The sequence below is a fragment of the Gluconobacter oxydans DSM 3504 genome (assembly GCF_000583855.1).
GTDB classification, from domain to species: domain Bacteria; phylum Pseudomonadota; class Alphaproteobacteria; order Acetobacterales; family Acetobacteraceae; genus Gluconobacter; species Gluconobacter oxydans.
The window spans coordinates 1,999,715-2,055,694 of sequence record NZ_CP004373.1; the positions used below are offsets into that span (position 1 = coordinate 1,999,715).

Consider the following 55,980-nt stretch of genomic DNA (forward strand, 5'->3'; position numbering starts at 1 on the left):
GTCATGGATGGCGATGACCAGAATGCCGATGGCGGTGAGGACGACCAGCACGCCTTCGATAACGGCGGAAAGATATTCCGCCTTGCCGTGGCCGTAGGGGTGGTTGTCATCGGCGGGCAGGGCCGCGACGGACATGGCCCAGAGCGTGCCGACGGCTGCGACGACATTCAGGATGGTCTCGATCGCGTCCGAAAGCAGGGCTTCGGAGCCCGAGACCACATAGGCCGCGTATTTGATGGCCAGCACCACCACACTCAGCACGATGGAGGCGCGGGCGACCTTGATGCGGGTGGATGTCATGACAGGTCCTCAGCAGCAGGGCTGGTGCGTGTCGCAGACTGAGGGCTGGGTTTCAAGCTGGAAAGTGGGATGGGCGATGTCAAAACGCGTCCGGACAAGCTCTGCGGCGCGGGCGATGACGAGATCCGTGCTGACGGGTTTCGTGGGGTCGCAGACGAGATGGACGGTCAGGGCGGTCTCGGTCGTGCTCATGGCCCAGATGTGCAGATGATGCAGTCCGGCTACGCCATCGAGCGACAGAAGGGCGGCCTGCACGGCATCCGGATCGATCCCCGCCGGGACGGCATCGAGCGCCAGATTCAGCGAACTCCGCAGCAGCGACCACGTCCCGATCACGATGGAAACCGACACGATCAGGCTCATGATCGGATCGATGATTGTGTAGCCCGTGAACGCGATCAGCAGTCCCGCGATGACGACCGAAAACGCCATGACCGCATCGGCCGCCATGTGCAGGAACGCGCCGCGTACGTTGAGATCGCTCGAGGCGCCTTTCATGAAAAGCAGGGCTGTCACGGCGTTGACCGCAATCCCGACCAGCGCCACCCAACTGATGACTTCACCCTGAACATTCTGGTGCGAGAAGAGGCGCAGGACGGATTCCCAGACGATGCCACCGGTGACGAGCAGCAGGATCGTGGCGTTCGCAAGCGCCGAGAGGATCGTTGAGCGGCGCAGGCCATAGGTGAAACGCGCGCTGGACGGGCGTGTGGCCAGAACCTGCGCCAGCCAGGCCCCGGCGAGACCGAGCACGTCGGACAGATTGTGTCCCGCATCGGCCAGAAGGGACAGCGAATGCGCCCAGACGCCCCACAGGGCCTCCCCCGCGACATAGGCCGTGTTCAGGGTGATGCCGACTGCAAACGCCATGCCGAAACTGGCGGGAGCATGGACGTGCTGATGGCCGAATCCGAAACCGTGACTGTGCCCGTCGCAATGGTCGTGATCATGGTGATGGTCATCATGATCATGGTCCGCATGGTCATGTGCGTGATGCTCATGCGGAAGGGTGGTGCCATGATGATCGTGATCGCAGGCACAGTTGTGATGGGGATCCGGGGTCATGGAGGCCAGTGCTGTGAGAATTGAAAGCCGACCTTACTGCATGTGAGGCGGCCGTCCCATATCTATTGCCGAACCGTGCGTGGCATGGTGTCGTGACTGATATGAACGGCAGCGCTCCTGATGCGTCAGGATGCACACACGAAGAAGGAGAAAGAGACGATGGCTGAAAAGCGTATTCTCATGATCGCAGGTGATTTCGTCGAGGATTACGAAATCATGGTGCCGTTCCAGATGCTGCTTCTGGTCGGGCACAAGGTCGATGTCGTCTCGCCAGGCAAGAAAGCCGGGGAGCAGGTCGCAACGGCCATTCATGATTTCGAGGGGCACCAGACCTACACCGAAAAGCGCGGCCACAACTTCACGCTGAACGCGACCTATACGGGCGTGATGGCGGATGCTTATGACGCGCTGGTCATTCCGGGCGGTCGCGCGCCGGAACAGCTCAGCACCGATGAAAGCGTTCTGGATCTGGTCCGCGCCTTCGTCGAGAGCGGAAAGCCGGTTGCGGCAGTCTGTCACGGTCCGCAGCTTCTGGCGGCGGCTGGTGTCATCAAGGGGAAGAAGATCTCGGCCTATCCGGCCTGCCGGGCGGAAGTGCTGCTCGCCGGTGCCGAATATCAGTCCGTCCCGATGGATGGCGCGGTGACGGACGGCCAGTTCGTGACGGGACCGGCCTGGCCCGCGCATCCCGCCTGGATCGGGCAGTTCCTCAAGGTTCTGGGCACGCAGATCACGCCGTAAGGGATTTGCGCCGGATCGCTCACAACATTGTGGCGAAACGCGGCCTGAAATCGTAGAGAGGGAGCATGACGACTTCCTCTCCTTCTCCCGATCAGCAGCCCAGACAACGCACCGGCAGTTTCGGCCGTGCGGAAGGCCTCATGGAGCGCGCGTTTTTCGCGACACGCTGGATCGCCGCACCGCTCTATTTCGGCCTGACGGTCGGGCTGCTTCTGGTGGCCTTCAAGTTCTTCCAGCAGCTGCTCGGGCTGGTACTGAAAGCCTCAGGGTTGGATTTCGACGACGTGTTCGTCGGCGTTCTGGACCTGATCGATCTGGTTCTGCTGGCCAATCTGCTGCTGATCGTCATGTTTTCGGGTTACGAAAACTTCGTCTCCCGCCTCGATATCCGCACGCACGAGGATTATCCGAGCTGGATCGGGCATGTCACGTTTGGAGACATCAAGATCAAGCTCATGGCCTCGATCGTGGCTATGTCCGCGATCCATGTGCTGGCGGACTTCATCCGCGTGGATGAGACCTCAACCCGCGCTCTGGAATGGAGCGTAGGCATTCATCTGGCTTTCGTCGTCTCCGGCGTGCTGATGGCCATTATGGACCGGATCATGGAAGGCTCGCCTGACACGCATCACGCTGACCCTGCGCCGGCAGTCTCGAAAACGGCAGGGGACGGGCACCACTGATGATCCGTATTACCGAACTGCGCCTGCCGCTGGATCATCCGGAGGAGGCGCTGCGTGAGGCTGTGCTCGCGCGCCTGAACATTGCGCCGGAAGACCTGAAGGCCCTGCATGTGGCGCGTCGTGGATATGATGCCCGCAAGCGCGGCCATATTGTGCTGGTTTATAATGTGGACTGCGACGTCACCGACGAAGCTGCGGTGCTGGCCGCACATGAGGACGATCAGCATGTGCGGCCGACGCCGGACACGACCTATCATCCACCGGAAGCGACGCTGCCTGAAGGCATGCCGCGTCCCGTCGTGATCGGCGCGGGACCGTGCGGAATCATGGCGGCGCTGACGCTGGCACAGGCTGGACTGAAGCCCATCATCATCGAGCGCGGCAAGGACGTGAAGGCGCGGACGGTCGATACATTCGCCCTGTGGCGCAAATCCGTCCTGACGCCTGAAAGCAACGTACAGTTCGGCGAAGGTGGGGCAGGGACGTTCTCGGATGGCAAGCTCTATTCCGGCGTTTCGGACCCGCGACATCTGGGCCGGCATGTTCTGGAAGAATTCGTGCGCGCGGGAGCGCCGGAAGAAATCCTGACCATTTCCAAGCCGCATATCGGCACGTTCCGTCTGGTCACGATGGTCATGTTCATCCGCGCCGAGATCGAGCGTCTGGGCGGCGAATACCGCTTCGAGACCCGCGTGGAAGGGTTCGATATGGACGGCGAGGGCACAGAGCGTCGTCTGCGCGGCCTGCGGCTGTCCACTGGCGAAACGCTGCCGGCGGAACGTGTTATTCTGGCTGTCGGACATTCGGCGCGCGATACGTTCGAGATGCTGCGTGACGCTCAGGTGGAAATGGATGCCAAGCCATTCTCCATCGGTGTGCGGATCGAGCATCCGCAGTCGGTGATCGACGTGGCCCGTTTCGGGGCCAGTGCCGGGCATGAAATGCTGGGGGCGGCGGATTACAAACTCGTCCATCATGCGTCGAATGGCCGTGCGGTCTATTCGTTCTGCATGTGCCCCGGAGGGCAGGTCGTGGCGGCGACGTCCGAGGAAGGGCAGGTCGTCACCAACGGCATGAGCCAGTATTCGCGGGCCGAGCGTAATGCCAATAGCGGCATCGTCGTCGAGGTGAAGCCGGAGCTGGATTTTCCGGACGATGTTCTGGGCGGCGTGGCGTTTCAGCGGAAATGGGAAAAAGCGGCGTTCGTCGCGGGCGGCAGCAACTACAACGCGCCGGCCCAGAGGGTCGGAGATTTTCTGGCGGGCCGTCCCTCCACGTCGCTTGGGGCTGTTGTGCCGTCATACCAACCGGGTGTGACGCCGACGGATCTGACGCAGTGTCTGCCGGCTTTCGTGACGGACGCCATCCGCGAGGCCCTGCCGCAGTTCGAGCGCAAGCTGCGCGGATTTTCGATGGAAGATGCGGTCATGACCGGCGTGGAAACGCGGACGTCGTCTCCCATCCGTCTGCGTCGTGACCGTGACGGTCAGAGCCCGACACTGCGCGGTCTGTTTCCGGCCGGTGAGGGCGCAGGATATGCCGGAGGAATCCTCTCCGCCGGGATTGATGGCATCCGCGCGGCGGAATGGCTGGCGGCCTCTCTTTAAGAGGCCGTTTCGTCGCCTTCCATGTGTTCGCCCGGAAGTTCTTTCGGGCGGATAAGGGCGATGGCACCAGTCACAAGACTGGTGCCCAATACGAATATCTCCGCTGACAGCGGCAGGGTGAGGGCCGTGGGGCCGAACATGGGCACGAATTTCTGCGCCATGCCCTGCCCGATGGAGCCGAGCGCATAGCCCAGCCCCATGCCGAAGCTTCGTGTGTCGGACGGGAAGCGTTGCGCCAGATAATGCGGGACAAGCGCGAAGATGCCCGAAGCAGCCCCACCCATGACGAAGGCGGCGATCAGCAGCATGTTCCAGCCTGGCGCGCTCAGGAACGGCCAGATTGTCAGCATCACGACAACCAGCGCACTGAGCATGACGCGGACTTCCCCGAACCGCTCTGCCAGCCAGCCGCAGAAGACCTTTCCGCTGAACGATCCGATGCAGTAGAGCGTGACCGGCCAGAAGACGGCCTGCTGGGTCAGATGATGGCTGCCGCGCAGGATTGTCGGGTAATAGGTGTAGATCGCGGCTTTCTGGAATTCGAGAAAGCTCATGAACGCGATGGCCTGAAAGGCTGCGCCCGTCAGACGGAATTTCGGACGCAGCTGGGGCGGCGCGTGCTCCTTTCGTCCCTGTGCCAGGCGTGCTTCGCGGTTGCGAAGCCACACCGGACTCTCTGGCACGCCGATCCGGATGAACAGCGCCAGCGCGGCGGGGGCCAGACCGATGAAGAACAGGACGCGCCAGCCGTAATGCGGCAGGACCAGAGCCTGCACGCCGGCCGCGACGAAATAGCCGACTTCATAGCCGGACATCATGAGGGCGGAGGCCATGGGCCGCGTCCAGGCGGGAACGCTTTCCATCAGAAGCGCGGCCGAGGCGGTCCATTCGCCGCCAAAGCCGATTCCGAACATGAACTGCACGGCCATGAGCACATAAAAGTGATGGGAGAGGCCTGTCAGGGCGGAAAAGACCGCAAACCAGATCACGCCGAGCATGAAGGCCGGCTTGCGCCCATAGCGGTCGGCCAGCCATCCCCAGCCGGTATTTCCGACGGCCCGGCCGATGGACTGCCCCATCAGAACGGCCCCCAGATCGGCGATCGTGCACCCGAAATCATGGGCGATGTCCGGTAGCGTGAACATGAGCGTCGTCTGGTCGAAAGCATCCAGAAACCAGCCCAGAAAAGACGCAAAAGTGACCTGCCAGTAGGGCAGGAGGGCACTCAGGGAGCCTTGGGAAGAAGATGTTACGGCGGAGCGGGTGGTGGCATCCGTCATGCAGAATGGGTCCTGTTCCGGCATCGGAGAGAAGCCGTGCCGAAGGGGTGTCACAGGCCCGGAAGAACGTCCGGGCGGGAAACCGTAACAGCTTTGTCCGGATTGATCGAACGAAGAGTTCAGGCCGCCAGGGAATGGATAGGCCGGGCGGGTATGAGCGCGCGACGTGTGTCAGGATCGCGCCATAAAAACCCATCCCATTAAGGAAAAATTAGGCTCTTGAGCGGCATTGTCCCCGACATGAAGAACGGAGGTGTCCGCATTGGATGATCTAGGACAGGGAGCGACTTCGGTGCCGGCAGCCCCTCAGGACCTGCATGCCGGCCGGACAGTCATGGCAGAGGGACTGTCCGACCTGCCGAAAGGCAAGACCGGCCACGCCTTACCGATGACTGCGTCCAGCGCAGGAATGTTTGCAACGACATTAAGGAGCCGGAGAGCACGCCAGAAAAGTGCGCTGCCCCCTCTGCGATGGCTGCCGCGCTTTGTGGTGGGACGCAGTGGAGCAGACAAGGTGATCGGGGCGCAGGTGGACATGAGCCAGCTCTGGCTTTCGGTTCCGCGCCGGACCCTGCGCAAGAGCCGGCGCAAGAGCCTGGGCCAGCAGCAGCGGGAATTTGACTCGGATCTGCTGGGGAATGCCTGTGCACAGGCTGCAACATGGCCGGAAGGCATGCGGCTGATGGTCTCGCTGGAAGACGATCAGGCACCGGATGGCGATTTCAACAACCGCCTGAATACCGTTCTTCAGGAAAGCGGTTTTCCGGTCAGCCGGCTTGATCTCGTGTTTCAGGAAAGCGGCCTGGCGCAGGACGACAAGGAAACCTGTTACACGCTGTCAGCGCTGCGCGATCAGGGATGCCAGATTTTTCTGGGTGGCTTTGGCAGCGCGCCTTCCAGTCTGAGTCTTCTGCGGGAACGCGCGATGGGAGGATTGCTGGACGGGGTCCAGTTCGATGCGTCCATGCTCGCACCTTCCGGCATGACCTGGCGTCAGTCCGGCGATGCACCGCTGCTGGATGAATCCGCCACGGTCTTTTACCGGGCAGCTCTTGAGACCGTGAAGGCACTAGGCTTGAAAGTCCGCAGTATCGGCGTGGATCTGCCGGATCTTCTGGCTTTCGTACAGAAAGTCGGATGTGTCGAGGCATCCGGAACGGTGCTGGCTGCACCAGAAACGACGGCACAGATCAGCGAGCGGTTCGAGGAAACCGCGGGGCGTCCGCGCCGTCGTCGCATGGCAAGAACGGCGGAAGGTCTCTGAAGAGACCTCCCGCCGTATTGGCCGGAAAGAAACAGGACCGCCTGTCAGAACGGGAGAGGATCGTTCAGTTGATTCTGCACTGATAACTGAAGAGACGTTCCGGATTTTCCCGAAGCATGGTGGCCAGCATCGGCAGCACTTCGGTGAGTGCCGTCTCAACGGCTTCAGGCGACTGGCCGGTCTGGTCACAGATATAGTTCAGCCGCTTTTCTCCCATGAGGTCCTCGACCTGTTCGGGGGACAGGGGCGTTGAGGGAGGAAGCCGGATTTCGCTGATGGTGGTGGCGAACTGGCAGTCCTCCTTCATCATCTTGATGGTGACTTCCGTCAAACCGGAACGATCCGTGCTTGCGCCACTCAGCCAGTCACCGAAACGGGTGAACACGGATGTTGCGGCCTGGGCTTCGGTCTGGCCTTTGCCGGATACCGGAGACTTGGTTGTGAATGTGTTCTGAACGGTCATTGTCAGGCTCCTTCATCTCAGGAGAAAACGGGCCTTTGCCGGGCTGGTGGCCCTGCGATCACAACGCCCTTCAGGACTGAAGGCTGCGCGGCCCGGACAACACCTTTCTGTGTGATCTGTCACAGAATTTCCGGGTGTTGTCACAATCCGCCGCCTGGCCCGTTTCAGCGGAGCGCGGCACTCTCCACGAGAACGATTTCCGCATCTTCCAGCGCGGTGATCGTGAAGCGCTCCACGTCATGAATTGCTGCGCCATCCCTATGTCCGACAGTCCGGCCATCGATTTCCACGCTGCCGGTGGCCGGGACGAAATAGGAAAACATGCTGCGATCCGTCTCGTAGGTCAGCGTCTCTCCAGCTTTCAGCGTCGCTCCGAGAACCCGGCCGCGGGTGCGGATCGGCAGTGCCTTGTCTTCCGGAAAGCCGGATGCGAGAGGCACGAACCGCCCGTTGCGCTCATGCCGGGGAAAAGGACGTGTGCCCCAGGACGGCGTACCGCCCGTTTCATCCGGGATCAGCCAGATCTGGAACAGCGTCGTGGCTTCGTCATCCCGGTTGAATTCGGAATGGATGATGCCGCTTCCCGCTGACATGACCTGCACATCGCCTGCTTCGGTGCGTCCGCGATTGCCGAGGCTGTCCTCATGCGTGATGGCGCCCGTGCGGACATAGGTGATGATTTCCATGTCGCGATGGGGATGCGCGCCAAAGCCGTTATGGGGGGCGATGCGATCGTCGTTCCAGACGCGCAGGCGTCCCCAGTGCATGCGATGGCGGTCGTGATAGTCCGAGAAGGAAAAATGATAGTGGGCGTCGAGCCAGCCATGGTTGGCATGACCGAGGGTCTTGAAAGGTCTGATGTCCAGCATGGGATCATGCTCCTGAATTGATGTCCTGTCGTAGATAATGGGGTATGGACATGGTGAAGAAAACGGAAAGGATGGAAATGTGAAGTTTCCGAAAACGGCATGACCGGTCTGCCCGACTTCGAAGGCTGGGCCGTTTTCGCGCGGGTTGCGGAAAGCGGCTCCTTTGCTGCAGCCGCGCGCTCCCTGGGGCTGTCGGCTCCCACGGTGTCCAAGATCATGGGGCGGCTGGAACATCGTCTGGGAGCGACGCTGTTCCAGCGCAGTGCGCGCCATCTTTCCCTGACGGCCGAGGGCGCGGAATGTCTGGATCGAGCGCGCCGTATCCTGTCGGAAGGAGAGGGGCTGGAAACCGAACTTCGTGAAGGAACGGCGACGCCACGCGGCATGATCCGGCTGGCAGCGCCCATGACGTTTGGCCGCGAGGTACTCGGCCCGGCATTGCCCGGATTTCTGGAACAGTATCCGGACATCACGCTGGAGATGGATCTGGATGACGGGGTCGTGGATCTGCTCGGCGGCAGGTTTGAAGCAGCAGTCCGGATTACGTCCGGCCTGCTGCGCCCGGCGGTGTCGGGACAGGCATTCCTGCTGTGCCGGTCCGTGACGCGGTTTGTCTGTTCGGAGCAGTTTCGTGCCCAATTGGGGGAGGCGGAAAATCCCGAGGATCTGACAGGGCAGCCGGGGCTTCTTTACACCAATGCGGCCGTTCCGGATTTCCTGCGCCTCAGGCACACCGATGGTCGTCAGGCGTCTGTCCGGCTGAAGGGGCGGGTGAGTGCCAATAGCGGAGACATGCTCCTGCCGGCCATCCGGGCCGGACTGGGGATCGCGCTTCTGCCCGATTTCATGCTGAGGCCGGATCTGGAAAGCGGCCGGATTGTGGAAGTACTACCCGGCTGGACAGGAGCCGAACTCTCCGTCTGGTTCATCGTCACGGGCTGCGGAGCCACACGGACGCAGATGTCGGCAAGACTGCGGGTTCTGCTGGCTTATCTGGAGAGAGTGCTTGGCGAGATCGTGTCACAGGATTACAGTGCCGGGCAGGAGAAAACGCGATGAACTATGATGCGATGTTTCAGTCCGCCCTTGACGGTCTGCATGCGGATGGCAGCTACCGTTACTTTGCGGATCTGGAGCGCCGGGCCGGTAACTTCCCCAAGGCTTTCCATCATGGCCTGGGCCGTGATGTCACGGTCTGGTGCTCCAACGACTATCTCGGCATGGGGCAGCACCCCGAAGTCCTGACGGCCATGCACAAGGCGCTGGACGAAACGGGCGCCGGAGCAGGCGGAACCCGCAATATTTCGGGCACCAACCACTATCATGTGGAGCTGGAAAAAGAGCTCGCCTCCCTGCACGGCAAGGAAAGCGCCCTGCTTTTCAACTCCGGTTACCTGTCGAACTGGGTGACGCTCGGGACCATCGCGGGACGTCTGCGCAACTGCGTTGTGCTGTCCGATGAGCTCAATCATGCGTCCATGATCGAGGGCATCCGTCATTCCCGCGCCGAGAAGCAGATTTTCCGTCACAATGACGTTGAGGATCTGGAACGTCGTCTGAAGGAGCTTCCGGCGGATGTTCCGAAGATTATCGCTTTCGAGTCGGTCTATTCGATGGATGGCGATATCGCCCCGATCGAAGCCTTCTGTGATCTGGCCGACAAATACGGCGCCATGACCTATCTCGACGAGGTCCATGCCGTCGGCATGTATGGCGATCACGGCGCAGGCGTGGCTGAGAAGCTTGGTCTGTCCCATCGCCTGACGGTTATCGAGGGAACGCTGGGCAAAGGCTATGGCGTTGTGGGCGGCTATATCGCTGCATCCGCCGCGCTTTGCGACTTCGTCCGTTCCTTCGGGTCCGGGTTCATTTTCTCCACGGCTCTTCCGCCAATGATTGCGGCCGGCGCTCTCGCCAGTGTGCGTTACCTGCGCAGCAGCAGTGCGGAGCGTGAAGGCCAGCAGCGTGCGGTCGCCTATCTGCGTCAGGCCTTGGACAAGGCCGGCATCCCGCATGTCATGAACCCGAGCCATATCGTGCCGGTCATGGTAGGTGAGGCCGAACTGTGCCGCAGCCTGTCGGACGAACTGCTGAACCGCTTTGGCAACTACATCCAGCCGATCAACTTCCCGACCGTCCCGCGTGGTACGGAGCGTCTGCGTATTACGCCGACGCCGCTGCATACGAATGAGATGATCGACGAACTGGTCGAGGCTCTGGCAACGCTGTGGCAGGAGCGTCAGCTCAAGACATCCAAGTCCGCCGCGGCCTGAAACGGAACGGGGGGGCGTTCGCAGGCGAACGTCCCTCCGTTCATTTCCGGAAGTGTCATAAAAAAAGGCAGACCCTTTTCAGGGGCTGCCTTTTTTGTTTCAGGTCATCCGAAGACGCGGATCAGGCTGCGGCTTTTGCCTCGGCCTGGGCGCCGTGGGAGAGGATCTGCAGGCTGAGGATGCCACCGGACATCTTCAGCGTCTGGCCCAGGTCCAGACGGGCATTGCCACCGGTCCAACGCGCATGGCTGGTTTCGATGCTCCACCATCCATCGGCATAGGGATCCGAAAGATGGGTGGAGATACGGTGCGTGCGCTCGCCGCTCCAGATCGTGACTTCGCCCACGAGAACGCCGAGTGTGCGGCGATCGTCAACGAAGGGTCCGATCCGGTCAGCCGGGCGGGCGGCCTGACTGATGATGCGGACGCTCTCGCAACCTTCGGGAAGCATGAAGACAAACTGCTCACCGTTGGCGCGGATCGGGTACAGGGCCGTGCCGTCTGCCAGGACGAGATGGGTCTCGCTCGTGACATCTGCCGACGGGGCCGCCTGCGGAGCGGTGTAACCCAGCGCCTCGGCGCGCAGCGCAATCGCGGCGAACAGGGGCTCGACATGCTCACGATCCGTGACCAGCGGCAGGGCAGCGTCCTTTTCCCAGTTCAGGGGGCGCAGACGGGTCACCTGGCTGCCCTGCATGAGGGTGTCCGGACGGTGGCCTGCATCCAGGAAGCTTTCCGACAGCGCACCATTCGCCACCAGAACCGAATGCTGTTCGGTTTCGATATGGTAGTAGTCGTAGTCCGTGATGGAGTGGTCGTAGGCAATGCTCATGCCGTTGACCAGCATCCGGACCGGAACGAAGCTGCCTTCGAGCATCATGCAATGCTCGGGCGTAACCAGCAGATCGCGGCTGGGGATACCGTCGGCCAGGGCTCCGGCGCGCACGCGCACGGGAACAGCGTCCACATCGGCATGTCCCGTCGTTCCGGTCGTCGCATGGGCGTGCCCAACGCGCAGGATCGTCTGCGTGCTGGTCGTGCCATTGGCATAGACCATGACCTTATCGCCCGCCTCGAGGGTCTCGATGGCGCGTTCGCCTTCCGGCGTCAGGATCATGGTTCCGGCCAGGTAGCAGATCTGCCCGTTATAGCCGGTTGCGCCGCCAACGACGCTCCAGGTTCCATCGGCATTGTGCACGATCGTCGGGGTGCCCGGGCCGGAATTCGGACCGAAGGAGACATCCGTCAGCGTGATGCCGTTACCGTACTGATCAAAGGCAACCGTCAGCGTGTAGGTTCCGTTGCCATTGTCCGTGAACGTGGCGCTTATCGGAGCCGTATTGCCGCTGCCAATGGTGATGACGGAAGCCGCGTCGTAACCCGTGATCGGCGTGCTGATCTTCTGGTTGTAATCGGGAAAGACGAGCTGGCTGGACGTGCCATCCACTGCGTCACGCCCAAAGACGATCTTGCCACCGGCGCTCGCATTGTTGACGTAAAGCGTCGCACCGTTCTGAAGAACCGTGGTGAGGGACGATCCCATCTTGAACTGGGCGTTCGCGCTGCCGATCGTCGTTCCGTCGAGGATCAGGGTGCCTGTGCCGCTGATGCTGTTGCTGCTGATCGAGACAGCCGGATTGCCGCTGATCTGCAGGGTGCCGTTTACCGTCGGATCGCTGCCCAGATTCACCGCATTGGACGTATTGATGTCCAGCGTACCGCCCTCAGCGACCGTGAGGCTGTTGACGTTGAAGACTGTGGCACTGGCATCGGAAGAGGTCGCCGTGACATCAAGCGTCGCGTTGGCGGCAACAGTGACTTTCTGGAGCGTTGTCGCACTTGCTGTCGCAAAGGCGATGGTAACAGCGCTGCCATCAGGATTTCCTGCCAGGACGTCGATCCAGGCCTTGTCCTGCGGGACGTTGCTATCGTTCCAGTTTGCTGCAGCGAACCAGTTTCCGGTTGCGCCACCCTTCCAGTAGTTTGTCATTTCTTAGAGTCCTGAGGAGGCCGGGAGCCGTTCCAAAGAAGAGGGGTGGGTTCCAGGGCCTGACTGTGACGCGTTGTCTCATGCGGAGAGTTAATTATTAGATAATTTAAGCGCAAGATCATTCGGGTTTTAAAAATGAAAACGTCAGTGACAAATCGTTAAAACATTATTTTTCAGTTGCTTGCGCGAAGTGCCCCCGCCGTACTTCAGGCGGTGACGCTGGACTTGGATTTCTGTTTTTCAGAGAAAACAGGACAGGATCGTGTCAGGAAAAAACGGCGGAACGGGTTGCCTGTCAGCAGGCTTCCGACCATCATGTCGTGATGGTGTCACAGGAAAAATCGGTTCCCTTCCGTAAGAATCGGAAAGTAACAAAGCTTTCTCAAAGAATGGGAATTGCGGGAGCTTCCTGTGTACTGGATGTCATGATCAATGACCGGTCTGCCCTGGTCCGGGACAGCGCGGCTTTCATTGTGCTTCTGGAAAGAATCTGGAAAGCGCGTGATGTCGATGCGAGCCTGGTCTGGTCGGAGATCGACGAGCGGATCCGTCTGGCGGACGAGTTGCGTGCGAGTGGGATCCGTCCCTACAAGGGGGGCCGTTTCCGCTCGACGAAGCTGCCGTGACATGCCGCCCCTGCCAGACCTGTCCCATATCAACCCTGACGATCTGACCCGTCTCGACATCGTTGCCCTGATCATCATGGCGCTTTCGGCGTTATGGGGGCTGACGCGGGGTTTTGCGACCGAACTGGCCGGGCTTCTGGCCTGGGTGGGGGCAATTGTCCTCACCTACCGGTTCCACGGGATGCTCGAGCCTTATCTGGAACCCTATCTGCATCAGGCGGCACTGGCCGGGAGCGCGAGTACGGCGATTCTTTTTGTTGTCGTGCTGCTGGTCTTCACCATGCTGGGCGCGCGGATCGGTTCGGCGGCACGGGGCGTCCTGTCTGGCGGCGTGGACCGTATTCTGGGGGCCGTGTTCGGTGTGGCGCGGGGTTATGTGGCCCTGATCGTGCTTTATCTTCTGGCAGGGTCTTTTTTCGGGTCCTGGATGACCTATGTGATGCAGGGAAGCCTCATCGGCCCTTACATTGCCGCTGGAGCCACCCATCTGACAGGTTATCTGCCTCATTTCCTGCAACCGCATCTTGCGTCTCCGTTCACAAGCGGCCATGAGGCGTCCTTGTGAAACCAGTCCGGAAAGGCCGCGCCGCATGACCCAGTCCGACAGTCTCAACCGCCCCTACGAAGAGTGTGGGGTTTTTGGCGTCTGGGGTGTGCCTGATGCAGCGGCCCTGACAGCCCTGGGCCTGCATGCCCTGCAGCACCGCGGACAGGAAGCCGCCGGTATCGTCAGTTTCGATGGCGAACGGTTCCACCAGCACAAGGGTCTGGGGCTGGTCGGCGATGTGTTCGGGGACAGCCGCGTCATGGCGACGCTGCCCGGCACGGTGGCCATCGGTCACAACCGCTATGCCACGACGGGCGGCACACATGTCCGTAACGTGCAGCCGCTTTATGCCGATTACGAATTCGGCGGTCTGGCTGTGGCGCATAACGGCAACCTGACCAATTCCGCGACGCTCAAGCAGGCGCTCGTCAAGCGTGGATGCATCTTCCATTCCTCGACGGATACGGAAGTCTTCATCCATCTGATCGCGATTTCTCTCTATACGACCGTGCTCGATCGCTTCATCGATGCCGTCAAGCAGGTGAAGGGGGCGTACTCCCTCATTACGCTGACGCCGGATGATGGTCTGATCGGCATGCGCGATCCGCTCGGTGTGCGTCCACTCGTCCTCGGCCGGATGCCGGGCTACGAGCATGGCAATGGGGGCTGGGTGCTGGCGAGCGAGACCTGCGCGCTGGACATCATCGGGGCGGATTATGTCCGCGACATCGAGCCCGGCGAGATCGTGGTCATCAATGGTGACGGTCTGCGCTCCCTGCGACCGTTCGGAGATCAGGGCGGACGGTTCTGCGTCTTTGAATATATCTACTTCGCGCGGCCTGATTCCGTGCTCGAGGGGCAGCCTGTCTATGAGGCGCGGCGGCAGATCGGCTGTGAACTGGCGCGGGAGAGCGCAGTTGATGCCGATGTGGTTGTGCCGGTACCTGATTCCGGTGTGCCGTCTGCGATCGGATATGCCGCGGAGAGTGGTATTCCCTTCGAACTGGGGATCATCCGCAATCATTACGTGGGCCGGACCTTCATCGAGCCGACCGACCAGATCCGTAATCTCGGCGTGAAGATGAAACATTCCGCCAACCGGCCGGTTCTGGCGGGCAAGCGGGTCATTCTGGTGGATGATTCGATCGTGCGCGGTACGACGTCGCGCAAGATCGTGGATATGGTCCGTGCGGCCGGGGCGACGGAAGTGCATATGCGCATCACGTCCCCGCCGACGAAACATGCCTGCTTCTACGGGATCGACACGCCTGAAGAGAGCAAGCTGATGGCGGCGACGCATACGCTTGAGGAAATGGCGCAGGCGATCGGCGTGGACAGTCTGGCCTTCGTCAGCTTCGACGGGCTTTACCGGGCGCTGGGTCATGCCAACCGGGCCGAGGGCGCGCGCCGTTACTGCGATGCGTGCTTCACCGGGGATTACCCGATCGAGCTGGTGGACAAGGAAGGCAATCTGGTCGCGTAAGACCGGATTTTCCCCGGCGAACACAAGATCGGAGAACACAAAAAAGGCGCCGGACCACAGGTCGGGCGCCTTTTTTCATGCCTGAATGCGGGGAAGGCTCAGGGATATGGGTAGGGGGTCTGGGACAGGGCGGCCTCGGTACTGGCATCCGCTTCCGAAGGCAGGATGGAGTCCAGCGGCAGGGTCATGACGGCTTCCAGGCCCGGAGTGAGCGTGGTGTAGGTCAGCGTGCCCGAGAGGCTGCTGACGACGGCATTCATCATGCGCGTGCCGAAGCCCGTTCCCTTGAGCTGGGGCGTGCATTCACCCTGATCCGAGACTGTCAGCACGAGACGGTCGCTGGTCTGGGCCAGGCCGACATGCAGCGGGCCGGCCTTGCCGTCATAGGCGTATTTGCTGGCGTTGATGACCAGTTCGGTCAGGACCAGGCCGATATTGATGGCCCGATCGGCCGAAATCATGATCGGGAAGAGGGAGAGGTGCAGCTGCTCCTGCCAGTCCCCGCCCAGTGACGAGCACAGCTCTTCCATCAGTTCTTCAAGATAGCGGCCGAGGTCCACGATACCGAAATGCTCGTCCCGGTACAGGCGGCGATGCACGAGGCCGATGGCGGCGATACGGTGCTGCGCTTCGGTCAGGGCGGTCGTGGTTTCGTCGTTCGAGGCGCTGCGGGCCTGGAGCTTGAGGAAGGAGGCGACCATCTGAAGGGAGTTCTGCACGCGGTGATTGACTTCCCGGATCAGGAAATCCTTCTGGCGGAGCAGGCTTTCGCGCTCTTCCAGCGTGGCGGCAAGGGTCGCGTTGAGCTCGCGGAGCTGCTGGGTCTGGTAGTCCGCGATCAGGACGCGGCGCAGGCGGCGGGCGGCCTGTTTCTGTTCGCTGGTCCAGCGTGTGCTGTGGCCGCGGATCGTCTGTTCCCAGGTCCTGAAGGACGCGCGGGGACGCAGGACGTCACTGCCTTCTGTCGTGTCCTTGTGCGGATTTCCGGCCCATTCGATGGTCTGGATGATCTCGACGCGGCTCCAGATCAGGCAGGTCGGCGTCCGGAACGGGAGCGTGATGGCCAGAAGACCGGCCGAGCGTTCGGGCCACTCGGCTGCGGGCGGATAATCCTTGCCCAGCATGGTGCTGACGAAAATGCCGCCGTTTGTGCCCAGTCTCAGCCAGTCATGCAGCCGGTGCAGGTTCTCCGCATCGGGCAGTACGCCGGTCCCGGTAATGGTCTGGTCACTGATGACGGCAAAGCCATTGCACGGAAACAGGGACTGCAGTTCGCCCATGAAGCTGCGCAGATTGCTTTCGATGGGATGACGCACGTCGAAATGGGACGTGACGAATTCCATCGCATTGCGCAGGCGCAGACGCTCCTGATAGGTGACCAGCTCTTCCTTGTTCCGCAACTGCCGCGACATGACACCTGCCAGCGTCCGGCAGGCGGCGCGGATGTCTTCTGACAGGCAGCGCGGCGTAGCATTGTGGCAGGCGATCAGCCCCCACAGCACACCATCCACGACCAGTGAGACGGAGGCCGAGGCCCGCGTGCCCATATTGGCCATGTACTGGAGATGGATCGGCGAGACGCTCCGGAGCTGGACATCGCTGAGATCAAGCCCTGCAAGCCCGGCTTCCGGTGGACGGATAGGGGCGGCCTCGTAGGTGATGTCGGGGATGACGCGGATGCGGTTGCGCAGATACAGCGCCCGGGCCTGCGTGGGGATGTCGCTGGCCGGGAAATGGTGGTTCATCAGGGAGGGGAAGGCGTCGTTGCGGCTTTCGCCCACGACGCGGCCGGTTCCGTCCTCCATGAAGCGATAGACCAGAACGCGGTCGAACCCCGTAAGCCGACGGAAAATCGCAGCACCCTGGCGGCAGACGGAGGTTGTATCCGGGCAGCGCTCGAAACGGTCTGCCGTGCTGTCGATTTCGCCGAAAATGTCCCAGGTCAGCAGGTTGTGCGCTTCGACCGGTTCAAGTTCGATCAGGAGATGTTTGTCCTGAGCGTGACGCAGGATGCTGAAGGTTTCGTCTTTCAGCCCTTCAACGCGCAGATCGGACAGGGAAGGCCGCTTTTCGTCGTGAAGGCGGCTTTCCGGGATTTTCAGGATATCCGCCAGGGGGCGTCCGAGCCAGTCGGGAGCGAGACGCCCTTCGATGTCGCCTGCGCCACCGATGATTTTCAGGCTCGTGCTGTCGACGACGAGCAGGAGTCCATAGGGCTGGATGGCATCCGGTCGATGGATCGGCTCGCGATCGCACGAGGTCATGACGGCATGTTCCAGCGAACAGCCCGGTTCGGGGGCGGGGGAGCGCTGGACTGTCAAATGGAGATCCACCTGAAAGAGGAAGAGACCGCCCGAAGTCCCTGAAAGACAGCGGACATGGAAGGTCCAGAAATCATTCCGTCCATTATCTGTTCCTCCATCAGGACTGTCAATTTATGACATCCTGTTTCAGCGATGGCTGTTTCAGGGCTGGCGACCGTCGGCCTGGATCCAGGAGGCGACGTCTGCCGAGAGGGCATGACGGCTGGCCGGGCGCGTGTAGAGCATGTGGCCGCCCTGATAGAGGTGCAGCGAAACACGATCCGCGCCCACCGTCAGATGATCCTTCATCCAGTGTGCCGTTCCGAACGGGCAGGCCACGTCATAATAGCCATTGGCCACAAAGACGCGCAGGCCGGGATCAAGCGCCAGCAGGCGGTTCAGGACCGGGATCTGGTGGATCGGCGAGGGCCCACCCGAACTCCACTTCCAGCTTCCGTTCACCTTGAGGGAGAGCAGGTCGTAGGTCAGCGGGGTCTTGAAGCCGAGTTCATTGGCCGCATAGCCGGAGAAGGCGTTGCCATAGGCACGGCCGAAGCCGAACAGCGTCGGATCGGGGCTTTCGTCCAGACCATCGGCCGCAGGGTCGGCGATGGACTGGGTGAAGTCGTACAGTCCGTACAGGCGGCCGTCGCGGGACATGATGTCATGCGAGCCGATGGCCGGGATACCGTGCTGGCGGGCGATCACGTCCTGCGGCAGGCCGGTCCGCTGGGCGATTTCGGCGTAAAGCGCCTGTCCTTCGCTTCCCGAGGGGAGCTTGCCGGCGATTTTCGGCAGATAGGTGTTCAGGGACCACTGATAGGCGTCTTCGGCGGTCTTTTCCGTCACGTTCGGGCTCTGATGCGATGTGATCAGGCTGGGCATCATGAGGGCGGCGGAAAGCGGGTTCTCGTCCGTGTCGAGCAGGGGCATTTCGATGGCCGGGGAGATCATCACGATGCCGTTGAGCAGGATGCCCTGTTCCATCTGCAGCGCATTCGCGACCTGGATGGAGCGGATACCGCCATAGCTTTCGCCCACGAGGTAATGCGGGGAGGCCTCACGACCGTTTGCCGACGTCCACAGGCCGATGGCCTTGGCGAAGGCGCTCGCGTCCTGCTTGACGCCATAGAACTGGTCCCCGGCCTTTGCCGTGTCGGCGGGGCGGGAATAGCCCGTGCCCACGGCGTCGATGAAGACCATGTCCGTGACGGGGAGCCAGCTGTCGGGGTTGTCACCCATCGTGGCGTGCGTGCCGTCCGTCGGGTCCTTGGCAGGCATGGTCAGGGCCTTGGGGCCGGCCGCACCGAGGTTCAGATAGGCCGTGGCCGCACCCGGGCCGCCATTGAAGAAATACGAGACCGGGCGTGTGCCAGCCGGGACGCCGTCCTTGGTGTAGGACACGTAGAACATGCGGGCGGTCGGTTTGCCGTCATGGTCGCGCAGGATGAGTGTGCCGGCATGGGCGGTATAGGCGATGCCGTTCAGATGATGCTGGGTGACGGAATCCGCCGGGAGCAGGGCTGCCTCGCCGGTGAAGGCGTCGGTGGCCTTGGTGGCGTCGGTCTTGGGAGCCTCGGCCGCCGCGGCCGTACAGACGGGGGACAGGAGCGTTAAAGCCAGCAGGGCTGCGCGGCGGGTCATCATCTGACGGGCATCTCCGATAAAAGAAACAGGAATATTCCGCCGTATCAGTCCTGAGGCGGAACGGCTACCGCTGCCGCATGAAGTTTTCGTCATGCGGCAGCGTGAGAGGCCCAAGAACGGTCAGGCTTTGGGCGGCGTGATGTTGGGGCGCAGCATCAGGCGCGGATCGGCGAAGCGGTCATACTCTTCCGATGTCATGAAGCCGAGTTCCAGCGCGGCTTCACGCGGGCTCAGCCCCTTTTCCATGGCGTGATGCGCCACTTTCGAAGCGCGGTCATAGCCGATGGCGGGAGACAGGGCCGTGACGAGGACGAGCGAGCGTTCCAGATCCTGCCTGAGCTTGTCGGTATTGGCCTTCGTGCCTTCGACGAGGAAGCGGCGGAAGTTTTCCGAACCGTCATGCAGAAGGGTGATGCCCTGCATGATGTTGTGGATCATGAGCGGCTTGTAGACGTTCATGTCCAGCATGCCGGCCGCACCGCCAAGGCCCACCGCGACATCGTTGCTCATGACCTGAAGGGCCAGCATGGCGAGCGCCTCTGCCTGTGTCGGGTTGATCTTGCCAGGCATAATGGAGGAGCCGGGTTCGTTCTCCGGCAGGTGCAGTTCGCCCAGACCGGCACGCGGGCCGCAGGCGAGAAGGCGGATGTCGTTGGCGATCTTGAACAGGCTGCCAGCCGTCGTCCGCAGTGCGCCTGACAGATGCACCAGTGCGTCATGGGCACCCTGAAGCGCGAACTTGTTCTCGCCTGCCGTGAAGCCGAGGCCGGTCAGGCGGGCGATTTCCGCACAGGCGCGACGGTCGAAGCCTTCATCCGTGCTGACGCCGGTACCGAGTGCCGTACCACCCAGAGCGAGGGGGAAGAGGCCGTCCCGGGCCTGCTCCAGACGGGCGATATTGTCCGTCAGCATCCCGGCATAACCGTGCCATTCCTGACCCAGCGTGATGGGAACGGCGTCCTGAAGATGGGTGCGCCCGACCTTGACCAGATCGCGCCATTCCTCGGCCTTGGCCGCCATGGCGTCGCGCAGGCGCGTCAGGGCGGGGATGAGGCGGCGATGCGTGCCGAGGACAGCCGCGATGTGCATGGCGGTCGGGAAGTTGCAGTTGGTGGACTGCGACATGTTGACGTGATCGTTCGGATGCAGCGGTGTCTTGCTGCCCAGTGGATTGCCAGTGATCTGGCAGGCGCGGTTGGCGATGACCTCGTTGACGTTCATGTTGAACTGCGTGCCCGAGCCCGTCATCCAGACATGGAGCGGGAACATCCGGTCATGCTCGCCCTTTGTGATCTCGTCACAGACCGTATGGATCAGATCCGCGCGCTCCTGCGACAGGCGACCGCTCGCGGCATTGGCCGTGGCGCAGGCGCGCTTCATGATCGCATAGGCCTCGATCATTTCGCGCGGCATCAGTTCGCGGCCGATGCTGAAATATTTCAGGGAGCGCTGGGTCTGCGCGCCCCACAGCACATCATCAGCGACTTCGATCGGGCCCATGCCATCGGTTTCGGTACGGCTCATTGTCTGTTTTCGGCTTTCCTGCGGGTGATCCGGCTCATTCCACGCGGGAAATTATCGCACAATCGCCGCAGGACAAAGGAAGACAACCATAGAAAATCAGGATGCCGCCACAGGCCGCCGGGGGCTCAGGATTCTACGGTCTGGGCAACGGGGTGACGACCATAGGTGTTGGTCAGGATCACGCCAGCCATCACGACGGCTCCTCCGATCAGGGTGCGCAGGGAGGAGATCTCGTTGGTGAGGATATAGGCCAGGACCATCGTGACAGGGGGCAGAAGGTAAAGCAGCGCTGCACCCCGGGACGCGCCCAAATGACCGATGACGAAACCCCAGGCCGCATAGCCGAACGCCGCCGGGAAAATACCGAGTTCCAGCACTGCGGCCTGTCCCTGCCATGAGGCGTGGGAAAAGCTCGTGAGGCCTTGAGGCAGCCATGGGGTCAGGAAAATCGCGCCGGAAATCAGGACATACGCAATGGTGGGGAGTGCGCCGTAACGTCGGATCAGGCCCTTCTGAAGGATCGTGTAGAACGCCGCGCAGACGGCCGCACCGAAGACCAGTGTCGCGCCCGAGCCGAAGGAAAGGCCTCCGCTCTGCCCTTTTGCGATCAGGGCGACGCCGCTGAAACTCAGGATCGATCCGGCCCAGCCCCAACGGGACATGCGTTCGCCGAGGAACACCATGGCCAGAAGCCCCGCCATCAGGGGGGCTGCGCTGATGAGAAGGCTGGCCGCGCCGGAGGAGACGGTCATTTCGCCGCAGTTGAACAGGATATTGTAGATCGTAATCCCGATGACCCCGCAGGCCAGGATCTGCGGAATATCCGTCAGTTCCGGACGGCTGGGACGCTTCCATAGCAGCCACAGGGCCGCCATGACGGCCGCGACGGCATAGCGCAATGCAGCCAGTGGCACGGGGGCAAGGTCATGCAGGGCAATCCGGACGACGGGATAGGCGCTCGCCCAGGACAGAATGGCCACGGCGACGAAGAATGGCAGAAAACGCCCGGAAGGATGTGTCATGATCGCCCATTATCAGGAATATTTCCCGAGCGGGAGACGGAGTTTATGCGGGGGCTCAGAATGTATGTTCGAAGGCCAGAGTCCCGATGACCTGACGGGTTGTATCGCGGCCTGAAAGGGTCAGTCCGACGCCGCCGAGAATGGAAGTACTGGCGTTCCAGTTGTATTCGATGGCCGGTGCAGCGAACCAGTCGTCTTCCGCAGGCGTGTTGAATGACAGGTTCTGGGCGGCTGGTGCTGTCTGGAGGATCTGGTGTCCCTGCACATGGGAGCCGCTGGACCAGTCCCGGATCATGTCCATCGCGAAGACGAAATGGTCATTCAGGGAAAACTCGACGGATCCGCCGAAATTGCCGAACGCCTCGGCATGGGCGCGGCCGGAAAATCCCGTGCCGGTTCCGTAAACGCTCTGTCCGTTCAGGGACGCCGATGTGACGGGCTGGATTCCGGTGGCCCAAAGGCGGACGCGAAAGGGCCGCGTATGGCCGAATTTGAATCCTGTCTGGTCGATCAGGCCGTAGCGGAAGGAATAGACGCCTGATCCGCTGCCATCCTGCGGCCGCGACAGCCGGTCGTAGCTTCCCGTTGGAAAGTTCATGCCGAGATCGACGGTCAGGGTGGAGTGCTGCCAGCTTCCGGGCCAGAGCCTGCTCTGACGATCAAGTGCCACGCCTTGCAGGACGAATGGCAGATCCGTGAATTTCAGACCGGACGGCGTGGCGGACCGGTGCCAGGAATACTGCACCTGTGGCGTGATGTAGACCGAGATGCGGTTCGTGATGCCGTATTTCAGGATGACGAGTGAACTGACGGAACGCTGGACGCCGGGCAGGGGATGATAGTCTCCCTGCGAGCCGAACTGCCCGATGGGCGAGCCGACATAGAGATAGGGCTCGACATAGAACGCGCCGGCTTTTGGCAGGGGCGTGGGCGGCGAGAACAGGGAGCCTGAATAGGCCTGTTCATCTCCGGGGACAGCATGGGCCCGGGACGTGGGCAACAGTACGGCCGCGGTGAGGGACAGGCACAGGACGATCTCCAGCGGAAAGCGCACGGCTTCACAGACTTCCAGACAGTGACGGATGAAAGGAAAACGATCGTTTTCCCCTTCGGGTTCACAAACCTGATCGTCTGTTTCTGTCTGGAAGGTCGGATCAGGGCCCTGTCCGGGCCTGACGGGATATTATTTCAGCCAGCGGTCGCCGCTGAAACGGTTGTGGGAGAAGAGAAAACCGGCCACCAGTCCGATAGCGGCGAACATGATCGTCCACAGCGAGATCGGCAGCAGCAGGGTTGAGAGCGCCGCGAGCAGGACCATTCCGGCGAAGGCGCAGACGGCGGATTCGACGACGCGCGGACCGTAATGGCGCTCAGCCCCGCAGCTGGGGCATTTTTCCGAGGTCGGGCGCATGGGCTGGCGGCAGACGGGGCACAGCGCGATGGCGTTGGCTTCGGGTTTTCTCACTGACCGTTATTCTCCTGATGTTCGCCGACCGCGATACGCGCTTCCACGGCCATACGCCAGGGCGCATCGGCCGGTGCCGCTGCCAGGGCGCGGCGATAGAGGTCAAGGCTCTCACCAGAGATATGGCTGCCGTTGCGACTTTCAAGTTCGGCGAGGCGGATGGCGAGCTCAGGCTCGAAATGTGCGTCGAGCGCGGCTTTCCAGTCGCGGATTGCCTCATCCGTCATGCCGGATCTTGCTTCAATCTGCCCCAGAAGGAAATGCCCGGTCGCATAGGTCGGTGAACCGGGAGGAATGGTGGAGACCTGGGTCTGGAGCTTGTGGATCATCTGCAGGCCCTTCGCGTCCGGGCCCGTCTGCCGTCCGCTCAGGGGCTGGGGCGGCAGGGAGGGATGACCGTTGACGATATAGAGCGCAAAGGCCAGCACCGGAATGCCGATCCCGACGGCTGCGACCGGCAGGGCACGGCTGCGTTTTGCGGGCTCGGCATTCAGATCCTCGACGGCAGCTTCGCCATCGGTGGCCAGCAGGCGGCGCTGCACTTCGAGGCGGGCGGCCTGATATTCCTCGTCATTGATGAGGGCGAGGGCGTGGTCGCGCTCCAGATCGCCAAGCTGTCCGCGATAGAGGGCGAGAGCAGAGTCACGCGCGTTGACGCGCCGGCGCAGGGTGCGCAGCCCCAGAAATGCGGGACACAGGGCCACCGCCGCGATTATCAGGATTCCCAACCAGAACAAAAAGTTTACTCCCGGCCCGAAAGGGCATCCAGACGCGCGCGCTCGTCATCCGTAAGCGGCGCAGGCGTGACGACGGTGCGGCGTTTGGTCGCACGCCATGCAATGACAAGTCCGGCCACCAGCGCGAGCGCTGGCATCAGCCAGAGCAGGGCGGTGGACCATGAAAACTGTGGGGCCAGACGGATGAATTCGCCGTAGCGTTCTGTCATCCAGTCCATGATCTGCTGATCGGATTTCCCGGCCGAGACCTGCTCGCGCACGACCTTGCGCAGATCGCGGGCGAGGGGGGCGCTGCTGTCCTCGATACTCTCGTTCTGACAGACGAGGCAGCGCAGATGGGCGCCGATGGCTTCGGCCCGCTTTTCCTGTGCCGGGTTCGGCAGCATTTCGGCAGGGTCGTCCACGGCGAGGGCCACACCACCGCCGATCAGGCCAGCCGCGAGCAGCAGCGCCGGGAAGCGTCTGGAGGCCTTCATAGTCCGGCCAGCCTCGGACGGATTTCCGCCTCATAGATCTGGGGATCGAGGGCGGCGCTGCCGTGCCAGATGATGCGGCCGCCGGGTGCGACCAGAAAGCTCTCGGGCACCCCGGTCACGCCCCAGTCGATTGCGACGCGGCCATGACGGTCCGATGCGACGCGGGCATAGGGGGAGCCGTCACGCTGGACGAAGCCGGCGGCGTTCTCGGGCTTGTCCTCATAGGCGATGCCCCAGATCGGCATGTTGCGCGAAATGGCGCGCAGGCCGGGCATTTCCGCCACGCAAGGGATGCACCACGAAGCGAAGAAATTGACCAGAACCGGGCGGTGCTGGGCTTTGAGTTCCGCATCGGTAAAGCCGTCGCCAAGACCGGGGAGGCCGGGCATGGCGAAGCTCGGGATGGGCTTGCCGACATTGGGGTTCTTGATGGCGCGCGGGTCGAAGGCACCGCTGCGCATGTCGCTCAGCATCCGCCAGAAGCCGACGCCGAGGACGCCTGCGCCGATGATGGGGACGGCCGTGAGGATGCCGCGTCGTGTTGCGTTCATGTCCCTCTCTCCTCAGGCACGGGCCATGTTGCGGGCGGCGGCACGCTTGGGCGCGCCGATCCGCATCCGACGGTCAGACAGCGAGAACGCGCCGCCGATGGCCATGACCAGTCCGCCCAGCCACATCCAGGGCGCGAGCGGATTGCGGTGCAGGCGCAGGACATAGGTCGTGTCCTTGCCGGTGCCGTGCCGGTCGCCGATCACGCCGTACAGATCCGTGATGAAGTTGGTGTGGATGGCGACTTCGGTCGTGGTCTGGCTCTGTGTCGTGAAGTCGCGCTTTTCGGGATGCAGGATGGTGACGAGCTTGCCGTTGTGGCGGATGGCGAGATCGGCCTGCATGGCCTTGTAGTTCGGGCCGATATAGTCGTGCACGTCAAGCAGGGTCCAGTCGTCTCCGCCCAGCGAGCGGGTCTCGCCGATATGGATTTCGACGATGGCGTGCTGGGCCTGCGACATGCCGCACAGGCCGAGCACGGTGATGCCCGCGCCGATATGGGCAAGCGCTGCGCCCCAGCTTGAACGCGGCAGGTTCTTCATGCGCTCCCACACGCCCCGCGCGGAGGTGTGGCCAATGCCGATCCGGCGCAGGACGTCGGAAGCGGAAGCCGCGATGACCCAGATGGCGAGCGCGCCGCAGGCGATGGGCATGATGCCGGACAGCCGCCAGAAGCACAGGACCAAGCCGAGGGCGGCGATCCCGGCTGCGGCATAGAGATGCGAGAACGTCCGGGCGAGCTGCGCGCGCTTCCACGGCAGAGCGGTGCCGACGCCCATGGCCAGCAGGAGCGGCAGGGTCAGCGGGATCGTGGCGGCGTCGAAGAATGGCTTGCCGACGGAAATGGTGCGCCCGGCCAGAAGCTGCATGAAGGGCGGGTACATCGTGCCCGTCACGACGACGGCGCAGATCGAGCACAGCAGGATGTTGTTCAGGACCAGCGAGCCTTCACGCGAGATCGGCGAGAACAGGCCGGTCGAGGTGAGGGACGGCGCGCGCCATGCGAACAAAGCGAGCGAGCCGCCGATGACGATGGCGAGCAGGGCGAGGATGAACACGCCGCGGGCAGGGTCGTTGGCGAAGGCGTGGACCGAGTTCAGGATACCCGAGCGGACGAGGAACGTGCCGGACAGGGAGAACGAGAACGTCGCGATGGCAAGCAGGACCGTCCAGATCTTCAGGCCTTCGCGCTTTTCCACGACGATGGCGGAATGGACAAGCGCCGTACCCGTCAGCCAGGGAATGAGGGAGGCGTTTTCCACCGGGTCCCAGAACCAGTATCCGCCCCAGCCCAGCACGTAATAGGACCACCATGAGCCCAGCGCGATGCCACAGGTCAGGAAGCACCAGGCCGCGACGGCCCAGGGGCGGACCCAGCGGCCCCATGCGGCATCGACACGACCTTCGATCAGGGCGGCGACGGCGAAGGCGAAGGGGACGGCGAAACCGACATAGCCGGTGTAAAGAATGGGCGGATGGAAGGCGAGGCCCGGGTCCTGAAGGAGCGGGTTCATCCCCTGACCGTCCATGGGCGCGGGGAAAACGCGGTCGAACGGGTCGGATGTCAGAAGGCAGAACATCTGGAACCCGGCGGAAACGCCGCCTAGAATGGCCAGAACGCGTCCACGCAGGATGTCCGGCAGGTTGCGGCCAAACAGTGAGACCGCGCCGCCGCAGACCGCGAGGATCAGCGTCCAGAGCAGGACGGAGCCTTCGTGGTTTCCCCAGACGCCCGTGATTTTATACAGGAGCGGCTTGGAGACGGCGGAGTTCGCCGCGACGTTCTGGACCGAGAAATCGTCGCTGACGGCGCACATGATGAGGCACAGGAACGAGTAGCCCAGCGCGATAAGCTGCGAGACCGCGAGATAGGGCGCGAGCCCCACGAGACGCGCGTCACGGCGGCTGGCGCCCCAGAGCGGGATGGCGAACTGCACAAGGGCCAGCACGCAGGCGAGGGCCAGGGCGAAATGGCCCTGTTCAGGTCCGAACATCAGGCGGTCAGCCCCCTGCTTTCTTTGCGGTCATGGTATCCCAGCTCGACGCGTCCGGAGCCTTGCCGAAGCGGGGGTCCCACTTGCCGGTGCGCTTGAGTTCGTCCGCGACTTCCTTGGGCATGTAGGTCTCGTCATGCTTGGCGAGGACTTCGCTGGCCGTGAAGCCGCCATCCTTCTGGACGGTGCCGAGGGCGACGACGCTCTGTCCTTCGCGGAACAGGTCGGGGAGAATGCCGGTGTAGTGGACCTCGACGGCAGCCTGTCCGTCCGTGACTTCAAAGGCATTCACGGGGGTGCCGTTCTCGTTGATGCGGTGCAGGCTGCCGGCCATGACCATGCCGCCGAGGCGGATGGTGCGGTCTGGCGAAGGCGGATTGGCCTTCACCTGCGAGGGCGCCATGAAGAAGACGATATTGGACGAGAAGGCCCGCAGGGTCAGGGCGGCGGCAGAGCCGACACAGGCCAGACAGGCGATGATGATCCAGAGGCGACGGGTCTTGCGGGTCATGATGCTGACCTTTCACGACGGCGGGCATGGCCCTCAACGGCGGCCAGACGGGCCTTGGATTTCCGCAGGCGCAGGGCGGAGCCGACACCGAGGACGAGCGAGCAGCCCAGCGTCAGGGCATAGGATGCCGCGATATAGGGCCAGTGGTTCGGGAGGTGCATCATGCGGCTTGACTGTCCCTGCGGTCGAGGCGCGAACGGGCCAGAAGCTGGCGCGCGCGGCTTTCATGGATGGCGGCGCTGAGCCGGGTGAAGATGACGGCCGCAACGCCAAGCGTGAAGCCGATCGTGGTGATCAGCAGCGGCCAGAGCATCATCATGGACATGGTGGGCGCGCCGGTCAGGGTAATGCTGTCGGGCTGGTGCAGGGTGTTCCACCACTGGACGCTGAACTTGATGATCGGCAGGTCGATCACGCCGGCCAGGGCGAGGATCGCGGCGGCGCGCTGGCCCCGGGCCGGTTCATCGAAGGCGCGGATCAGGGCGATATGGCCCAGATACAGGAAGAACAGCACCAGCATCGAGGTCAGGCGCGCGTCCCACACCCACCACGTGCCCCACATCGGCTCGCCCCAGAGCGAACCGGTGATGAGGCACAGGGCGGCGGCACAGGCGCCGACCGGACCGATTTCGATGGCGGCAAGATCCGCCAGCGGATGGCGCCAGACCAGCGAGAGCACGCCGCAGATCGCAAGCCCGAGGTAACAGGACGATGCCAGCCAGGCCATCGGGACATGCACATACATGATGCGGACGGTGTCACCCTGCTGCCAGTCGGCCGGGGCGATGAACAGGCCCCAGATGACGCCGACGGTCAGGAACAGGATGGCGCCGCTGCTCAGCCAGGGCAGGAGCGCATGCGCCAGACGCAGGAACTGCCCCGGATTGGCATAGCGATGGAGCAGGTTGGGGGTAGGGCGCACTGGGACACGGACCTCGGAGATTGGCAACTCGGCGATTGGTTCCCCTTTGAAATAGTCCGAAGCAATCATATTCGGAAGAGGCGCGTTGTCCCATTGTTCCGATCACTGTTATCACGTTTCACGGAATTGAGCGGTAAATGCCTCTGTAAATGCCCTTGGGGCGGGAGTGAAATGTGGCTTTCTGGCTGGTGAAATCGGAACCCGAGGCGTTCTCGTGGGCACAGCAGGTCGATCATGGCGTCGAACCGTGGACGGGGGTGCGCAACTATCAGGCGCGCAACAACCTCTCGGCCATGAAAAACGGCGATCTGGCGCTTTTTTACCACTCCGTCAGCGAAAAACGCATTGTCGGCGTGGTTGAAGTGGTGCGGGAAGCCTATCCGGACCCGACGGCGGATGATCCGCGCTGGGTCTGTGTGGATGTGAAGGTGATGGGGGCGTTTGCCCATCCCGTCAGCCTGGCCGACATCAAGGCTGATCCTGCCCTGGCGGAGATGGCGCTGCTGAAACAGTCCAGACTGTCCGTGGCGCCTGTGACGGAGGCGGAGTTCCGCCACCTGACGCAGATCGGGGGCTGGACGCGCCCCTGAAGGGTTAGTGAATGGCGGAGGAGTCGCCGTTCACGAGAATATTGGTCTGGCCGTTGACCGGGTGTCCGGCGTAGCTTGTGGGGGAGTCTTCGTCCTCATAGGGGGACTGCACCGGGGCGTTGAACTTCACCGGCATGCCGAACAGTGAGAAATGGGACGGCAGGTTGTTGGTGCCGTTGGTCTTCTGCTGGGCGTTCGTGCCGGGCATCCCGACCGGCAGATGCGTGCGGACGCGGTCGCTGTAGCTGGCGAGGGCGGCTTCCGAGTCTTCCACTTCCGTATAACCGTGCGGCGGGGCGGGAGCGCCTTCATCGGGCAGGGCGGACTGCTGGGCCGGAGTCAGGGGCTTGGCGGGTGCGCCGACGATCTGGCCGGCTGTCGGGCCCATTTGCGGAAGATTTGCCGTGCCGTGTGCGGCGCGGTGACGGGTGTGACCCGAGGAAGAAGAGCTGGAGGCGGCATGGGCCGAAAAACCGGCCGGGATGAGGAGGCTGGCTGCCAGCGGAGCAGACAGGAACCAGCGCGATAATACGGTCATTGTTGTAATTCTCCTCACCCCGCCGGGGGCGTCCCGGGTAGCGTCACAGAGCCGATATCCCCATGATGGCGCCATGTTAGGATATGAAACCTGCTATCCGGTAAACGGTTTCGGGTCTTACGAACAGGAGTTTTGATCGTCATGACCGCAGTGAATGACACGCAGCTTCCAACCAGCGAATTCGCCTCGATGGCGCTGGACGGGGATTCCCTTGCCCAGCTTCAGTCGGTTCTCGAAAAGGTGGAACAGGGCCGCGGGGTTCTCGTGCGTCTTGCAGACCTGATGGGGGGTGCGGTCGGACAGGCTACGCGACTCGGTATGCAGGGACTCGGCCTGGCGCCGGCAGTGCAGGAGAAGTTCCACAACGCGGCTGAGATCGCCATCGAACGGGCGTTCAAAGTCGCCATACTGGGGATCGACAACGAGGCTCCCGCCGTCCGTGAACCCTGGCGTGAGAATGTGGGGCAGGCTGCCGTGGCCGTTTCGGGCGCGCTGGGTGGTTTCGGCGGAATCTTCGGTCTGGCGCCGGATGTGGGCTTCACGACGCTGACCATCATGCGCGAGATCGCACGCATTGCCCGCGAGGAAGGCGAAGACCTGCGTAACGAAGATACGCGCCGGGCCTGTCTGGAAGTCTTTGCGCTGCGCAGCTTCCCTGCACGGCAGAGCGAAGATGAGAGCGAACTCGGATTTTTCTCGGCGCGGGCACTGCTGCGCGGACGACCGATCGTCATGCTGATGGCGGAAGTGGCGTCGCATTACGGAATTGGCCTGTCGCGCAAATTCGCGTTGCAGATGGTGCCGGTGGCAGGTGCGCTGTGTGGTGCGTCGCTCAATGCGGCATTCCTCGCGCATTACCGCGCGCTGGCCCGGGCCCATTTCACGATCCGCCGTCTGGAACGGACGCATGGGCTGGCCGTTAAGGAAGCGGCTGCCGACCTGCGCGCAGGGGGAACGGGCACATCTGAAACATTCTCCTGATTTTCAGGAGCTTCCGGGGAAAAGCCCATGCCGATCGGTCTTGTCTGGCTTGGATGGACACTGGTGCTGGCGGTCGTCCAGCTTTTCCTCACCGCCGCCGCCTGCCGCCAGCAGGACGGTCTGCAATGGGCGAGCAGCAACCGCGACGGTGACCCGCCCCGTTACACGGGGATGGCGGCACGGCTGAAGCGGGCACAGGCCAATCTGGCGGAGACGCTGCCGATCTTCATCGGGGCGGTCCTGCTGGCCTGGGTCTCGGGTCGGTACAGCCCGCTGACGGGCTGGGGTGCGGGGATCTATTTTCTGGCGCGGACACTCTATGTGCCGGCCTACGCGTTTGGCTGGGGGCCGGTGCGCAGTCTGATCTGGGGTATCTCGATGGCCGGCCTGATCCTGGTGCTGATCAGTCTGCTGTGAAGGACGCTTCGGTCATGGACGGGGGTTCGACGCCTTCACGCATCATCCACAGATCCACGAGTGCGGAGATGACCAGACAGACGGCGCTGACCTTGGCCAGGGTCATCAGCAGGCCATGCGCTTCGGGCATTGCCAGACGCAGCGCGCCGAGAATGACGAGAATGATGGCATAGACGAAGGCAAGCGGCACTGGCGGTCTCCCTGACGATGGATCACCCTTACCATGCCCGCTGTCGGCACGGCCATGTTTTCCCGTGACGCCCCGGATCATGACACGAGCAAAGACTGTACCCTCATGGACGACATAACGCCGGATCTTCTGCTGCGGGCCTATGCCTCGGGGATCTTTCCCATGGCGCCTGACGCCGGGAGTACGGAACTCTCATGGTACCTGCCTGAAGAGCGTGGGATCATGCCGCTGAACGGGATGCATGTTCCAAAGAAGCTCATGCGGCTGGTGATGTCCGGCAAAATGACGGTGACGGCGGACCGGGCTTTCGATGAGGTCATGCTGGCCTGCGCGGAGCCTGCGCCGGGGCGGGAGACGACCTGGATCAGCGGCCGCATCCGCGCTCTTTACGGTGCGCTGCACCGGCAGGGAAACGCCCATTCCATCGAGGTCCGGGAAGGCGAAAAGCTGGTGGGCGGCCTGTATGGCGTGTCGCTGCGCGGGGCTTTTTTCGGCGAGAGCATGTTTTCGCGCGAACGTGATGCTTCTAAGGTGGCTCTGGTTCACCTTGTCGCAGGGTTGCGAAAGGGGCGGTTCACGCTGCTGGATACGCAATACACCACGCCTCATCTGACGGGGCTTGGCGGTATCGGAATTCCGGCGGCGGATTATCAGTCCCTGCTTCATCAGGCGCTGACCGTGCGCGCGGTCTGGCCTGACGATTTCAGCCTTCAGGCCCTGCGGGAATCCATTGCGTCCCTGCGTGTGCCTGCCGGGCGCCCGCCTGCCGGAGATCCGCCATGACTGTTTTCACGCGCCCCGCCCTCCTGTCTGCCGCGCCATTGGGGCTGCTGGCCGTCGGGCTGTGTCTGGTGACGCCGGCCCGGGCGGAGGATCATCCCCGCCTGACGCCGACGCGCGATGTCACGGTTGTTTATGAACTCACCACCCCATCCGCGCCGCCCAAGGCTGGGCCCAATACCGTCAAGGTGGCGTTCTCGGGGGCGGGCGATCTGCTGCGGATTGATTCGCAGGACGGCAATGGCGTCACGATTCTCGACCGGCCGGGGCAGCAGGTGACGCTCGTGATGATGAAGCAGCAGGTCTATACGCGCCTGCATCCCAGCCACGGCCTGCATAATCCGTTCATGCTCGATCTGGACATGCAGTACACGCCGGCAGGGCATGAAACCGTGGCGGGCGTGGCCTGTGAGCGCTGGGACATCCAGAGCAGCCATGGCAAGGCCAGCGCCTGCGTGACGGAAGACGGCGTCATTCTGGCTGAGAATGGCGTTGATGCAGATGGGGTGGAAGGATCGATCAAGGCACTTTCGGTGGCCTATCAGGATATTCCGTCCTCGACGTTCGAACCGCCAGCGGGATTCCATATTCTGGAGCCGAAGGCCCGCCCCGCCCATCAGAGTCAGGCGGGAAGTGCGACGCCGTCTCCCGTGCCGGAAACGTCAGGCAGCGACACGAAGACGACAATGCCCGAGGCGGCGTCTCCCGAGACGTCCGATTCCGATAGTCCCGTGATTGGCAGCCAGGACAGTCCGGCCCCGGCGACGACAACGCCTGGTCCCGAAGCGCCCTTGCCGGGGCAGTCTTCCCAGCCTGATACGACGCAGCCTTCCGTTTCCAATGATTCTTCGGGGGATGGCTCGGTGTCTGCTCCCGATCAGCCGCCCAGCGGTCCTGCGGATGGAAATCACAAATGAGGCTGACGTTTTGGCGCGGCGCAGGTGGCGCGGCCTGTGTTCTTATGGCGGCGGTGTGCGCTTTCCCGGCGAAGGCGGATGTGCCGTCTGCTCCGGCACCCGCGCCGGAGCCGGGTTCGGCCCCGCTGGTCACGCCGCTGCATGACGCCGATATCGATTACGTCCTGACCGGTCCGTCCGGGCAGCGCCTGCACCAGCGCATGCGCTGGACGTCCTCGCTGTGGCGACAGCGGGTCGAGCCGGAAGGATCGGCGACTGTGATGCTGACGGATTACCGCACGCATACGCTGATGGTGCTGGATGGCACGAACCATACCGCGACTGTCATGTCCGCGCCGGGGGAAGGTTTTTCCGTGCCCGGCACGCCGGCATCCGGCTCATGGCGCAGGCTGGGGCAGGGCAGGATCGCGGGGGAAGCCTGCACGATCTGGGAAAGCGCGGACAGCGACCGTCACCCGACCACATTCTGTTACACGGATGACGGCCTGATGCTCGGGGCGGTCCATGATGGCAAGCCGGTCGTGGAGGCGGTGTCCGTCAGCCACGCGCCGCAGCCCGTCGAGATTTTCGACCCGCCGCCGGGCTATCACCGCGTCGATCCGGCACACTGAGGCCGTGGGGTGAGAGCGGGGCAGGGCGCTGTTACAATTTGTCCGCCTCCTGCCATGATTGGCGCCTCTTGCTGCCATTTTCAGCGGGCATGATCTTTCTCATGGACGGAAAAGACCCCTTTCATCCGGGGCTTTCCGGTCCACGTGTTTCGAGGAGAAAGATGCCATGCGTCGCATCACACGTGCAGTTCTTATGGCCGCTCCCCTGCTGATCGGTTCTGCCATCGTCCCGAATGTTCTGGTGCCGCAGGCCCAGGCTCACTGGCATGGCGGCGGTCGCGGTCCTGGTCCCGGTTATGGCGGTCCGCGTGGCGGCTGGCATGGGGGCTACCGCGATCATTCCGGCGCCATTGTGGGCGGGATCCTTGGCGGTCTGGCTCTGGGTGCCGTAGGTGGCGCGCTTCTGGCGCAGCCTTATGCCGCCCCTCCGCCGCCCCCGCCGCAGGTGGTCTATGCGCCGCCGGCAGTCGTTTATGCCCCGCAGCCGCAGGTTGTTTACGGACCGCCGCCGGGTCCGGCCTATCCGGGGATGTATCGGGGTTACTGATCTCGGCAAACTGAACGCTTTGTGTCCGCTTTGCCTTGATCGGACCGGAAGGGTGAGGCAATCATGCCCGTCATGACAGCTTCTTCCCCCAGAACGGACCTTCAGCCGGGTGACCGGGCGCCGGACTTCACGCTTTCCGCCTCGGGCGGACGCACGGTCAGCAGTGCGGAGCTGAAGGGGAAGCCCTATCTGCTCTATTTCTATCCAAAGGCCGATACGCCGGGCTGCACCACGCAGGCCTGTGGCCTTCAGGAGGTTCTGCCGAAGTTTGAGGCCGATGGTCTGACCATCATTGGCGTCAGTCCCGATCCGGTGGCGAAAATTGAAAAATTCGCCACCAAATACGGGCTTCAGTTCCCGCTGGCCTCGGATGAGGACCATGCCGTCGCCGAGGCTTACGGAACATGGGTTGAGAAATCCATGTATGGCCGGACCTATATGGGAATGGAGCGCAGCTCCTTCCTGGTGGACGGGCAGGGCATCATCCGGAATGTGTGGCGCAAGGTGAAGCCTGCGACCCATGCGGCCCTGGTGGCTGAAGCGTTCCGGGATCTCTCTTCGGGGGCCTGAGGGCTTCCTCCACAAACTTTTACGAGGGAGACAGGCCGGAAACGCGCCGATGACCGTCTATGGCCGTCCCCGACTTCCCGCGCCCTCCCCGCAGGCGTTTCCGTCCTTTCTGCCCGGGACCACAGTTTCCCCGCCATCTGCATATCGCACGCTGGGCGGCGCTGGTCTGCGTCACGCCCATCGCGCTCGTCGCTGCCGCGGGAAGTGTCTTCCTGTGGGAGCTGGCGCATGGTCCAGTGGATATCACGCGCGTCTCGCATCTTGTGGAGCCTGTTTCCATCGCGGCGGGCAAGCGTCCCGGACATCCGGCCGGCCGTCTGAGCTGGGATACGCTGCGTATCCAGTGGCAGCCTGCTGCGGGCGGTGTTCCCGCCGGGCTGGTGCTGATGGCGCGCGGGCTCAAAGTCACCCGCTTCGATAATCTGATCGCCGAACGTGCCGAAGAGGCCGACGCCGTTCTGTCGCTGAGCGCGCTGTTCGAGGGCGTGATCGCGCCCCGGACCCTGCGGCTTGAAAATGCCACCCTGGCCCTGCGCCGTCTACCCGATGGCGATGTGGACATGGATCTGCCAGAGCAGAAGCGCGGTGGGCGTGGTGTTCCGACACGGCTCGATCGTCTCCGCGCGGTTGATGTTCATAACGTCGCCATTACGCTTGCCGGTCTGCCTCAGGACCGGATCGCCGTGATCGGGCCGGTCGAGATGCAGGCGCGCCGCATCCGGGTGGCGCCGCATTCGCCGGATTTCGTCTGGACGGGAACGGCCCGGACGATGGTTATGCTCGACGGGTTCCGCACGACACTGACGGCGCAGGCCAGGCAGGTCGGGAATACGGGCAGGCTGCATCTGGGCAGCACGCCGTTCGAACCTGCGGCGCTTGGCGTTTTCAGCCCGCTGGCGGCGGACTGGCATGTTCCGGTGTCGGTCGGGGCGGATGCGGTCTTTGTGCCGCATGGCATGGACGAGCAGCCGTCGGAGCTGACGCTGAACCTGTCGCTGGGCGACGGACAGGTTTTCCAGAAAACGGCCGATCCAATTCATCTCCATGCCGGACAGGCGAGCGTGAATCTGCGGATGGATCGCCCGGGTCTGGACGGGGGCGCTACGGTTTCGGTGCCGTCTGCCGGGCTGGATGTGGCGGATAATGCGGGTGCGCTGACGCATGTTCATGCCTCGGCCAGCCTGAGGCTGGACAGTCTGCGCCAGCCAAAGGTGATGGACGGGGACGCCGAAGCCGGGCTGGACGGGGTGCGCTTTGCGACGCTGGGCTCCATCTGGCCGGCCAGCATCATCAAGGGCGGCCGGCGCTGGATTTCTAGGAACATCACCGACGGCACGGGGCGGGATCTTGAGGTCAAAGCCCATTTGCATGGCGATCACGGGCCGGACAGCATCCTGCCGGTCTCGGTTCAGGGGCAGTTGACGGGGCGCGGGCTGACGGTGAACTGGCTGAGGCCGGTTCCGCCCGCGACGGGCCTGGATGCGTCCCTGCATTTCGACGGGCCGGAAACGCTCGTGATTGATCTGAGTCGGGGTGTCCAGCCCACGGGCGTGAAGGAGAATGTGCTTCTTCCGGACGGGGAGATCCGGATTGGCGATCTGTATGCCAAGGATCAGACCGGCGATATTTCCACGCATCTGACGGGGCCTCTGGCGGGGTTCATGTCCGCGCTGGCGCATCCGCGGCTGCATCTTCTGGCGCGGCATCCGCTGCCGTTCACGCATCCGGACGGGATGGTGGATGCGCATGTGCGTCTGACGCTGCCGCTTGTTGCGCATATTCCGGACGGGGCGCTTCATGTCTGGACGCAGGCCACGTTCTCCGGCGTTCATCTGGGCAATGTGTTGATGGGGCAGCCGGTGGACGGGGCGTCGGGGAAGATGTCCGCGACCGAGGATGGGCTGGACCTGACGGGGGACGGACGGCTTGCGGGAATTCCCACGCATGTCGTGCTGCATGAGAACTTCCAGGGTGGGGCGCCGTCCCGGGTGTTGCAGACGATCGATGCGCGTTCGGTTCTGGACCCGCAATCCACCGCGAAGGCCCGGATTGCGCCGGGCGGGCTGTTTGACGGGCATGCGGTTCTGAATGCGCATTTCGTGCAGCAGGCCAATGAGATGTCCGATCTGAAGCTGTCGCTGGACATGGCGCAGGCGGCGCTGACGGTGCCGATTTGGGCCAAGCCGATGGGTGAGCCTGCGACGGCCATGGTGCATATCGGGTTCCAGAAAGGGCGGATGTCGGTTCTGGATGGATTGCAGGCGCATGGGACCGGGCTTTCCGTGGCGGGGCGCGGTGTGACCCGTGCGGGTAAGCTGACGGGGATTGTGCTTGAGGGCTTCCGGATCGGCCGGACGGAGGGCGATGCGCGCATTGCCCTGCCGCAGGCCGTGGATCAGCCGATTGGCGTGACGGTCGATGCCGATCCGCTGGATCTGGCACCGATGTTCGCGCCCCATCCGCCGACGGCGCCCGCTGCTGCGCCGCGGGGTGGTTCAGGCGAGAAGAGCGTCTCCATGGGGGACAGCTGGTCCATCAGCCTGAATGCGCCGCATGTCTATTATGGCCCCAAGGCGCAGGTCGGGGGTGTCGTCTCGCAGATTGAACTGCGGAACGGGCATTTGGCCTCGGGGCGGTTTGCGCTTGATGCGCCAACAAGGGTCCGGGCGGTTCTGGCCGATACGGGGCGCGAGCATCCGTTCGTGCTTGATATCGACAATCTGGGGACGCTGCTTGAAGGTCTGGGTCTGTATGACCGTATCCGGGGCGGGCAGACGCATCTGGACGGGGTGTTCACGCCGGACGAGACGACCGTGCGGAAGGTGCCGGAAGGGCGGAATACGAAATCAGCCGGGTTGTGGGGCGGGCTGCCGCCGTTCCGTGGGCATGTGGAAATGGGGCCGTCGCAGTTCCTGCGGCCGCCTCTGACGCTGACGGCGGTATCGGACCTGTCCCCGCTGCACTGGCTGACCAATCATCTGGACCGGTTCGAGATCAGTCATCTGGCGACGCGTCTGAGCCTGGCGGGGAACCTGCTGGTGCTGCATGACGGGGTGATTGGCAATCAGGCGCTTGGGGCCACGATGGAAGGGCCGATCGACCTGACGACTTCTAAACTGAACCTGAACGGGACGATCGTCCCGCTGTTCGGGCTCAATGCGCTGCCAGGGCGGCTGCCGGTTCTGGGGCATCTGCTGTCTCCCGAGAAGGGGGGCGGGCTGCTGGCGGCGACGTTCGATCTGCACGGGACGGTCGAGAAGCCGGATCTGTCGGTCAATCCGCTGTCGATGCTGCTGCCGGGCGTGATGCGGCGCATCCTTCATTAAGTCGGCGGCCGGGGTTATGCTCCGGTAACGTGAGGCCGGGGATTTTCCTGACCGGCCGGGCTCCCCATATCCGGGGAGCAGACCTTCTGACGGGGCTTCGGGGAGCGGGAGACGCCAGTGACCGACATGACAGATCTTTTCGGCGGTGCTCCGGACGCGAACCGTGCGCAGGCTTCAGGCCGTGGCCCGTCCCGTACGCCGGAGAACATGCGGCAGCAACGTCCGATCGAGGCACCTCAGGTGCAGCGCCGGCCGCCATCGCGGACGCAGCCTCTGGCGGACCGTCTGCGGCCGAAGCGGCTGGAAGACGTGCGGGGGCAGGATCATCTGCTCGGGCCTGAGGGAACACTCACGCGGATGCTGGAGCGGGGCACGCTGTCCAGCCTGATCCTGTGGGGCGGTCCGGGATGCGGCAAGACGACGATTGCGCGGCTTCTGGCTGGGCGGGCCGGGCTGTTCTATTCGCAGATTTCGGCCGTTTTTTCCGGCGTTGCAGATCTGCGGCGGGCGTTTGAGGAAGCGGACAAGAAACAGGCCGCGACGGGTAAGGGGACGTTGCTGTTCGTTGACGAGATCCATCGTTTCAACCGGGCGCAGCAGGATGGGTTCCTGCCTTATGTGGAGCGCGGGACGGTGGTTCTGGTGGGCGCGACCACGGAGAACCCGTCTTTTGCGCTGAATGCTGCGCTGTTGTCGCGGTGTCAGGTTCTGGTGCTGAACCGGCTGGATGATGCGAGCCTTGAGAGCCTGCTGATCCATGCGGAAGAGGAAGTCGGCCGTCCTCTCCCGCTCGATCCGGAAGCGCGGGCCAGTCTGCGGGCCATGGCGGACGGGGACGGGCGGTATCTGCTGAATATGGTTGAGCAGCTTGTGGCGCTCGATCCATCAAAAGTGCTGACGCCGCGCGATCTGGCGGCGATCCTGTCGCGTCGGGCGATCCTGTATGACCGGGACAGGGAAGAGCATTACAATCTCATTTCCGCCCTGCACAAATCGCTGCGGGGCAGTGATCCGGATGCGGCCCTGTACTGGTTCGCGCGGATGCTGGAGGGCGGGGAGGACCCGCGTTATATCGCCCGGCGCCTGACGCGGTTTGCAGCCGAGGATGTGGGGCAGGCCGATCCGTCAGCGTTGCCGATGGCCGTGGCGGGATGGCAGACCTATGAACGTCTGGGCTCTCCGGAAGGGGAGCTGGCACTGGCGCAGGTCGTGGTGCATCTGGCGACCGCGCCAAAATCCAATGCAGTTTATACGGCCTATAAGGCGGCCCGGGCTCTGGCGCGCGATACCGGCAGCCTGATGCCGCCGTCGCATATCCTGAACGCCCCGACGTCCCTGATGAAGGATATTGGCTATGGCAAGGGCTATGAATACGACCACGACAGCGAGGACGCGTTTTCGGGTCAGAACTACTTTCCGGATGGGATGCCCAGAGCGTCCCTTTATCATCCCACGGACCGCGGACATGAGGGGCGTATCAGAAAACTTCTGGACATGCGGGCCGCCAAGAGGGCATCCCGCGAACCATGACAGTTACCAACCGCATCGTGACCGAGGATGAGGCCGATATTCGCCTCGACCGCTGGTTCAGACGTCACTACCCCAATCTGACGCAGGGCGCGCTCCAGAAACTGTGCCGCAAGGGACAGATCCGCGTGGAGGGAGGGCGTGTGCAGACCAACACGCGTCTGATCCCCGGACAGAGCGTCCGCATCCCGCCGCTGCCGGATGTGGACAAGCCCGCGCCCCTGCCGCCGCCTGATCCGATGCTGGCGCGCGAGATCAAGAAGATGGTGATCTACGAGGACGAGCATCTGCTGGTTCTCGACAAGCCATCGGGCCTTGCGACGCAGGGTGGCCCGGGCATTACCAAGCATGTGGACATGATGCTCGATGGTCTGCGGACCGAGGGCGGGGACCGGCCGCGTCTGGTGCATCGCATTGACCGTGACACGTCGGGCATTCTGCTGATTGCGCGCACGCCGGGTGTGGCGGCGAAGCTTGCGGCGGCGTTCCGTGGGCGCGATGTGGAAAAGACGTACTGGGCCGTGGTCGTCGGGCGGCCCTCACCAGAATCTGGCATTATCGATCAGCCGCTGGCGAAGATCGGTGCGGGTGGTGCGGCGCTGGTGATTGCGGCGTCGCGCGATGAGGAAGACGCGGCTTCGGCCAAGACGGAATATGAGACGCTCGATGCGGCGGGCAAGAAGCTGAGCTGGCTGAAGCTGTCTCCGCTGACCGGGCGGACGCATCAGCTTCGCGTGCATACCGAATCCATCGGCACGCCGATCCTTGGTGATCCGCGCTATGGCGGGAAGGCGGCGCATCCGGAAGGGTTCATCGACCGGCTGCATCTGCATGCGCGCCAGCTTGATATTCCGCATCCCGCAGGCGGGCGTCTGATCGTGACGGCACCTCTGCCGCCGCATATGCGCGAGACGTTCCGCACGCTGGGCTTCGTGCCGGGTGAGACGCCGGCGCCCAAGCGTGTCCGGGGTGGGAGTAGCAGCAAGGGCCGGGGGCCTGCGAAATGAAGAAGCTGACCGGCGTTCTGATTGCCGTCATCGTTGCCATTGTGGGTGTGAGTGTGGCCACGCATGTCCTGATCGATCAGGACGCGCTGCGCGAGCGTGTGGCTGTGGCGCTGAAGCACCAGACGGGGCTTATGATGCAGGTCCGTCATTCGTCGGTGCAGCTTCTGCCCTGGCCGGCGTTCGAGGCCTCCGACGTCGTGCTGACACGCGATGGGCAGACGCCGGTTCTCAAGGCTCATACGATCCATGCCGGGATCGCCGTTTTTGCCCTGCTGCACCGTGAGGTCCGGTTTCAGGATTTCGTGGTCGAGGGGGCGACGGTCAATCTTGTTCGCGGTCTGGACGGGCAGGCGAACTGGTCCCTGACGCCGGATCGTGAGAACGAGGATGCGTCCCTGCCGGTGCATGGTCAGAGCGGGCAGCGGATTCAGGCGCACTGGGATCTGTCGCTGGACGGGCTGCATGTCGCGCAGGCTGCGGTGATCTGGAACGACCGTCTGACCCGTACGAGCGGTTCGTTCGGTCTGGATGCGCTGGATCTGGCAGGGCTGCGCAGTTCCAGCCCTTGGATCAGCCTTCAGGGCCATCATGCGGGTACGCCGTTTACGCTCAAGGGACATGTGGGCAACCTGTCGCAGATCCGGGGCACCCAGCCTTGGGCGTTCAGCATCGGGACGACGCTGGGCGATGGGGAAAAGCGCGACTGGTTGAATCTGGACGGGCGGATCGGCAATCCGTCGAGGATGGAAAACGTGGTTCTGACGGCGCAGGGCGAGTGGCCCAATCTTCAGGACGCGCATCGTCTGTTCCCGCATGCCAATCTTCCGAATGTGCCGGCCCTTGGCGGCGATGTTGCGGTTCAGGGCAGTCCCGGTCCGCTGACGGATCTGGATGGGGATGCGCTGCTGCATCAGGTCCTGGGCAGCATGAATCCGATGCGGGTGCATCTGCATGCGGGTTGTGTCGCACTGCGGCAGGGTGTGTTGCGGAACCTGCACGTCGATGCGACAGGGCCGGATGCGGCCCTGACTGTCACGGCAGATACGCAGTGGCGGGATACGGCCTGGCATGTCGAAGGCGGGGCAGGAACGATGCAGCAGGCGCTTGCGGCCTGGCGCGACGGGCTGAAGACCGCTGTTCCGCTGACGGTGCAGCTGCGGAGCCAGACGACGCTTCTGTCCGGTGCGCCTTCGCTCAATGCGCAGGACAGTGTGCGTTTTGCTCTTTCGGGGACGATCGGTGCGGAGAACGGGCATCTTGTGGCGGAAGGGAGCGGCAAGACGCTCCATCTGCCGGGTGCGGTTCTGCATGACGTCAGTCTGCATGGCACGCTGGACGCGCAGGATCGCGAGAACCTGTCGCTCGACGGGTTGACCTTCGGCAGTCAGGAACTTTCCGTGGATGGGGCGCTCAAGCTGGTTCTGGGGCATGACGTTCCGCCGGTCCTGAGCGGAAATCTGCATACCGCGAAAATGGATCTGGATGTGCTCAAGGGGCTGTGGCTCCAGCCTGCGCAACCGGCTGCTCCGGCTGTTGCGCTCGCTGTTCCAGGTGTGCCCGCACCGAAGCCTGTGGCGCCGCAGAATGATGCTCCGGTTCCGGCTGTGAGCGATCATCCTTCGGCTGAGACGGCCGCTGTGGATCCGACACCGTCCTGGGTGAAGCGGTTGCGGGCGCAGGATGTGAACCTGCATCTGACGGCGGATCATGTCGTGTTTGCGGGGCGGGACTATACCGATATGGCGACGCGCCTGACGCTGTCGGGCGGCCATCTGCGTCTGGATCCGATTTCCGGTCAGGCGCAGGGATTGCCGCTGTCGGGCATGGCGGAACTGGATGCCAGTGCGCTTCCGGTGACGGGCAGCGTGACGTTCCAGCCGCTGATGCTTCCGGCCGGTCTGCTGGAGACGCAGCTTGGTATGCCGCTTCTGCTTCAGGGGCCGGTGCAGGTCGTGGGGCAGCTTTCGGCGAAGGGCAACAGTTCGCAGGAACTGCGGCAGTCGCTGGACGGGCATCTGGGCATTTCCATGGTGGATGGCCAGGTGCAGAGCGAACTGCTCGGCCAGATGGCAGGGTCTGCGGCCAGTGTGGTGCTCGGGAAAGGGGGGCGGTCGCTCCGCTGTCTGGGGCTGCACATGAGTATTGCGAACGACGTCGCCCATATCGACACGCTGGGGCTTCAGTCCGGGCGGTTCTCGACGTCGGGCAGCGGGACTGTTGGGCTTGGGACGCAGGCGCTGGATCTTCGCCTTCTGCCGGTGGTGGATTTTGAAGGAGCGGGTGCCTCAACACCGGTTGTGCTGACGGGTACGCTGGGCGCGCCGCATGTCGAGCAGGATCGTGATGCGGGTGGCAATTTCCATGTGACGATCGGCGGGGACAGCAATACGGCCGATCCCTGCACGGCACCGCTGGCTGCGGCGCGGGAAGGGCAGGCTGGTCCGGCTCCTTCGGCGGTCAAGGCGCATCATTCGAAGGCCGGGGATATCCTGCGGGCTCTGGGAGTTCTGCATTGAGTGGGCACAAGCGTTTCTGGAAAGCGGTTTCGGTCGTATCGGAGGACGGGCTGTTCCAGCCGCGTCTGGATGGCCGGCCGATCCGTCTGCCGCAGGGCCATGTTCTGGCTGTACGTTCCTCTGCGCTGGCTGAGGCCATTGCCGGGGAGTGGGGGCAGATTGCGGAAGGCGCGTCCTTCACGCCGGATTCTCTGCCTCTGACGCGGATGGCCGGGACGATGATCGAACGGATTGCGCCCGATCCGCAGGCTGCGCGGGACATGCTCCTCGGACTCGGGGTGGATGACGGGCTCTGCTACTGCGCAGACGGGATCGGGCCTGTTGCGGCACAGGTTTTCGCCTGGCTTTCGGGTTACGGGGGCCACCCGAATGTAACTGATGGTCTCATGCCGGTTGTGCAGCCCGAAGGGTACCGGGAAGCTCTGACGGGGCTTCTGGCGGCACGGGATGATCTGGAGCTTGCGGTTCTGGGCGTTCTGGCGCAGGCGACGGGCAGTCTGCTTCTGTCGCTGGCTGTCGTGGGAGGCGCTGTCAGCCTCGTGGATGCGGTGCTGTGGGCCAATAATGATGAAAAATCCCAGCTTGCGACCTGGGGGCAGGATGATGAACTCGTCCGCACGATGGAAAACCGCGAGAAGGACATTCTTGACGCGGGCATGTTCCTGACGCTCGGGCGGCAGGTTTCGATCTGAGAGGAAAATGCCCTGAATGGGGCATGATCTTGCCATATTCGGGGATCATTGAAGCTCCAGCCATGAGACAGAACGAGATGATTGGTGACTCGCCCCGGCCGGGGATCGGGCGCTATCTCCGGATCTGTCGAACACTGTGAGATTCGAGGAAGATATGTCCGTATCCGTTCGTAGGCCCCTGCTGCGCCACATGGGTACCCGTGTCGTGAAAACCTGCTCCATCGGAGCGTGGCTCTTTCTGGCCGCGACACCGCTGATCGTGGTCGTCTGCGCTATTCACGGCTGAGCCACTGCACAATCTAGGTATGAAAAAAGCCCGGCCTCCCTTTCAGGAGCGCCGGGCTTTTTCATGGTGCCAGGGCCGGAGCGTTCAATTCTGTGGGCTGACTGTGGGTTGGGGAAGGATCGGGGTTGCCCGGTCCGGAGCAGTCAGCCAGTTCTGCCAGAGTTCGTAGGTCCGCTCTTCCGTGAGTTTCAGGCGGCAGGACAGTTCCATGGATGTCCTGATCGTTCCGTCTGACCAGCGGCCTGCGACGGCCTTGCACTCTGCCTCACGGAAAGCCCTCCAGGCTGATTCGCCTTTGCGGAAATCCGCCTGTGTCCGGGCTGCGATGCCCGGGCCCTGCATCCGCCGCAGCGCCGCTTCCGTGTATCGCTTCAGTTGCAGCTCGGCCTGGGACAGGCGGGAGCTGAAGCAGGACTGGATTTCTGGCGTCGTTTTGCCGGAGCAGACCGGGGCCGCCAGTGCCGGCTGGGCCAGCAGCAGGGCCGTGACGCAACAGACGGGCAGGTGGCGGATCCTCATGGCGATGCTCCGGATATGGACAGTGAAACGAAGGTCAGGCTTCTCCGTTATCGGGAACCATAATGCTCACTGTGGCGGTGGCGGCAATCCCTTCTTCACGGCCGGTGAAGCCCAGACGCTCGGAAGTCGTGGCCTTGACCGAGATGCGGCTGACGCTAACCTTGAGAAGCTCGGCGAGGCGGTTGCGCATGGCTTCGGCGTGCGGGCCGATCTTGGGGCGTTCGCAGATCAGCGTGACGTCGGCGTTCACGAGGAAGCCGCCGCGCTCGCGGATGCGCTCACCGGCATGGACGAGGAAGCGGGCCGAATCCATGTCCTTCCATTCGTTGTCGGACGGCGGGAAATGGCGGCCGATATCGCCTTCGGCCAGCGCGCCGTAGATGGCGTCGCACAGCGTGTGGATGCCGACATCGGCGTCGGAATGTCCGGCGAGGCCCTTCGTATGGGGCACCTCAATGCCGCACAGGATCAGCTTGCGGCCTTCCTCGAAGGCATGGACGTCATAGCCCAGTCCGACGCGGGGCAGCAGGTTCCGGTCAATCACACCTTCAAGACGCATCAGGTCCTCCGCAACAGTCAGTTTGATATTGTCTTCCGACCCTTCGACGATTGCGACCGGATGGCCAGCCTGTTCAAGCAGGGCGGCATCATCAGTGCGGGCATCGCGCTGGGTGCGGTGAAGTTCGAGCAGGGTGCCGAAACGGAAACCCTGCGGGGTCTGGGCGCGCCACAGCCCGTCACGCGGGACGGTATCAACGATGATGCCGTCTTTGGCCTTCTTGATCGTGTCGATGACGGCGACGGCCGGGATCACGCCCTCATGGGTTTTCAGCGCGTTGATGACGTTCTGCACCACTTCGGCCGGGACGCAGGGGCGGGCACCGTCATGGACCAGCACCAGATCAGGCGGTTCGGGCAGTTTGGCGAGGGCTTCGAGGCCGTTGCGCACGCTGTCATGGCGTTCCGCGCCACCGCTGACGGGGGGCAGGATGTCCAGTCCTTCGAGGCTGTCGGCCAGCAGGGGATCATCCCCGACCGGCAGGAGCACGTCCACATGCGGCAGGAGGGCTTCGGCAGCGCGGCGGATGACGGGTTTGCCCCGCAGCATCCGGAACTGCTTGGAAGAATTGTCCCCGCTCTGCGAGGAGGCGTCAAAGCGCCGGCCACGACCGGCAGCAAGAAGAAGGGCAGCGATACGCATGGGGGAGGAATGGGCCGGGATGGCGGGAACGTCAAGCTTGTGTGACTGTTCCTCTACCTGTCCATGCGGCCCACCCACGGCCGGTCAGTGCACCAGTGTGCTGTCGTGGGGGCTGTCGAGGCTGAAGACCGGGATGCTGACGTCGAAGCGGTGGCCCGAGCGGGGCTCGACCATGTGGTAGGTGCCGCGCATGAAGCCGGTCGGCGTCGTGAGCATGGCGCCGGACGTATAGTCGAACTGTTCCTGCGGGCCGATCACCGGCTGTTCGCCGACAACGCCATCGCCGTGGACATGTTCTTTCCGTCCAAGGCCGTCCACGATTTCCCAGGAGCGGGAGAGAAGCTGGAACGTGTCTTTCCGCTCGTTCTCGATGCTGATGTGATAGGCCCAGGCGTATTGATGGTCTTCGGGATGAGACTGGTCGTCCAGCCAGAAGGTCCGGACCGTGACCGTCACGTCGTCCGTGGTTTCGCTGAAGCGGGGGGCACTTTCCATGGCTTCGGCGAGTGCCGTCTCGGGATCGGCGTGCAGATGGGGGTGGGATGACTTGTCAGGCATGACGCCATTGTAAAGCCATCCCGGGGATTTGTCAGGAAAACTTATGCGAGGGCCGCGACGGCCGTCGCACCACGCTTGAGATCATCGATCAGGTCTGCCGGATCTTCCAGACCGACGGAGAGGCGGATGGCGCCGTCCGTGATGCCGAGACGGGCACGCTCCTCCTCGCTGACGCGCATGTGGGTCGTCGTGGCGGGGTGGGTGGCCAGGCTGCGGGCGTCGCCGAGATTATTGGAAATCGCGATAACCTTGAAGGCATTCATGAAGGCAAATGCGCCCTCACGGCCCTTGTCCACGACGAACGCGACCATGGAACCGCCATTGTTCATCTGGGTTTTGGCCAGTTCATGCTGCGGGTGATCGGCGCGGCCCGGATAGCGGACCTGAACGATTCCCGGCAGTTCGGCCAGTGCATCGGCTACGGCGGCGGCGTTGCGGGCCATGGCATCCGTGCGGAGCTGGAGCGTTTCCAGACCCTTGAGCAGGACCCAGGCGTTGAATGGCGACAGGGCGTTGCCGGTGTTGCGGGTGAAGGGCTGGAGCGTCTCGGTGATCCACTTACTGGAGCCGAGCACCGCACCGCCGAGGACACGGCCCTGACCGTCGATATGTTTCGTACAGGAATAGACGATCACGTCCGCGCCGAGTTTGAGCGGGGACTGGCCGAGCGGCGTTGCGAAGACGTTGTCCACGATCAGCAGGCCGCCGGCCTTGTGCGTCAGCTCGGCAACGCGAGCGATGTCGAGGACATCGAGCATCGGATTGGACGGGCTTTCGATCAGCACGGCGGCGGTCGGCTTGGACAGTGCGCGCTCCCAGGCGTCGTAATCCGTGCCGTCCACCAGTTCGGTCTCGATACCGTAGCGGGGCAGGAGATTGGTCACGATCCAGTAGCAGGAGCCGAAAATAGCGCGGGAGGCGACGACGCGGTCGCCGGCCTTTACAGTCGACAGGATGGCCGAGGAGACGGCGCCCATGCCGGTCGCTGTGGCAACGCAGGCTTCGGCACCTTCGAGAAGGGCGAGGCGCTCCTGAAGCGTGTCCACGGTCGGGTTGCCGAAGCGGGAATACTGGAAGTGCTGGACGTCGCCCGTGAAGGTGGCGGCGGCCTGTTCGGCGCTGTCATAGACGAAGCCGGATGTCAGGAAGAGTGCCTCGGACGTTTCGCCGAACTCGGTGCGGTTCGGGGCTTCGTGCAGGAGACGGGTGGCTGTGCGCCAGTTTTCTGAAGACATGATGTGTCCCTCCATAAAACGTCCTGTTGTGCAGGGCGCATGTGGCGGGCCGTGGAAGTCCTGGAAATCGTTCGATAACGACGCAGGGCCTCTTTAGCGCAGTTCTTTAGCCTCGCCGCAAGCCGGCCGCTCAAATCACGAGGGTCAGGCACGCCATGACGTTTCTGACAGGCAGGACTATGAGCCGTATTTCGGTTTTGCGTCAACACCTTGAAGGCGGATTGCGGAGGGACCGCAGAGCGGTTATGATCGGGGTCGTAAGCGGGCGTAGTTCAATGGTAGAACGGCAGCTTCCCAAGCTGCATACGGGGGTTCGATTCCCCTCGCCCGCTCCAGACTTTCCTGAAAAATCAGTGGTTATTTGGGCATCGGGGGTGCGCTGAGCGTGTCCTGATATTCCTTGCCGTTCCAGACCCAGCGGTCGTTCGGGCTGACCAGCAGGTCATGCATACCCTTGTGGCGCGTGGGCAGGACGGAAATATCGCCGTTCACGGAGTCCAGGACCGTGTTCCAGGTGTCATTGTGCTTCAGATAGACGGAGGTCGTGCAGCCTGCGGAACCGCAGAGGCGCGCGGACTGGAGCTGTACGAACAGGGCCTCGTCATTCTTGCCCGAAGACAGCGGGGCGGAGCCGACGAGCACGACCGGTTGGTCATGGTGTTTGGCCGCGTCCTGAAGATCGTCTTCGTTCAGTTTGCGGGCGTCTTCATCCAGTTTCGTGCCCGGATGGGCCGTGAGGATGACGGGAGCCGCACCGGCATTGGCCGACTGCGTCGTATGCCGCGTGTGATGGCGGGTCTTGCCTGTCGCGGCATCCGCACAGGACAGGGCTCCGGGGAGCATGAAGGACAGGGCCAGAACCGCCGCGGGGCGGGAAAGAATCTGCTGGATCGACATGAGACCTGTCATAACACGAAATTGAAGAAGAACATCTGTGAAGCTTCGGGTGTCATTCGTGACGCAGCGTCACCACCAGCACGTCCCGATAGGCGGGTTGTGACGGATCGACCGGCTGGACGGCCGTGACGCCGTGATAGACGCGGTGATCGTCCACGATGGCAGCGTCCAGTGGGTTGGTGAGCGTGAAGGAGCCGAGCGGGTCCTTGCGCATGCCGTGGATCGTGGTGACGCCCTGTTCGACGTTGTGGCGGGCGACCATCAGCACGAGAACCCAGTCCACGCCATCGCGATGCAGGCCCTCGGGTGTGGGGTGGCCTTCATTGCCCGGACGGGCCTCGATGCGGAACTGATGCACCTCGACATGCCAGACCGGGGGTTTTTCCTTCGGTGGCGTCAGGGCATCCGCGATCCGGCTGACGGTGCGGATGGCGGCGGTCATGGCGGGATGGGTGGCGATGGCGTCCGTTACGGCCGGAAACCAGCGCTCGATGCCGCCATTGAGCAGGTTGTAATCCCGGCTCTGGTAATGGGGCTGGTGTTTTTTGCGGGTGATGGTGTCGCCCGAGACGGCGAAGGTCGCATAACGGCGGCGGCGGTAACGGCCGCCATCCGCCATGTAGCGGTCAAGACCCAGATGATTCCAGCTCTCGGCAAAACCCTGCCAGTCCGTCAGGCCTTCATGCTCCAGCAGAGGACGCGTGACGTCGGCCTGCAGGAAGGAAAACCCTTTTTCCAGCAGCACGTCTTCGATGCGGATCAGAGCCTTGTCAAAGGGCGGGGAGAGATCGGTTGGGCTCATGAGTTCTCGGACCAGGGGACGCAGGGTTGGATGAGGCTGCGTCCCACATTCCCTCTTTGACGGGCTTCTGAAAAGGGATTTCAGGCGCCCAGATCAGGTTTGACCGGCGAAAGATGTTCGCGGAGCGTGCTGCAGGCCGTGGGGGCCACGCCGAGGATGCCTGCGAGGTGCTGGCGGTACAGTCCCTCATGGATCAGACGCGCGGCCAGACCCGACAGCAGACCCCCGCCGAAGCTGCGCTTGGCGTCCAGCATGCCCCAGCCATTGTAGTCCCCCAGGGCCACGACAGCGCCGCGGTCGTTATAGGCGAACGGGGCAGGGGTCCTGCCGGCGATGATTTCCGGCAGGGCACGGCCGAGATACTGGCCTTCCTGACGGGCGGCCTGAGCTGTCGGCGCGATCGGGGCTGCGTCGATGCGGGCGCAGTCGCCGATCGCGAAAACGGCCGGGTCCTGCGTGGTCTGAAGCGTGGTGGTCACGCCAAGCTGGCCGGAGCGTCCGCGTTCCAGACCTTCGAGCAGGTTCGTGGCATCCGAGGCGCGCACGCCGGCGGCCCAGACGCGGAGGCTGGCGGGGATGTGCTCGCCGGTTTTGAGGCTGAAGCCGGTCTCGTCCGCGCCGACCACCATGGCTTCGGTCCGCACGGAGATGCCGAGCTTTTCGAGCTGCTGCGTGGCGGCAGTGGAGACAGCTTCGGGGAAGGCCGGCAGGATGCGCGGGCCGGTCTCGATCAGGACGGCGTTCAGCAGGGATTTGCGAACAGCCGGTCCCAGACCGCGGGCGTCATCGATGGACTTGCACAGTTCGGCAATCAGCTGAACGCCGGTTGCGCCACCGCCGACGATGCCGACCGAGAGCTTCTCGCCAGCGGCGCGGGCTTTCTGCACGGCTTCGCGGAATGTGGCGAAGAGGGCGTCAGCGTCGTTCAGGCTGTCGATGAACATGCAGTGATCGACGATGCCGGGAATGCCGAAGTCATTCGCACGCGAGCCGAGAGCGACCACCAGATAATCGTAAGGCAGTGTCGCGCCGGTATCGAGCGAGACGGTCTTGTTCTCGCGGTTGACGGCGACGGGGCTGCCCTGGACGAAGGTGAAGCCGAACTTTGCGGCCGTGTCTTTGAAGGGGATGCAGTTCCCCTGATGCTGCATGGTGCCCGCAGCGAATTCGTGCAGAGCCGGCTTCCAGTAATGGACGGGGCTGCGGTCAACGAGTGTCAGGGAGATGTTCTGGCGACGGCCCAGCGCTGCAGCGGCTTCAAGCCCCCCAACGCCACCGCCAAGAACAAGCACGCGAGCTCCAGCAGACATGGATTTTTCCTCATATCAAGTGCGAAACGGCACCCGGATTTTGCTAACGGCAGAGGCGGGGACGCACAAGCCCCGCTCTCGCTGACGTGTTGGGACGGTCAGCTGCGGTAGGAGCCGTTGATGTCGATGTAGCCATGCGTCAGATCGCAGGTCCAGACACGGGCCTGTCCGTCACCCAGGCCGAGATCGACGGCAATTTCGATCTCCTGACCCTTCATGTGGGCGACGACCGGGGCTTCATCGTAATTCTCGACGACACCGCCGTCTTTCGCGATCCACGTGCCGCCGATGGCGACGGAGAGGCGGTCGCGGTCTGCGGGTTCACCGCTTTTTCCCACCGCCATGACCACGCGGCCCCAGTTGGCGTCCTCGCCTGCAATGGCGGTTTTGACGAGGGGGGAGTTGGCGATACACAGCGCGATGCGGTGGGCGGAGAGGTTGGAATCCGCTCCGGTGACGGCGATACGGACAAGCTTTGTCGCACCTTCGCCATCGCGGACCACCATCAGCGCGAGTTCCAGCAGGAGATCGTTCAGCGCAAGGGTAAACTCGGCGAGAGCGGGGTCGTTGACGTCGTCGACTTCCGGATTGTCGGCCAGTCCGGTCGCGAAAATCATCAGCATGTCCGAAGTGGACGTGTCCGAATCGACGGTAATGGAATTGAAGCTCTGGGCGCAGCCGGAGGCCAGCAGGGACTGCAGCACGTTCTGCGGCAGTTTGGCGTCGGTTGCGACATAGGCGAGCATCGTGGCCATGTCGGGGGCGACCATGCCCGATCCTTTGGCGATGCCCTGGATGCGGACGGGGGTGCCGTTGATTTTCACATCGCGACGGGCGGCCTTGGGGAAGGTGTCCGTCGTCATGATGGCGCGGGCGGCATCGGCCCAGCCGTTCTCTTCCAGTCCGGCCCTGGCGGCAGGAAGGGCGGCGATGATGCGATCCTGCGGCAGTTTTTCGCCAATCACGCCCGTGGAAGCGAGAAAGACGTCCTGCGAGGGGCAGTCGAGAAGCTGTGCGGTGGCGTCCGCGCAGTCTTCGCAGGCCTGGATTCCGGCGCGGCCGGTAAAGACGTTCGCGTTGCCTGCATTGACGAGCAGGGCGCGGGCATAGGGGGTGGTCAGGGCTTCACGGCACCACAGGACCGGGGCGCCGGGGCAGGCGTTCTTCGTATAGACGCCTGCCGCCACCGTGCCGGGGACGAATTCCGCGAGCATCAGGTCCGTACGGCCCTGATAGCGGATGCCCGCGGCGACGGCGGAAAGCCGCACGCCCGCAATCGTTGCAAGGTCCGGAAGAGGACGCGCGAGCGGAGAGACGGGGAGCGGCTTTGCCATGGACTTACTTCTTTGCTGGTGCGGCAGCCGGAGCTGCATTCGGGATCGCCTTGCCCTGTGCGTCGTAGTGAACGACCTTCACCTGGGATTCAGCAGCCTGAACGATGTCACGCACCTTGTCGCGGATCAGCTCCTGACGGACCTGGTCGTGGACCTGGTCGAAGGTCGGGATCGGGGCCGTACGGGTCGCGAGGACCTGGATCACGTGCCAGCCATACTGGGTGTGAACCGGGGTCTGGGAGATCGTGTTCGGCTTCATGGCGAAAGCAGCTGCGGAGAAAGCCGGCAGCATGTCTTCCTTCTTGAACCAGCCGAGATCGCCACCGTTCGCACCGGCGGAACCCTTGTCCTTGGAAAGCTGGGCAGCAAGCTTGCCGAAATCAGCGCCCTTGCCGAGCTGGGCAATGATGTCCTTGGCCTGGGCTTCGCTGTCCACGAGGATGTGGCGGGCGTGGATCTCTTCTTCCGGCTTCTTGTTCGCGTAATGCGACTGGTAGAAGTCATGCATTGCGGAATCGGTGACCAGCGGGCCGACCTTCTCTTCGAGATAGGCGTTCTGCAGCGCGTTTGCGGCAGCGGCATCCATGGCAGCCTTTACGTCCGGCTTGTGGTTCAGGCCTTCCTTCTCGGCGGCGAACTGCACGGCCTTCTGGTCAACGAGCTGGTTGACGATCAGGGGAACCAGGACGGACGGCTGGATCTGGCGGGCCTGCGGCGGGAGGTTGCCCGCTGCGCGCTGCACGTCGCCCAGTGTGATCTTCGCACCGTTGACGGTGGCGATCAGCATGTCGGGGTTGGGGGCAGCGGCCGGAGCGGCTGCGGGTGCTGCGGCGGCAGGGGCTGCTGCGGGAGCGGCGAAAGCCGTCGATGCTGCGACCGACGTGCCGGCCAGAAGGGCGGCGAGAGCGAAAGTGGAGCGGGAAAGCCGCATGTGGGGACTACCTCGGATGTAACCTGGAAAAAGGATGGCCTGCACCATGACAAAGGCTGGTCCGCCCTGCAAGGGTGCGGTCCGTTACCATTCCTTCACGCACCCTTCACACACGCTGCAGGCGGGTGTCGCGCGGGGTGTGGGGCCGGTCGTGGATGTGACACTGTGATGACAATGGGAACATTTCATCGGGGTTCTGGGCGGCCTCTCCATTGACCCTTTGCGGCCCGGGTCCTATCTCCAGCAGACGTGAAAATCCTGACGGCACGGTGTGGCGGGTCTTTCCGGTAGTGGAAAGAGCTGGCGCTTCGGGCCTTCGGCATCTCAAGGTTCAGCATGTTCGCACGCCTCGCCCGCGCCCTTTTCGGTTCTGCCAACGATCGCACGCTCAAGGCGTATCAGCGCCGTGTGCCCGAGATCAATGCACTGGAGCCTGCGGTCCAGGCCCTGTCTGACGAGCAGCTCCGGCATAAGACGACCGAGTTCAAGGAGCGGCTGGAAAAGGGCGAAACCCTCGACGGTCTGCTACCGGAAGCCTTTGCGGTCTGCCGTGAAGCGTCGCGCCGTGTTCTGGGTAAGCGTCACTTTGATGTGCAGCTGATCGGCGGCATGGTCCTGCATGCGGGGCGGATTGCCGAGATGCGCACCGGTGAGGGCAAGACCCTTGTGGCGACTCTGGCGGTCTATCTGAACGCGCTGAGTGGCAAGGGCGTGCATGTCGTCACGGTGAACGACTATCTTGCGCGGCGTGACGCGGAAGAGATGTCCATCCTCTACAGCTTCCTCGGGCTGACGACCGGTGTGATCGTCCCGAACCTGTCGGACGGGGAGCGTCGCGAGGCTTATGCTGCGGACATCACCTACGGCACGAACAACGAGTTCGGCTTCGACTATCTGCGCGACAACATGAAATATTCGCTCGCCGACATGGTGCAGCGTCCGTTCAACCACGCGATCGTGGATGAGGTGGACAGCATCCTGATCGACGAGGCGCGGACCCCGCTCATTATCTCCGGTCCGGCAGATGACAGCTCCGATCTCTATCGCTCTGTCGATGATGTGGTCGTGAAGCTGGTTCAGGAGCCGGATGTCTACGACAAGGACGAGAAGCTGCGGTCCGTCACGCTGACCGAACACGGCTCGCACCGGGTCGAGGAACTGCTCGCCGAAGCGGGCGTGCTTCAGGACGGCGGCCTGTACGACATTCATAATGTCGCGGTGGTTCACCACGTCCAGCAGTCCCTGCGGGCGCATACGCTGTTCACGCGGGACGTGGATTATATCGTGCGTGACGGCAAGGTCGTCATCATTGACGAGTTCACGGGCCGCATGATGGACGGTCGCCGGTATTCGGATGGTCTGCACCAGGCGCTGGAAGCCAAGGAGCATGTGGAGATCCAGCAGGAGAACCAGACGCTCGCTTCCATCACGTTCCAGAACTATTTCCGTCTCTACCCGAAGCTGTCCGGCATGACCGGTACGGCCATGACCGAGGCTGACGAGTTCGCGGAGATCTATCACCTCGATGTGGTGGAAATCCCGACGAACCTGCCGGTCAGGCGGATCGATACGGATGACGAGGTCTATCTGACGGCGGCCGAGAAGTTCAGCGCCGTGGCCGATCTGATCAAGGAAATCCATGAAACCGGCCAGCCCATCCTCGTGGGCACGACGTCGATCGAGAAGAGCGAATATCTCTCGCATATCCTGACGCAGCGCGGCATTCCGCATAACGTCCTGAATGCGCGCCAGCATGAGAAGGAAGCGATCATCGTGGCGCAGGCGGGTGCGCCGGGCGCTATTACGATCGCCACGAACATGGCGGGCCGCGGCACCGACATCAAGCTCGGCGGCAATATCGAGATGCTGGTCAAGGCCAGCACCGAAGGCGTCGAGGATGAGGCGCAGCGTGAATCCGTCGAGCAGAACATCCGCGCGATCGTCGAAGAGCATCACGAGGAAGTTCACAAGGCGGGCGGTCTGTATGTGATCGGCACCGAGCGGCATGAGAGCCGCCGCGTGGACAACCAGCTGCGTGGCCGTTCGGGTCGTCAGGGTGATCCGGGCAATTCGCGGTTCTTCCTGTCGCTTGAAGACGATCTGATCCGTATTTTCGCCAGCGACCGCATGGGCGCGATGATGCAGAAAATGGGGCTCAAGGAAGGTGAGGCGATTGTTCATCCCTGGCTGAACAAGGCTCTGGAAAAGGCGCAGAAGCGGGTCGAGGCGCGCAACTTCGACATGCGCAAGAACACGCTCAAATATGACGACGTCATGAATGACCAGCGCAAGGAGGTTTATGCCCAGCGCCGGGAATACATGGCGACGGATGACCTGTCGGGCGTGATCGCCGAGCTGCGCGAGCACACGATCGAGGATCTGGTGCATGCACATATTCCTGAAAAATCCTTTGCCGAGGCCTGGGATACGGAAGGGCTGACGAAGGAAGTCTCCCGCATCCTGAACCTGGATCTGCCGATTGCGGACTGGGCGAAGGAAGACGGGATGGATTCCGAAGGCGTGATCGAGCGGATCGAGGCGGAAGCCGCGAAGGCGCAGGCAGCACGGACCGCCAATATGGGCCCCGAGCTGATGCGTCTGATCGAGAAGCAGGTCGTGCTGACGACGTTCGATGCGGTGTGGAAAGAGCATCTGCACGGGCTGGACCAGCTTCGTCAGGGCATTGGTCTGCGAGCTTATGGTCAGCGTGATCCGCTGAACGAGTACAAGCAGGAAGCCTTCCAGATGTTCACGGCGATGCTGGATGACATGCGTATCCGCGTGACGGAAACGATGTGCCGCATCCAGGCCGTGTCCGAGCCGCCGCCGTTCCCGGTTATCAACACTGAAACGTCCGGTCCGTCCGAGGAACCTGCGGGACTGTTCGCGCAAGGAACGACGGGGGGCGATATTCCGGCGCCGCAGCCGATGGCGGGTTTCCCGTCCGCTGCTCCGATGCCGCCACGTCCGCAGCCCGTTCCGACGGGTGCGGAGCCTGATGCGGCGACGCTTCAGCGCTGGTATGCGGAAACGCCCCGCAATGCGCTTTGCCCGTGCGGATCGGGTCTGAAGTTCAAACACTGTCATGGCAGGCTCGCCTGAGCCTCTGACACGACGATAGAGGAAGGAGCGACCGATGGCCGGTCATTCACAGTTCAAGAACATCATGCACCGCAAGGGTGCACAGGATGCCAAGCGGGCCAAACAGTTCGCCAAGGTCCTGCGTGAGATCACGGTTGCGACGCGCTCGGGTCTGCCTGACCCGGCATCCAACCCGCGTCTGCGTGCCGCGATTTCCATGGCGCGTGAAGTCAACATGCCCAAGGACAATGTCGAGCGCGCTATCAAGAAGGCCTC

At 63.2% G+C, this 55,980-nt stretch carries 56 protein-coding genes, 1 tRNA gene and 1 riboswitch (2 of these 58 only partly in view); of the genes, 27 read left to right on the forward strand and 30 right to left on the reverse strand.

Going from position 1 to position 55,980, the window contains the following annotated elements:
* Together GLS_RS08800 and GLS_RS08805 are read right to left on the reverse strand one after the other, a co-directional pair.
* Positions 1–300 carry the beginning of a cation diffusion facilitator family transporter gene (locus GLS_RS08800; protein WP_041111940.1) on the reverse strand. Its footprint begins 594 nt before the window's first position, so only the first 300 of its 894 coding nucleotides appear in the window; the start codon lies at positions 298–300; the stop codon falls past the left edge of the window.
* 9 nt (positions 301–309) lie between these two features.
* Positions 310–1,365: a cation diffusion facilitator family transporter gene (locus GLS_RS08805; RefSeq protein WP_041111941.1), complete on the reverse strand. Its 1,056-nt coding sequence runs from the start codon at positions 1,363–1,365 to the stop codon at positions 310–312.
* 159 nt (positions 1,366–1,524) lie between these two features.
* On the opposite strand from GLS_RS08805, the gene GLS_RS08810 reads away from it, so the two are divergent.
* The 3 genes from GLS_RS08810 (at position 1,525) to GLS_RS08820 (ending at position 4,396) form a co-directional block, all read left to right on the forward strand.
* On the forward strand, positions 1,525–2,106 hold the full coding sequence (locus GLS_RS08810; protein WP_041112812.1) for a DJ-1/PfpI family protein: 582 nt from the start codon (positions 1,525–1,527) through the stop codon (positions 2,104–2,106).
* A 65-nt stretch (positions 2,107–2,171) separates the two neighbouring features.
* A complete protein-coding gene (locus GLS_RS08815) occupies positions 2,172–2,789 on the forward strand; it encodes a TIGR00645 family protein (protein WP_041111942.1) in 618 nt (205 codons plus the stop codon).
* Complete coding sequence (locus GLS_RS08820; protein ID WP_041111943.1) at positions 2,789–4,396, forward strand: NAD(P)/FAD-dependent oxidoreductase; 1,608 nt, start codon at positions 2,789–2,791, stop codon at positions 4,394–4,396. Before GLS_RS08815 ends, GLS_RS08820 begins: the two co-directional genes overlap by 1 nt.
* Here the strand turns inward: GLS_RS08820 and GLS_RS08825 are convergent.
* Positions 4,393–5,676, reverse strand: a complete 1,284-nt coding sequence (locus tag GLS_RS08825; RefSeq protein ID WP_041111944.1) for an MFS transporter — start codon at positions 5,674–5,676, stop codon at positions 4,393–4,395. The genes GLS_RS08820 and GLS_RS08825 overlap by 4 nt on opposite strands.
* 292 nt (positions 5,677–5,968) lie before the next feature.
* On the opposite strand from GLS_RS08825, the gene GLS_RS08830 reads away from it, so the two are divergent.
* Positions 5,969–6,940 carry an EAL domain-containing protein gene (locus GLS_RS08830; RefSeq protein WP_148295915.1) on the forward strand — a complete coding sequence of 324 codons (972 nt, stop codon included), beginning with the start codon at positions 5,969–5,971 and terminating at the stop codon, positions 6,938–6,940.
* Between the two features lie 64 nt (positions 6,941–7,004).
* Here GLS_RS08830 and GLS_RS08835 read toward each other — a convergent pair whose 3' ends face one another.
* Both GLS_RS08835 and GLS_RS08840 read right to left on the reverse strand, forming a co-directional pair.
* A complete protein-coding gene (locus GLS_RS08835; protein WP_041111946.1) occupies positions 7,005–7,403 on the reverse strand; it encodes a YidB family protein in 399 nt (132 codons plus the stop codon).
* Between the two features lie 164 nt (positions 7,404–7,567).
* The gene (locus GLS_RS08840) at positions 7,568–8,272 is read right to left on the reverse strand and encodes a pirin family protein (RefSeq protein WP_041111947.1); all 705 of its coding nucleotides are present in this window, start codon (positions 8,270–8,272) and stop codon (positions 7,568–7,570) included.
* Positions 8,273–8,371: 99 nt separating this feature from the next.
* Between GLS_RS08840 and GLS_RS08845 the strand changes: the two genes are divergently transcribed.
* Together GLS_RS08845 and hemA are read left to right on the forward strand one after the other, a co-directional pair.
* On the forward strand, positions 8,372–9,331 hold the full coding sequence (locus tag GLS_RS08845; RefSeq protein WP_041111948.1) for a LysR family transcriptional regulator: 960 nt from the start codon (positions 8,372–8,374) through the stop codon (positions 9,329–9,331).
* The gene (gene hemA / locus GLS_RS08850) at positions 9,328–10,545 is read left to right on the forward strand and encodes a 5-aminolevulinate synthase (RefSeq protein ID WP_011253160.1); all 1,218 of its coding nucleotides are present in this window, start codon (positions 9,328–9,330) and stop codon (positions 10,543–10,545) included. The genes GLS_RS08845 and hemA overlap by 4 nt, the downstream gene beginning before the upstream one ends.
* A 121-nt stretch (positions 10,546–10,666) precedes the next feature.
* Here hemA and GLS_RS08855 read toward each other — a convergent pair whose 3' ends face one another.
* Positions 10,667–12,535, reverse strand: a complete 1,869-nt coding sequence (locus GLS_RS08855; RefSeq protein ID WP_041111949.1) for a Hint domain-containing protein — start codon at positions 12,533–12,535, stop codon at positions 10,667–10,669.
* Positions 12,536–12,960: 425 nt separating this feature from the next.
* On the opposite strand from GLS_RS08855, the gene GLS_RS08860 reads away from it, so the two are divergent.
* From GLS_RS08860 to purF, 3 genes are read left to right on the forward strand one after another with little or no spacing between them, the layout of a single operon-like run.
* Complete coding sequence (locus GLS_RS08860; RefSeq protein ID WP_226986557.1) at positions 12,961–13,161, forward strand: hypothetical protein; 201 nt, start codon at positions 12,961–12,963, stop codon at positions 13,159–13,161.
* A gap of 1 nt (position 13,162) precedes the next feature.
* Positions 13,163–13,726 carry a CvpA family protein gene (locus GLS_RS08865; RefSeq protein ID WP_024716953.1) on the forward strand — a complete coding sequence of 188 codons (564 nt, stop codon included), beginning with the start codon at positions 13,163–13,165 and terminating at the stop codon, positions 13,724–13,726.
* Between the two features lie 25 nt (positions 13,727–13,751).
* Positions 13,752–15,191: an amidophosphoribosyltransferase gene (gene purF, locus GLS_RS08870; protein WP_041111950.1), complete on the forward strand. Its 1,440-nt coding sequence runs from the start codon at positions 13,752–13,754 to the stop codon at positions 15,189–15,191.
* Between the two features lie 98 nt (positions 15,192–15,289).
* On the opposite strand, the gene GLS_RS08875 is transcribed toward purF, so the two are convergent.
* The 13 genes from GLS_RS08875 to GLS_RS08930 form a co-directional block, all read right to left on the reverse strand.
* Positions 15,290–17,455, reverse strand: coding sequence for a histidine kinase dimerization/phosphoacceptor domain -containing protein (locus GLS_RS08875; RefSeq protein WP_226986558.1), 2,166 nt, complete (start codon positions 17,453–17,455; stop codon positions 15,290–15,292).
* Between the two features lie 201 nt (positions 17,456–17,656).
* The gene (locus GLS_RS08880; RefSeq protein ID WP_041111952.1) at positions 17,657–19,141 is read right to left on the reverse strand and encodes a S10 family peptidase; all 1,485 of its coding nucleotides are present in this window, start codon (positions 19,139–19,141) and stop codon (positions 17,657–17,659) included.
* Between the two features lie 120 nt (positions 19,142–19,261).
* Positions 19,262–20,665: a class II fumarate hydratase gene (locus GLS_RS08885; protein ID WP_041111953.1), complete on the reverse strand. Its 1,404-nt coding sequence runs from the start codon at positions 20,663–20,665 to the stop codon at positions 19,262–19,264.
* A gap of 125 nt (positions 20,666–20,790) precedes the next feature.
* Positions 20,791–21,687, reverse strand: a complete 897-nt coding sequence (locus GLS_RS08890; RefSeq protein WP_041111954.1) for a DMT family transporter — start codon at positions 21,685–21,687, stop codon at positions 20,791–20,793.
* Between the two features lie 55 nt (positions 21,688–21,742).
* A complete protein-coding gene (locus tag GLS_RS08895; RefSeq protein WP_052327543.1) occupies positions 21,743–22,741 on the reverse strand; it encodes a hypothetical protein in 999 nt (332 codons plus the stop codon).
* Positions 22,742–22,870: 129 nt separating this feature from the next.
* Positions 22,871–23,152, reverse strand: a complete 282-nt coding sequence (locus GLS_RS08900) for a hypothetical protein (protein WP_011253169.1) — start codon at positions 23,150–23,152, stop codon at positions 22,871–22,873.
* A complete protein-coding gene (ccmI, locus tag GLS_RS08905) occupies positions 23,149–23,889 on the reverse strand; it encodes a c-type cytochrome biogenesis protein CcmI (RefSeq protein WP_041111955.1) in 741 nt (246 codons plus the stop codon). Before ccmI ends, GLS_RS08900 begins: the two co-directional genes overlap by 4 nt.
* Before the next feature lie 5 nt (positions 23,890–23,894).
* Positions 23,895–24,365 (reverse strand): cytochrome c-type biogenesis protein, encoded by a 471-nt coding sequence (locus GLS_RS08910; RefSeq protein ID WP_011253171.1) that lies wholly within the window; start codon positions 24,363–24,365, stop codon positions 23,895–23,897.
* Complete coding sequence (locus GLS_RS08915; RefSeq protein WP_041111956.1) at positions 24,362–24,916, reverse strand: DsbE family thiol:disulfide interchange protein; 555 nt, start codon at positions 24,914–24,916, stop codon at positions 24,362–24,364. The genes GLS_RS08910 and GLS_RS08915 overlap by 4 nt, the downstream gene beginning before the upstream one ends.
* A gap of 12 nt (positions 24,917–24,928) precedes the next feature.
* On the reverse strand, positions 24,929–26,908 hold the full coding sequence (locus tag GLS_RS08920; RefSeq protein ID WP_041111957.1) for a heme lyase CcmF/NrfE family subunit: 1,980 nt from the start codon (positions 26,906–26,908) through the stop codon (positions 24,929–24,931).
* A gap of 7 nt (positions 26,909–26,915) precedes the next feature.
* A complete protein-coding gene (gene ccmE, locus GLS_RS08925; RefSeq protein ID WP_041111958.1) occupies positions 26,916–27,419 on the reverse strand; it encodes a cytochrome c maturation protein CcmE in 504 nt (167 codons plus the stop codon).
* Entirely contained in the window at positions 27,416–27,583 is a 168-nt protein-coding gene (locus GLS_RS13435; protein ID WP_193363805.1) for a hypothetical protein, read from the reverse strand. The genes ccmE and GLS_RS13435 overlap by 4 nt, the downstream gene beginning before the upstream one ends.
* Positions 27,580–28,341 carry a heme ABC transporter permease gene (locus GLS_RS08930; RefSeq protein WP_041112814.1) on the reverse strand — a complete coding sequence of 254 codons (762 nt, stop codon included), beginning with the start codon at positions 28,339–28,341 and terminating at the stop codon, positions 27,580–27,582. The genes GLS_RS13435 and GLS_RS08930 overlap by 4 nt, the downstream gene beginning before the upstream one ends.
* 173 nt (positions 28,342–28,514) lie before the next feature.
* Between GLS_RS08930 and GLS_RS08935 the strand changes: the two genes are divergently transcribed.
* The gene (locus GLS_RS08935) at positions 28,515–28,931 is read left to right on the forward strand and encodes an EVE domain-containing protein (RefSeq protein ID WP_041111959.1); all 417 of its coding nucleotides are present in this window, start codon (positions 28,515–28,517) and stop codon (positions 28,929–28,931) included.
* A gap of 4 nt (positions 28,932–28,935) precedes the next feature.
* On the opposite strand, the gene GLS_RS08940 is transcribed toward GLS_RS08935, so the two are convergent.
* Positions 28,936–29,469, reverse strand: a complete 534-nt coding sequence (locus GLS_RS08940) for a hypothetical protein (protein WP_041111960.1) — start codon at positions 29,467–29,469, stop codon at positions 28,936–28,938.
* Positions 29,470–29,610: 141 nt separating this feature from the next.
* Here GLS_RS08940 and GLS_RS08945 point away from each other — a divergent pair, with 141 nt between their 5' ends.
* On the forward strand, positions 29,611–30,450 hold the full coding sequence (locus GLS_RS08945) for an EcsC family protein (protein ID WP_011253178.1): 840 nt from the start codon (positions 29,611–29,613) through the stop codon (positions 30,448–30,450).
* A 27-nt stretch (positions 30,451–30,477) separates the two neighbouring features.
* Positions 30,478–30,867 (forward strand): MAPEG family protein, encoded by a 390-nt coding sequence (locus GLS_RS08950; protein ID WP_041111961.1) that lies wholly within the window; start codon positions 30,478–30,480, stop codon positions 30,865–30,867.
* Here the strand turns inward: GLS_RS08950 and GLS_RS08955 are convergent.
* Positions 30,854–31,057: a hypothetical protein gene (locus tag GLS_RS08955; RefSeq protein WP_034954040.1), complete on the reverse strand. Its 204-nt coding sequence runs from the start codon at positions 31,055–31,057 to the stop codon at positions 30,854–30,856. The two genes, GLS_RS08950 and GLS_RS08955, sit on opposite strands and share 14 nt — an antisense overlap.
* Positions 31,058–31,162: 105 nt before the next feature.
* On the opposite strand from GLS_RS08955, the gene aat reads away from it, so the two are divergent.
* From aat to GLS_RS13580, 11 genes are all read left to right on the forward strand, one after another.
* Positions 31,163–31,840 (forward strand): leucyl/phenylalanyl-tRNA--protein transferase, encoded by a 678-nt coding sequence (aat, locus tag GLS_RS08960; protein ID WP_041112815.1) that lies wholly within the window; start codon positions 31,163–31,165, stop codon positions 31,838–31,840.
* Positions 31,837–32,754: a hypothetical protein gene (locus GLS_RS08965; RefSeq protein ID WP_041111962.1), complete on the forward strand. Its 918-nt coding sequence runs from the start codon at positions 31,837–31,839 to the stop codon at positions 32,752–32,754. The genes aat and GLS_RS08965 overlap by 4 nt, the downstream gene beginning before the upstream one ends.
* On the forward strand, positions 32,751–33,365 hold the full coding sequence (locus GLS_RS08970; protein WP_041111963.1) for a hypothetical protein: 615 nt from the start codon (positions 32,751–32,753) through the stop codon (positions 33,363–33,365). Before GLS_RS08965 ends, GLS_RS08970 begins: the two co-directional genes overlap by 4 nt.
* Before the next feature lie 166 nt (positions 33,366–33,531).
* On the forward strand, positions 33,532–33,912 hold the full coding sequence (locus tag GLS_RS08975) for a hypothetical protein (RefSeq protein WP_041111964.1): 381 nt from the start codon (positions 33,532–33,534) through the stop codon (positions 33,910–33,912).
* 63 nt (positions 33,913–33,975) lie between these two features.
* Complete coding sequence (bcp, locus tag GLS_RS08980) at positions 33,976–34,482, forward strand: thioredoxin-dependent thiol peroxidase (protein WP_148295916.1); 507 nt, start codon at positions 33,976–33,978, stop codon at positions 34,480–34,482.
* A 59-nt stretch (positions 34,483–34,541) separates the two neighbouring features.
* Complete coding sequence (locus GLS_RS08985; RefSeq protein WP_041111965.1) at positions 34,542–37,808, forward strand: YhdP family protein; 3,267 nt, start codon at positions 34,542–34,544, stop codon at positions 37,806–37,808.
* Positions 37,809–37,934: 126 nt separating this feature from the next.
* Complete coding sequence (locus tag GLS_RS08990) at positions 37,935–39,338, forward strand: replication-associated recombination protein A (protein ID WP_148295917.1); 1,404 nt, start codon at positions 37,935–37,937, stop codon at positions 39,336–39,338.
* Positions 39,335–40,342, forward strand: a complete 1,008-nt coding sequence (locus GLS_RS08995; RefSeq protein ID WP_041111967.1) for an RluA family pseudouridine synthase — start codon at positions 39,335–39,337, stop codon at positions 40,340–40,342. The genes GLS_RS08990 and GLS_RS08995 overlap by 4 nt, the downstream gene beginning before the upstream one ends.
* The gene (locus GLS_RS09000) at positions 40,339–42,858 is read left to right on the forward strand and encodes an AsmA family protein (RefSeq protein ID WP_041111968.1); all 2,520 of its coding nucleotides are present in this window, start codon (positions 40,339–40,341) and stop codon (positions 42,856–42,858) included. The genes GLS_RS08995 and GLS_RS09000 overlap by 4 nt, the downstream gene beginning before the upstream one ends.
* Complete coding sequence (locus tag GLS_RS09005; protein WP_041111969.1) at positions 42,855–43,550, forward strand: ATP12 family protein; 696 nt, start codon at positions 42,855–42,857, stop codon at positions 43,548–43,550. Before GLS_RS09000 ends, GLS_RS09005 begins: the two co-directional genes overlap by 4 nt.
* A 154-nt stretch (positions 43,551–43,704) precedes the next feature.
* On the forward strand, positions 43,705–43,836 hold the full coding sequence (locus tag GLS_RS13580) for a hypothetical protein (RefSeq protein ID WP_255314061.1): 132 nt from the start codon (positions 43,705–43,707) through the stop codon (positions 43,834–43,836).
* Between the two features lie 84 nt (positions 43,837–43,920).
* On the opposite strand, the gene GLS_RS09010 is transcribed toward GLS_RS13580, so the two are convergent.
* The 4 genes from GLS_RS09010 to metZ form a co-directional block, all read right to left on the reverse strand.
* Positions 43,921–44,355 (reverse strand): lysozyme inhibitor LprI family protein, encoded by a 435-nt coding sequence (locus GLS_RS09010; RefSeq protein WP_041111970.1) that lies wholly within the window; start codon positions 44,353–44,355, stop codon positions 43,921–43,923.
* A gap of 34 nt (positions 44,356–44,389) precedes the next feature.
* Positions 44,390–45,556, reverse strand: coding sequence for a bifunctional 2-C-methyl-D-erythritol 4-phosphate cytidylyltransferase/2-C-methyl-D-erythritol 2,4-cyclodiphosphate synthase (locus tag GLS_RS09015; protein ID WP_041112817.1), 1,167 nt, complete (start codon positions 45,554–45,556; stop codon positions 44,390–44,392).
* A gap of 84 nt (positions 45,557–45,640) precedes the next feature.
* Positions 45,641–46,114, reverse strand: coding sequence for a Co2+/Mg2+ efflux protein ApaG (gene apaG, locus GLS_RS09020; RefSeq protein ID WP_041111971.1), 474 nt, complete (start codon positions 46,112–46,114; stop codon positions 45,641–45,643).
* A gap of 41 nt (positions 46,115–46,155) precedes the next feature.
* A complete protein-coding gene (gene metZ / locus GLS_RS09025) occupies positions 46,156–47,349 on the reverse strand; it encodes an O-succinylhomoserine sulfhydrylase (protein WP_193363806.1) in 1,194 nt (397 codons plus the stop codon).
* Between the two features lie 72 nt (positions 47,350–47,421).
* Positions 47,422–47,501: riboswitch (SAM riboswitch) on the reverse strand.
* A 109-nt stretch (positions 47,502–47,610) separates the two neighbouring features.
* On the opposite strand from metZ, the gene GLS_RS09030 reads away from it, so the two are divergent.
* Positions 47,611–47,684 (forward strand) — tRNA-Gly (locus GLS_RS09030).
* Between the two features lie 22 nt (positions 47,685–47,706).
* Here GLS_RS09030 and GLS_RS09035 read toward each other — a convergent pair.
* The 5 genes from GLS_RS09035 to GLS_RS09055 all read right to left on the reverse strand — a co-directional run bounded on the left by GLS_RS09035 (position 47,707) and on the right by GLS_RS09055 (position 52,623).
* Entirely contained in the window at positions 47,707–48,246 is a 540-nt protein-coding gene (locus GLS_RS09035) for a hypothetical protein (RefSeq protein WP_052327648.1), read from the reverse strand.
* A 52-nt stretch (positions 48,247–48,298) separates the two neighbouring features.
* Entirely contained in the window at positions 48,299–49,048 is a 750-nt protein-coding gene (locus tag GLS_RS09040) for a 2OG-Fe dioxygenase family protein (protein WP_041111974.1), read from the reverse strand.
* An 80-nt stretch (positions 49,049–49,128) separates the two neighbouring features.
* Positions 49,129–50,358, reverse strand: a complete 1,230-nt coding sequence (locus GLS_RS09045) for an NAD(P)/FAD-dependent oxidoreductase (protein WP_041111975.1) — start codon at positions 50,356–50,358, stop codon at positions 49,129–49,131.
* 98 nt (positions 50,359–50,456) lie between these two features.
* Positions 50,457–51,692: a bifunctional glutamate N-acetyltransferase/amino-acid acetyltransferase ArgJ gene (argJ, locus tag GLS_RS09050; RefSeq protein ID WP_041111976.1), complete on the reverse strand. Its 1,236-nt coding sequence runs from the start codon at positions 51,690–51,692 to the stop codon at positions 50,457–50,459.
* Between the two features lie 4 nt (positions 51,693–51,696).
* Positions 51,697–52,623, reverse strand: coding sequence for a peptidylprolyl isomerase (locus GLS_RS09055; RefSeq protein ID WP_011253199.1), 927 nt, complete (start codon positions 52,621–52,623; stop codon positions 51,697–51,699).
* A gap of 46 nt (positions 52,624–52,669) precedes the next feature.
* Here GLS_RS09055 and GLS_RS13585 point away from each other — a divergent pair, with 46 nt between their 5' ends.
* The 3 genes from GLS_RS13585 to GLS_RS09065 form a co-directional block, all read left to right on the forward strand.
* The gene (locus GLS_RS13585) at positions 52,670–52,792 is read left to right on the forward strand and encodes a hypothetical protein (protein ID WP_264357999.1); all 123 of its coding nucleotides are present in this window, start codon (positions 52,670–52,672) and stop codon (positions 52,790–52,792) included.
* 167 nt (positions 52,793–52,959) lie between these two features.
* Positions 52,960–55,725: a preprotein translocase subunit SecA gene (gene secA, locus GLS_RS09060; protein ID WP_041111977.1), complete on the forward strand. Its 2,766-nt coding sequence runs from the start codon at positions 52,960–52,962 to the stop codon at positions 55,723–55,725.
* A gap of 34 nt (positions 55,726–55,759) precedes the next feature.
* Positions 55,760–55,980 carry the start of a YebC/PmpR family DNA-binding transcriptional regulator gene (locus tag GLS_RS09065; protein ID WP_041111978.1) on the forward strand. The gene runs 529 nt beyond the window's last position, so only the first 221 of its 750 coding nucleotides appear in the window; it begins with the start codon at positions 55,760–55,762; its stop codon lies beyond the right edge, outside the window.

Excerpts from the sequence above, each read along its gene's own strand:
- GLS_RS08805 (WP_041111941.1), bottom strand. The coding sequence starts at position 1,365 with ATGACCCCGGATCCCCATCACAACTGTGCCTGCGATCACGATCATCAT.
- GLS_RS08810 (WP_041112812.1), top strand. The coding sequence starts at position 1,525 with ATGGCTGAAAAGCGTATTCTCATGATCGCAGGTGATTTCGTCGAGGAT.
- GLS_RS08815 (WP_041111942.1), top strand. The coding sequence starts at position 2,172 with ATGACGACTTCCTCTCCTTCTCCCGATCAGCAGCCCAGACAACGCACC.
- GLS_RS08820 (WP_041111943.1), top strand. The coding sequence starts at position 2,789 with ATGATCCGTATTACCGAACTGCGCCTGCCGCTGGATCATCCGGAGGAG.
- GLS_RS08825 (WP_041111944.1), bottom strand. The coding sequence starts at position 5,676 with ATGACGGATGCCACCACCCGCTCCGCCGTAACATCTTCTTCCCAAGGC.
- GLS_RS08835 (WP_041111946.1), bottom strand. The coding sequence starts at position 7,403 with ATGACCGTTCAGAACACATTCACAACCAAGTCTCCGGTATCCGGCAAA.
- GLS_RS08840 (WP_041111947.1), bottom strand. The coding sequence starts at position 8,272 with ATGCTGGACATCAGACCTTTCAAGACCCTCGGTCATGCCAACCATGGC.
- GLS_RS08845 (WP_041111948.1), top strand. The coding sequence starts at position 8,372 with ATGACCGGTCTGCCCGACTTCGAAGGCTGGGCCGTTTTCGCGCGGGTT.
- hemA (WP_011253160.1), top strand. The coding sequence starts at position 9,328 with ATGAACTATGATGCGATGTTTCAGTCCGCCCTTGACGGTCTGCATGCG.
- GLS_RS08855 (WP_041111949.1), bottom strand. The coding sequence starts at position 12,535 with ATGACAAACTACTGGAAGGGTGGCGCAACCGGAAACTGGTTCGCTGCA.
- GLS_RS08860 (WP_226986557.1), top strand. The coding sequence starts at position 12,961 with ATGATCAATGACCGGTCTGCCCTGGTCCGGGACAGCGCGGCTTTCATT.
- GLS_RS08865 (WP_024716953.1), top strand. The coding sequence starts at position 13,163 with ATGCCGCCCCTGCCAGACCTGTCCCATATCAACCCTGACGATCTGACC.
- purF (WP_041111950.1), top strand. The coding sequence starts at position 13,752 with ATGACCCAGTCCGACAGTCTCAACCGCCCCTACGAAGAGTGTGGGGTT.
- GLS_RS08875 (WP_226986558.1), bottom strand. The coding sequence starts at position 17,455 with ATGACCTCGTGCGATCGCGAGCCGATCCATCGACCGGATGCCATCCAG.
- GLS_RS08880 (WP_041111952.1), bottom strand. The coding sequence starts at position 19,141 with ATGATGACCCGCCGCGCAGCCCTGCTGGCTTTAACGCTCCTGTCCCCC.
- GLS_RS08885 (WP_041111953.1), bottom strand. The coding sequence starts at position 20,665 with ATGAGCCGTACCGAAACCGATGGCATGGGCCCGATCGAAGTCGCTGAT.
- GLS_RS08890 (WP_041111954.1), bottom strand. The coding sequence starts at position 21,687 with ATGACACATCCTTCCGGGCGTTTTCTGCCATTCTTCGTCGCCGTGGCC.
- GLS_RS08910 (WP_011253171.1), bottom strand. The coding sequence starts at position 24,365 with ATGAAGGCCTCCAGACGCTTCCCGGCGCTGCTGCTCGCGGCTGGCCTG.
- GLS_RS08915 (WP_041111956.1), bottom strand. The coding sequence starts at position 24,916 with ATGAACGCAACACGACGCGGCATCCTCACGGCCGTCCCCATCATCGGC.
- GLS_RS08920 (WP_041111957.1), bottom strand. The coding sequence starts at position 26,908 with ATGTTCGGACCTGAACAGGGCCATTTCGCCCTGGCCCTCGCCTGCGTG.
- ccmE (WP_041111958.1), bottom strand. The coding sequence starts at position 27,419 with ATGACCCGCAAGACCCGTCGCCTCTGGATCATCATCGCCTGTCTGGCC.
- GLS_RS13435 (WP_193363805.1), bottom strand. The coding sequence starts at position 27,583 with ATGATGCACCTCCCGAACCACTGGCCCTATATCGCGGCATCCTATGCC.
- GLS_RS08940 (WP_041111960.1), bottom strand. The coding sequence starts at position 29,469 with ATGACCGTATTATCGCGCTGGTTCCTGTCTGCTCCGCTGGCAGCCAGC.
- GLS_RS08945 (WP_011253178.1), top strand. The coding sequence starts at position 29,611 with ATGACCGCAGTGAATGACACGCAGCTTCCAACCAGCGAATTCGCCTCG.
- GLS_RS08950 (WP_041111961.1), top strand. The coding sequence starts at position 30,478 with ATGCCGATCGGTCTTGTCTGGCTTGGATGGACACTGGTGCTGGCGGTC.
- aat (WP_041112815.1), top strand. The coding sequence starts at position 31,163 with ATGGACGACATAACGCCGGATCTTCTGCTGCGGGCCTATGCCTCGGGG.
- GLS_RS08965 (WP_041111962.1), top strand. The coding sequence starts at position 31,837 with ATGACTGTTTTCACGCGCCCCGCCCTCCTGTCTGCCGCGCCATTGGGG.
- GLS_RS08970 (WP_041111963.1), top strand. The coding sequence starts at position 32,751 with ATGAGGCTGACGTTTTGGCGCGGCGCAGGTGGCGCGGCCTGTGTTCTT.
- GLS_RS08975 (WP_041111964.1), top strand. The coding sequence starts at position 33,532 with ATGCGTCGCATCACACGTGCAGTTCTTATGGCCGCTCCCCTGCTGATC.
- bcp (WP_148295916.1), top strand. The coding sequence starts at position 33,976 with ATGCCCGTCATGACAGCTTCTTCCCCCAGAACGGACCTTCAGCCGGGT.
- GLS_RS08985 (WP_041111965.1), top strand. The coding sequence starts at position 34,542 with ATGGCCGTCCCCGACTTCCCGCGCCCTCCCCGCAGGCGTTTCCGTCCT.
- GLS_RS08990 (WP_148295917.1), top strand. The coding sequence starts at position 37,935 with ATGACAGATCTTTTCGGCGGTGCTCCGGACGCGAACCGTGCGCAGGCT.
- GLS_RS08995 (WP_041111967.1), top strand. The coding sequence starts at position 39,335 with ATGACAGTTACCAACCGCATCGTGACCGAGGATGAGGCCGATATTCGC.
- GLS_RS09000 (WP_041111968.1), top strand. The coding sequence starts at position 40,339 with ATGAAGAAGCTGACCGGCGTTCTGATTGCCGTCATCGTTGCCATTGTG.
- GLS_RS13580 (WP_255314061.1), top strand. The coding sequence starts at position 43,705 with ATGTCCGTATCCGTTCGTAGGCCCCTGCTGCGCCACATGGGTACCCGT.
- GLS_RS09010 (WP_041111970.1), bottom strand. The coding sequence starts at position 44,355 with ATGAGGATCCGCCACCTGCCCGTCTGTTGCGTCACGGCCCTGCTGCTG.
- GLS_RS09015 (WP_041112817.1), bottom strand. The coding sequence starts at position 45,556 with ATGCGTATCGCTGCCCTTCTTCTTGCTGCCGGTCGTGGCCGGCGCTTT.
- apaG (WP_041111971.1), bottom strand. The coding sequence starts at position 46,114 with ATGCCTGACAAGTCATCCCACCCCCATCTGCACGCCGATCCCGAGACG.
- metZ (WP_193363806.1), bottom strand. The coding sequence starts at position 47,349 with ATGTCTTCAGAAAACTGGCGCACAGCCACCCGTCTCCTGCACGAAGCC.
- GLS_RS09035 (WP_052327648.1), bottom strand. The coding sequence starts at position 48,246 with ATGTCGATCCAGCAGATTCTTTCCCGCCCCGCGGCGGTTCTGGCCCTG.
- GLS_RS09040 (WP_041111974.1), bottom strand. The coding sequence starts at position 49,048 with ATGAGCCCAACCGATCTCTCCCCGCCCTTTGACAAGGCTCTGATCCGC.
- GLS_RS09045 (WP_041111975.1), bottom strand. The coding sequence starts at position 50,358 with ATGTCTGCTGGAGCTCGCGTGCTTGTTCTTGGCGGTGGCGTTGGGGGG.
- argJ (WP_041111976.1), bottom strand. The coding sequence starts at position 51,692 with ATGGCAAAGCCGCTCCCCGTCTCTCCGCTCGCGCGTCCTCTTCCGGAC.
- GLS_RS09055 (WP_011253199.1), bottom strand. The coding sequence starts at position 52,623 with ATGCGGCTTTCCCGCTCCACTTTCGCTCTCGCCGCCCTTCTGGCCGGC.
- GLS_RS13585 (WP_264357999.1), top strand. The coding sequence starts at position 52,670 with ATGACAAAGGCTGGTCCGCCCTGCAAGGGTGCGGTCCGTTACCATTCC.
- secA (WP_041111977.1), top strand. The coding sequence starts at position 52,960 with ATGTTCGCACGCCTCGCCCGCGCCCTTTTCGGTTCTGCCAACGATCGC.